This is a genomic window from Empedobacter sp. UBA7248 (genome assembly GCF_002472945.1).
GTDB lineage: Bacteria > Bacteroidota > Bacteroidia > Flavobacteriales > Weeksellaceae > Empedobacter > Empedobacter falsenii_C.
This window is the reverse complement of the sequence record NZ_DKSU01000008.1, coordinates 361,019-418,689: the sequence shown is the minus strand read 5'-3', so window position 1 is coordinate 418,689 and position 57,671 is coordinate 361,019. Positions and strand designations below refer to the sequence as shown.

Below are 57,671 nucleotides of genomic sequence, written 5' to 3'. Positions count from 1 at the left end.
GAGAAAGGAACTTGGTTTATTTGCAAATATCCGTCCAATCAAGGCTTACGAATCTTTGTTGGGGAAAAGTCCATTGAAACGTTCGCACATCGAAGGAACGGATATGGTAATTTTTCGTGAGTTGATTAATGGAATTTATTTCGGAGAAAAATTTACGGCGCAAGATGGTTCGCATGCGTATGATACATGTTCGTACAATAGAAAAGATATTGAACAAATTACACATTTAGCTTTTCAGGAAGCAATGAAACGTCGCAAAAAAGTAACGTTGGTAGACAAGGCAAATGTATTGGACACGTCTCGTTTGTGGAGAAAAGTTGCGATGGATATTAGCCAAGAATATCCAGAAGTTGAGTTAGATTTCTTGTTTGTTGATAACGCAGCGATGCAATTAATTATCAATCCAAAACAATTTGACGTGATTTTGACAGAGAATATGTTTGGTGATATTATTTCGGACGAAGGAAGTGTAATTGGAGGAAGTATAGGTTTGTTGCCTTCGGCTTCTATTGGTACAGAAAATGCATTGTTCGAGCCTATTCATGGTTCGTATCCACAGGCAAAAGGAAAAGGAATTGCAAACCCGATGGCTTCTATTTTGAGTGCCGCAATGATGTTGCGTTATTTGGAATTAGAAGAAGGGGCAAAAGCAATAGAAAATGCGGTGGAAAATGCGATTAATAATTTGATTGTGACTTCAGATTTAGATGAAACGAGTGATTATTCGACGTCTGTTGTAGCAAATTATATTGCGAAGATATTATTGAGCGATCATGATCATCATTCATATTTCAATTTTGAAAATGTATTGATGGGGAAATCGACGATTATATAGTTTTTATTATTTATGACTTAATGAAAAAGCCATTCAGAATTCTGAATGGCTTTTTCTATTGTATATTTTTATGAGTTGATGATTACATCATTCCTGGCATTCCACCTCCCATTGGTGGCATAGCTGGCTCATCTTTTTTAATTTCTGTAACAACCGCTTCAGTAGTAATTAACATACCTGCAACAGAAGCAGCGTTTTCTAATGCAACACGAGCAACTTTAGTTGGATCAATAACTCCAGCCTCGATCATGTTTACATATTCGTCAGTTTTTGCATTGTATCCGAAATCTCCATTTCCTTCTTTTACTTTTGCAACAACTACAGAACCTTCACCACCAGCGTTGTGAACGATTTGGCGTAATGGCTCTTCAACTGCACGCGTTACAATTTTAACACCTGTCGCTTCGTCAGCATTTGTAGTATCAATTGTTAAGTTAGATAAAGCTCTAACAAAAGCAACACCACCACCAGCAACGATACCTTCTTCTACAGCTGCGCGAGTTGCGTGTAAAGCATCATCAACACGGTCTTTGATTTCTTTCATCTCAACTTCAGAAGCAGCACCAACGTATAATACAGCAACACCTCCAGCTAATTTAGCTAAACGCTCTTGTAATTTTTCGCGGTCATAGTCAGAAGTAGTTGTTTCTACTTGCGCTTTAATTTGGTTAACACGAGATTTGATTTGTTCTGCATCACCAGCTCCGTTAACAATAGTTGTATTGTCTTTGTCGATAACTATTCTTTCTGCAGTACCTAACATTTCTAAAGTAGCCGTTTCTAATGTAATTCCTTGCTCTTCAGAAATAACAGTTCCTCCTGTTAAGATAGCGATATCTTGTAACATTGCTTTTCTGCGATCTCCGAATCCTGGAGCTTTAACAGCAGCAATTTTTAAAGAACCTCTTAAACGGTTAACCACTAAAGTAGCTAAAGCTTGACCTTCAACTTCTTCAGAAATGATTAAGAATGGACGACCTGATTGAGCAACTGGCTCTAATAAAGGTAAGATTTCTTGTAAGTTAGATATTTTTTTCTCACATAATAAGATGTAAGGATTCTCTAATTCAGCAATCATTTTATCTGCATTTGTAACGAAGTAAGGAGATTGATATCCACGATCGAATTGCATCCCTTCTACAACGTCAACATAAGTTTCTGTTCCTTTCGCTTCTTCAACAGTGATAACCCCTTCTTTTCCAACTTTAGAAAAAGCTTCTGCGATTAATGATCCAATTGTATCATCATTATTTGCAGAGATAGAAGCAACTTGTTTGATTTTTTCTGATGAATCACCAACTTCTTGAGATTGCTCTCTTAAGTTAGCAACGATTCCAGCAACAGCTTTATCAATACCACGTTTTAAGTCCATAGGGTTTGCACCTGCAGCAACGTTTTTCAAACCTTCGCGAACGATAGCTTGAGCTAAAACTGTAGCAGTTGTAGTACCATCACCAGCAACGTCATTTGTTTTAGAAGCAACTTCTTTCACCATTTGCGCACCTAAGTTTTCGATTGGATCTTCCAATTCGATTTCTTTTGCTACAGAAACTCCGTCTTTAGTTACATGTGGAGCACCGAAAGATTTTTCTAAAACTACGTTACGACCTTTTGGTCCTAATGTTACTTTAACTGCATTTGCTAATGCATCAACACCTCTTTTTAAAGCGTCTCTTGATTCAATATCGAATTTAATATCTTTTGCCATTTTGTTTATGTTTTGTTGTCTTAAGCCTTAAGCCTTAAGTCGAATATGATTAAAAATTAAAAAATAAGTTACTTTGTACCTAATACATTTTACTTATTACAACTAAATTTAGATGATTGCCAAAATATCAGCTTCACGCATGATTAAGTAATCTTTACCTTCTAATTTTAACTCAGTTCCTGAATATTTACCGTAAAGAACTTTATCACCAACTGTAACAGTCATTGGTTCATCTTTTTTACCATTACCAACTGCAACAACAATTCCTTCTTGTGGTTTCTCTTTTGCTGAATCTGGGATAATAATTCCTGAAGCTGTTTTAGTTTCTGCTGGAGCAGGCTCAATAACCACTCTATCTGCTAATGGTTTAATGTTTAATTGTGACATATTTGTATTTTTTATTTTTTCTAAATTGATGATTTTTAATCAACGAAAAACGTGCCAATAGCCAATTTCTGCCATTATGGATTAGTTAATTGTAATGAGAAAAAATAAAAATGCCAAGCTGTCAGACAACTTGGCATTTAAAGTAATTTTTATGAATAATTATTTTTTGATAATCACTTTTTTCGTGAATTGTTCGTTGCCAGCTTCAATCGAAACAATGTAAACTCCATTTGATAAACTAGATAAATTAACTTGTTGAGATTTCGAAGAATTCAATTTGTTTGAGTAAACTGTTCTTCCTGCTAAATCTGTCACCGTAATTTTACCTGTTGTAAATGATTTTGTAAAATCTAGATTGATTATTCCATTTGAAGGATTTGGAGAAATTGTCGCTAAATCTTTTCCTTTTATATCATTTGTAGTTAAAGAACTTTCTATAGAAAAATCAGTAGAGTTAACAGCTAAGAAAACGTTATCAATTGCTTTAATCATAATTCTCGCTTTATTGGTAATTCCTAAGCCTGCAGGAACTGTGAATGTATAAGAACCGTTGTTCGGAACTGATTCAGCTAAAACATAATCAAATGTTTTTCCACCATCAACTGATAACAAAATTTTTACATTTTGTGTGTCAATACCGTTTGCATCAGTTCCTGCAACATCCCAAGTAATTGTAGCAGTGTTATTTTGTTTCCAATTTTCTGCGATTGATTGCGAAGTAACTTTGAATGGACCGAAATTTAGAAAGTTTAATTGAACATTTTGTCGAGCGGTTAATCCAACTTCAGAATTATTATCACGAACTGTAACAGAGAAATTCATTGTACGAGGAACAGAAGGGATGACTTCCCAGTTGTTTTTATCGTAATTTGAAACGTTTGACAGATATGGATTTGTTTGAAATACTAATTCATTTGAAATAATTTTTTCTAAACGAGGAAAATAACGAATTCCAACTTTTTGTGGAGAGAATGATCTGAAATTTGGACCTTGAGAATTAGACGAAATAGGAGGAAGTGATTTAATAGAAGTTTCAGAAACTTCAGGATTCATTTGTTCCCAAGAATATGTTAATTGATCATTATTTGAGTCAGAAGCTAGGGTTTCCAAAGCAAATGCAGTTGAAATTGGAATTTTATATTCGGTTTTCAAAGTAGAAGTTATTGTGGGAGCTGTATTTGCTGTAGTAACGAATTGTCCACAATTCACAGAATTTATCACTCTTGCCATTTCTTCTAAACTTTTTGTATGGAAATATGCATTACTTTGATTTTGTACATTTGGAGAACAGATACCAGTGTAAGCCATAATTGTAGAACCACTACCAGGCTCAACAGAACTGCTAAGTGTACGATTACAATTGTTGTTTTGTGTATGATAGGCACCCAATTGATGACCAATCTCGTGTGCTGTGTAATCAATATCAAAAGCATCTCCAATAGGGACTATTGTACCAGTTACTCCTCCTGCTTTTACTCTATTGTTACAAACTGCTGGTGTATTGGCCAATCCATTTGAATCATTATCATTATTCACTTGAAAAAATAAATGACCAATATCGTAGTTAGCAACTCCAATAACATTATTTGTAACAGTAATATTTTCGTCAAGATTGTATCTTGCTGCAGAATCAGAATTAATATTAGGGTCTTGGAAAGAATCAGAATCAATAAAAAATAATTGATCAGTATTTGGAATTAATTCTAAAAAAACACCAACATCATTTTTTAAAACGCCATTAATTCGTGTGAGTGATAAATTGACTGCAGCTAATATTGCAGCTTTCTTTTGAGTTTCTGTACCAGATGATAAATTAGCTTGTTTGATTACAAAATCTGAATATTCAGTCGTTGTTGTAATGGCTAATCTAAATTTTCTTAAACTTCCATTTTGAGTTGCTGTTCGAGAGGATTGTTTAATAGTTTCAAAATTTAAATTATCTATCCCAAGAGCACTTTCGGAAGGTTCTGTAGTACATTTGAAAGAATTTGTATTAACTAAATCTTTTTTATCATATACAATATATGACGCTTTATTTTTAGTATAAGCGTCTATTAATACTGTTTTATTACCGTTTGAAACTAAACCATACAAACCGAATTGAGGAGATAAACTAAAATTTATTTTCTCCGACAAATCATTTGTATTGTACCCAGAAAAAGATTTTATATCTGGGTATTTAGTTTGTAATTCAGGGGATAAATTTGAAGTTTCTACAATACGATATGTATTAAACTTTCCATTTTCAGTTGGAAAGTTTAATAAAAAACTTTGTTGATTCGTATTGTTTAAATAGTTGACCAAATTATCATAAGCTAAATCTAATTTAACAGATTTAGTTGGTATATGTGCTCTTGTATTTAATTGCTCTTTAGAAATACTTCCTTTCGCATTGTTAGTTTTCCAAAAGTTTTGTTGAGCAAATAAGTTTGTGCTAAATGCAAGACAAATAAGTAAATATTTAGATATAGATTTTTCCATTTTTATTTAGTTTTTACTAAAATTTTCTTCACTGATTTAGGTACAATCATCATCAATAAATTTGAAGAGTCTTGTGTTTGATTAATTCCTTTTATAGGTGTTAAATGTAAATTATAAATCTTTTCATTACCAGTAATAGAATCAATATTATATGAATTAATATGTTTGTGAGGAATCAAAATTATTTGATTTTTTTCATAATCGATAACGAAACGAGGTAATGATTTCTTGTAATCTTTTGGTAATGTAGCATACATATTGTTTAATTCAGTTTCATTTTTGAAGAAATGTGTTCCTGATAATTCATATTGCGCAGAAAAAGTTGTGAGTAATTGATAATTTTCTTTTGGAATTTTCTGATACAATTTTTGACCAACACAGCTTATAAAAGTAAGTAGGATGATTATTAATGAAACGAATGTTTTCATAATTTAGGTTTTGATAAATTTAAAGATTATATTAATCAATCAACAAAAAAAGCCTCACAAATTGTGAGGCTTGTATATTTTTTTATCAAAATTACTTCGCTGGTTGAGCTGGTAATTGATTTTGACTTGCTCCGTTTGCAGCAGGTTGCGTTGGTAAATTATTAGCCGGTGCCGTAACATTTGGCTTAATTGGTTTTATCGCATTTGGATTTTCATGCGAAGCACTTGCTCCAATAATCAATACGATTACAGCGATAAATAATCCCCAAGTTGTGTTGTCTAAGAATTTATTTGTTCTTTGAACTCCAAACATTTGGCTTCCTCCGCCACCTCCGAAAGTAGAAGATAATCCTCCTCCTTTAGGGTTTTGAGATAATACGATTAGTACTAATAATACACATAAAATCATGATAATAATCATGAAAAACTGAAATAGTCCCATTTTATTATTTAGAGTTTTTTAAATTTTCAATTTCTTTAATTCGATTTGCAAATAAACTATTTTTTTCTGGATATTTCAAAATTAATATCTTATAAGCTTTAATTGCCTTATCATATTTTTTTTGCTCAATATAAATTTGAGCTAAAGTTTCGGTCATCAAATCCGAATATTCTTCCGTATTCTGAACGAAATTTGATGGTGTGCTGACTGGTGTAATATCCGTTTTTTTCATCGGAACGATTTTCGGATTTTTTTCCAAAAAGTCATCAATCAACTTATATTTTATTTCTCTTTCTGCAATTTCTTGCTCTTCTTCAATCTCTTGTTGTGTTTTTGATTGAGAAGGAACTTTTTTCAACCAATCTGAAAAAGAAAACGTCGATTCATCCGAATTATTTTCAATGATCTCTACTTTTTCTTCAACCATTTCAGGTTCAGATTTTTCAATTACTTCCGCATTTTCAGACAATCCTTCTACAATTTCTTCTTGCTGATTATCTTCTATTGTTTCAATTACTTGCTGAGGTTCAGATTCAATAATTTCAATTCCAGAAGTTTGTTGAACAGCATTTTCGATATCATTCTCAGAAGTTAAATTTTCTTCTTTCGAATGATTTTCTACCACAACTTTATTTGTGATTTCAGCAACTTCGTTCAATTCTTCATCCGAAATAATGTCAACCACATGATCTGTTCTCAATTCCGATTCTTCTGTATTATTTTCGATCATTTCGTCCACAATATCTTCATTAATTTCATCAGAATTTATGTCAGAAACAACCTCAATTTCTTGATTAGATTCTTTTTCCTTTTCTTCAATGATTTCATCAACAACTTCAACTGTTTCGTTATTGTTTTCGATGATTTCAGAAGTAGAATTTTCTAAAATTGGTTCAGAAATAATTTCGTTTTCAACTAATTCTTCTACTTTTTCTTCTTCCATTTCAGGAGAAATAGTTTCATTTTCTACTTTAACTTCTTTCTGAATTGGTTCCGAATTGATGTAATGATACAAATCGACACGATTGCTGCTGTGAATTGACGTTTTGTTCAAATAATCCTCAAAAGAAGGATGATTTTCCTTTTTCAAACCATAAAGTAACAAAGCACGCAATGTGTAGAAATACGGATATTTTTCTACTTCTTTTTTAAGAAGTGGAATGTCCGATTTCTCGACTTCGTACGGATGTGCTACTAAATATTCAATTCTGGTCATTGCTCAAATATAAGGTTATTTTTTTACCAATCCATCGCAATAGACGCAAAAACTTGGTCGCGAATATCATCAATAATTAATGGAACAATTGACGATTCTACAGCGCTTAACATCGCATTTCCGTCATATAATTGGAAAGCAGAAAATGTTCTGTCATAACTTTTTGATTCGTCTTTATTGTTGATATATCGAACTTTTACATAAATTGTCAAACGGTTTTTTGCTGCAATATCATTCGATTGAATTGCTTCAGGAACAACATCGTATCCCGTAATTTCACCTTCGATAATTAAGTCAGAATTTTCGTTCGAATTTAATTTCAATTTCGTTCTACTTCTAAAAATATCTTGAATTGCAATGGTTAAATCTTGACTTAAAGTAGGATTTTGTTGAGGTGCATAATTCGGGAAAGTTGCCACATAAATTGTGTTCCAATCTGGTTGAATTGCAGCTCCCGAAAGTGAATATTTTATACATCCTGTTAAACTAAAAATAGCAAAAATACTAAGGACGAATAGTTTTATTTTGTTCATATTACAAATGATATTGTTTGATTTTTCGGTACAATGTTCGCTCAGAAATTCCCAATTCGTCAGCCGCCATTTTACGTTTTCCTTTATGTTTTTCTAATGCCAATTTTATCATTTCCTTTTCGTTATCTTGCAACGAAAGTGACTCTGGTTCTTCGATTGGACTTACGTCGTATACATCGTTCGAATAATCGTATTGCGGTTGTTGATAACTTGGTGTGATTGGAGCAGATTTCGTTGGAACCAAATTATATTGACTTGGTACAAAATCTTCTTCTGGTTCGTTTTGATCTTGATAAACGCGTTGAATCAATTCTTGCGTATTGCCATTAAAATCTTCAACATCTTTGTGTTTGATCAAATCTAATGTTAAAGCACGCAAATCGTTCAAATCTTTTTTCATGTCCAATAAAACTTTGAACAATAATTCACGTTCCATAAAATCAGAAGAACTTCCATCTTTCGATTTATTTGTAACCGTTAACATTGTTGAATTATTAGGTAATAATTCCATGATTTTTTCTAAGGAAATCACACGGTCTTTTTCAACAACAGAAACTTGTTCAGCAAAATTTCTCAATTGACGCACATTTCCTGGCCAAGGATAATTTGCAATATAGTTTTGCGCTTCTGGAGAAAGCTCAATATGAGGCATTCTGTATTTATTCGCAAAATCTGAAGCAAATTTTCGGAACAATAAATTGATATCTTCTTTACGCTCGCGCAAAGCTGGAATATCAATTTGAACTGTATTTAATCGATAATATAAATCTTCACGAAATTTACCTTTTTCAACAGCTTCTAATAATTTTACATTCGTTGCTGCAACAACACGAACATTTGTTTTTTGAAGCTCCGAAGAACCAACTTTCATAAATTCACCCGACTCCAAAATGCGTAATAAACGCACTTGTGTTGCTAAAGGTAATTCACCAACTTCATCTAAGAAAATTGTTCCGCCATCCGCTACTTCAAAATAACCTTTACGTGTTTGTGTTGCACCTGTAAAAGCACCCTTTTCGTGTCCAAATAATTCAGAATCTATTGTTCCTTCTGGAATCGCACCACAGTTCACCGCAATATAATTATTGTGTTTGCGTGCTGATTGATTGTGAATAATTTTCGGAATAAATTCTTTACCAACACCACTTTCTCCGATAACAAGAACAGAAATGTCGGTAGGTGCAACCTGAATCGCCTTTTCTAAAGCGCGATTCAAGGCTACATTATTTCCAATGATTCCAAAACGTTGTTTGATAGTTTGTAAAGAATCCATTTTTTAATTTTTTAGGTTTTCGAAATTGAAATTTTCAATCTCATCAGTTTTTTGATTTGAAAAATGATACTGAAATAAGTTCAGTATAACAAGTTGAAAAAATTAATCTTCAATCATTTCACCAATCAAAGTAGCCGTTGTACAGCTATTTGCTTTTACGTTTACAAAATCACCAACTTTAGTTCCTTCCACTTTAGGGAAAACTAAAACCGCATTTTGTGTGTTACGTCCATACCAGAAATTTTCGTCACGTTTAGAGTTACCTTCAATCAAAACTTCATGAGTTTTTCCAACATAACTATTCATACGCTCAGCAGAATGTTTTTGTTGCATTTCGATGATTTCTTGTAAACGACGTTTTTTATCTTCTGGTAAAACATCATCAGGCATTTTTTTGTGCGCTGGTGTTCCAGGACGCTCAGAATAAGCAAACATATAACCGAAATCATATTTCACATATTCCATTAACGATAATGTATCTTGATGTTCTTCTTCTGTTTCTCCACAAAAACCTGCAATCATATCGTGCGATAAAGCACAATCTGGAACGATACGACGAATTTTATCAATTAATTCGAAATATTCTTCACGAGTATGTTGACGATTCATACGCTCTAAAACAGTCGTAGAACCCGATTGAACAGGTAAGTGAATGTATTTACAAATGTTTTTGTGTTTCGCCATCATTTGCAATACACCTTCTTCCATATCTTGTGGATTTGAAGTTGAAAAACGTAAACGAATATTAGGAAACTGCGTAGCAACCATGTCTAATAATTGCGCAAAATCTACAGCAGTTGCTTTCTGAATATCAGTTGCATTTTTGAAATCCTTTTTTGGTCCTCCACCATACCATAAATATGAATCGACATTTTGACCTAAAAGTGTAATTTCTTTGTAACCAGACTCTGCTAATTCTTTACATTCATTCAAAATTGAGTGTGGATCACGAGAACGCTCACGACCACGTGTAAAAGGTACAACACAGAATGTACACATGTTATCGCAACCACGAGTAATCGTAACGAAAGCTGTAACGCCATTTCCACCTAAACGAACAGGAGAAATTTCGGCATACGTTTCTTCTTTTGATAATTGTACATTTACCGCATCACGACCATCTTCTACATCGTTGATTAAGTTTGGTAAATCGCGGTAAGCATCTGGTCCAACAACGATATCAACTAAATGTTCTTCTTCTAAGAATTTATGTTTTAAACGTTCCGCCATACAACCCAAAACACCAATTTTAAGACTTGGATTTTGTTTTTTGATTGCGTTTAATGTTCCTAAACGTTTACGAACTGTTTGTTCCGCTTTTTCACGAATTGAACAAGTATTTAAAAGAATTAAATCTGCTTCATCAACTTTTTGAGTGGTTTGGTAACCTTCGTTATTTAGAATAGATGCAACAATTTCACTATCCGAGAAATTCATTTGACATCCGTAACTTTCTAAGAATAATTTCTTTGTTGCATTACGAGTAGGAGCAGTCATCAAAGCTTCTCCTTGTCTTGCTTCATCTATATGTTTTTCTTCTGTATGCATTCTAAAATGGATATTTTATCGTGCAAAAATAATAAATCTATGTGACATATTGGCAGTAAAATTTTCTTTTGCATTTTATTAACATTTTGTAGATTTGAGGAAATCTAAATGAAAAAACACTTAAAATGGATAATAGAGTACAAGGTAGAATAGAAGAAAAGCTTTCAAATGGCTTTCAATTAAAGGCTGGTCAAATTTTTGAAAAAGCTTGGAGTATTTTTTCTGGAATTGCGGGTTATGCAATTTTAGCATTGATAATTTATGCAATTACATCATGGATTATTAATATGTTAGTTGGACTTGTTTTTCCTGTTGCGCTTGATGAAGAAGAAATTCAAGCTATAGCTAATAGTGGAGATCCTGATGCGGTTATGGAAATGTATAAAGAATTACTTTTAAATTCTTCTACAATTATTTCAATGATTTTAACTAATATTTTATCTGCTGCTTTATATCCTATTTTATATAGTATTTATACAATGGCTTATAAATATGATTTTAATAAGAATCCTGAATTAAGTGATATTTTTATTCACTATAAAGATGGTAAATTCTTAAATCTTTTTCTTGTAACATTAATCGTTCAGGTCGTTAGTTATATTGCATTAGCATTATGTGTTTTACCAGTTTTTATTATTTCTACAATGTGGATGTTAGCAGTTCCATTAATTATTTTTGCTTCTGCAGATATTAAAGATGCGCTAAATTATAGTATGAAACTAGCTTTCAAAAACTTCGGAAGCTTCTTTGTTGTTTTTTGGATGTTGGTAGGTATAATTATATTAGGACTTATTTTATGTTGTATAGGTATTATTCCAGCTGTACCATTGGTATATGTTGTGATATATGTATTATACAAAGAAGTAGTTGGTTTTGATGATGAACAATCAGAAATAGACCAAATCGGAACAGATATTTACAAGGATAATCCTTACATGAAATAGATAAAAATACGGAGCAGTTGAAAATCATTTTTGGCTGCTTCATTTTTTTGTTATTAATTTTGCAGAAATTTTTTAAGAAAACAATATGTCTAAAAATCTCGTTATTGTTGAGTCCCCAGCAAAAGCTAAAACCATTCAAGGTTTTTTAGGTGATGATTTTATCGTGGAATCAAGTTTTGGTCACGTAGTCGATCTACCAAAGAAAGGAATGGGAATCGAAATCGAGAATCATTATAAGCCAATATACGAAGTAACACCTGATAAAAAGGACGTTGTAAGTAAACTAAAAAAATTGTCTTCGAAAGCCCAAACAATTTGGTTAGCATCCGATGAGGACCGCGAAGGAGAAGCAATTTCTTGGCATTTGTATAACGTTCTAGGATTAGAAAAGAAAGATACAAAACGTATTGTTTTTAATGAAATTACGAAAAAAGCGATTCAGCGCGCAGTAGAAAATCCACGTCAAATTGACGAAAATTTGGTTGATGCGCAACAAGCTCGTCGTGTTTTGGACAGATTAGTTGGTTTCGAAATGTCACCAATTTTATGGAAGAAAATCAAACCAGGTTTATCTGCAGGTCGTGTTCAATCAGTTTCTGTTCGATTAATTGTTGAACGTGAAAAAGAAATTCAAAATTTTGTTCCAGTTTCGTCATATAAATTCATTGCAATTTTCGAAACGAATGAAGGAAGAACATTAAAAGCAGTTTTAACAAAAGAATTTTCAACGTTAAAAGAAGCCGAAGATTTCTTAGAAACGTGTGTTGGAGCAGATTTTAAAGTAAATGATTTACAAAAGAAACCTGCAAAACGTACACCTTCTGCGCCGTTTACAACATCAACTTTGCAACAAGAAGCATCTCGTAAATTAGGTTTTTCAGTTTCGAGAACGATGCGTGTTGCACAACAATTATACGAATCTGGACATATCACATATATGAGAACGGATAGTGTAAATTTATCTGATGATGCATTAACAGCAGTAAAAGCTGAGATAGAATCTGCTTATGGAAACAAATATGTTGAGATAAGAAAATATAAAAATAAAAATTCATCTGCACAAGAAGCTCACGAAGCGATTCGTCCAACGCATTTCGAAAATCACTCGATTAATGCAGACGATTCAATGCGAAAATTGTACGAATTAATTTGGAAACGTACAGTTGCTTCTCAAATGGCAAATGCAGAACTGGAGCGAACTATCATTGATATTGATAACAATAAAAACAACTTTATTTTCCAAGCGAAAGGAGAAGTAATTGTGTTTGATGGTTTCTTAAAAGTATATCAAGAATCGTTTGACGACGAAGATGCAGATGATGATAAAGTGTTATTGCCAAGTGTGAAAGTTAATGAGCAATTGAAAGCAGATGAAATAAACGGTACTGAACGTTTTTCTCGTCCTGCGGCTCGTTATACAGAGGCATCTTTGGTGAAAAAATTAGAAGAATTAGGAATTGGTCGTCCGTCAACTTATGCACCAACGATTTCTACAATCCAAAATAGAGGTTATGTGGAAGTTGGTGAATTGGATGGTCAAGAACGAAAATATAATACCTTAACGTTAATCGATAATCAAATCAAAAAAGTTCAACAAAAAGAAATTTTTGGCGCTGATCGTCGCAAATTAATGCCAACTGATATCGGAATCGTGGTAAATGATTTCTTGGTTGATTATTTTACGAATGTGATGGATTACGATTTTACGGCGCGTGTCGAAAATAGTTTTGATGAAATTGCGGAAGGTAAATTGAATTGGACAAAAATGATTGATGAATTTTACACGAAATTTCATCATGTTGTAGAAGATGTACAAGAAAATGCAGATCGTGCAACTGGAGAACGCGAATTGGGAATTGATCCTGTTTCGGGAAAAAAAGTGCATGCACGTATTGGACGTTTCGGTCCGATGATTCAGATTGGTGAAGCAGAAGATGAAGAAAAACCTCGTTTTGCAAGCCTTCAAAAACATCAATCGATTCATAATATTACCTTAGAAGAGGCAATGAAATTGTTCGAATTACCAAAAACTTTAGGTGAGTATAAAGCACACGAAGTGGAGGTGAATATTGGACGTTTTGGACCTTATGTGAAATTTGATGATAAATATATTTCGATTCCGAAAGAGGAAGATCCAATGGATTTATCATTTGATCGTGCAGTAGAATTAATTGAAGAGAAATTAAAAGCTGATGCGCCGATTGCACAATACGAAGGGTATGATGTAACAAAAGGAAAAGGACGTTTTGGACCATTTATCAAATGGAATGAATGGTTTATTAATGTTCCGAAAAAATACGATTTCGATCATTTATCTCAAGCTGATATTATCGAATTGATTGAAGATAAAAAACGTAAAGAATCTGAACGTGTGGTACGCGAATGGCCAGAACAGGAAATTCGTTTGGAGAAAGCGCGTTGGGGACGTTATAATTTGATTCAAGGAAAAGTAAAAGTTGAGTTATCGAAAGAGACGAATCCAGAAGCGTTGACTTTGGCTGAGGTTGAAAAATTAATAGAAGCAGCAAAACCTAAAAAGAAAGCTGCGGCTAAAAAAGCGCCAGCAAAAAAGACAACTGCGAAGAAAACGACAACTAAAAAAACAACGACTAAAAAGTAATGTACAAAGACTTTTTAAAACCCGTTTCTGAAGAATTACAAGATTTTGCTAAATCTTGTAATTCTTTTGCGTTAGGACAAGCAATAAAATTTCGTGAAGATGTGATCGAAATCGATGAAAAATCGAACGATAAAATTGCGATTATTGGTGTGACAGAATCTCGTTCGAAACAAAAAGATTTGATCGAAGATGTAGATTTTAGCTTAGTTCGTACACAATTGTATGAGTTGCAAATGGGAAATTGGTCGATAGATTTGTACGATTTTGGTGATGTTGTTTATTATGATGATAAAGCGGAAACCGAAAAAGTTTTTAGAGAAGTTACAAACGGATTAATTCGTGATGGATATGTCGTTGTTATTTTGGGTGGAAATCCAAGTTTAGGTTATCAACAATATCGTGCGTATGACGAAATTGTTGATAAAGTTTATTACCTAACAATCGATCATAAATTACGATTAGGTAAAGATGAAGCGCAAACAACAGAAAATAATTATTTAACAAAAATTATTTCGAATGAGCCTTTCAATTTATTGGATTATACGAATATTGGTTTTCAAACATATTTTGTTGCTCAAGAAAAATTAGATTTGTTGGATCAGTTAAATTTTGATGCTGTTCGTTTGGGGGTAATTTCCGAAAATGTAAAAGAAATAGAACCTTATTCTCGAGATGCTAATGCAGCTTTGCTTAATTTATCGAGTTTGCAAGGTTCGGATTTCTCTTCTTCAAAAAATATGACGCCAAATGGATTTTCTTCGCGCGAAATTTGTGCGTTGACAAGATATTTAGGTTTCAGCAATAAATTGACTTCACTTTACGTTTGTGATTATATCGAAAATTATAAAAAATTAGATCATCTATTAATTTCGCAGATGATTTGGTATTTTATTGATGGGAAAAATCATCGTCCAGAGCTAAAAAGTTTTGATGATACACAATATTTTGAGAAAATTTTTGTTCCTACAGAAGGATACAATTATATTTTTTATCGAAATATATTAACCAATCAATTGTGGATAGAAGTTGATAACACTGTTGATGGAGAGCGAAAATTTGAAATTATTCCATGTTCAGAAAAAGATTATGAACAAGCCCTGAATGGAGAAATACCGAATAGGTGGTGGAAATATTTCAAAAAATTTTATTAAAAAATAAAGAACAATTTTAAAAATCAATCAATAAATTGCCTTAATTTGTAGCCTTATTAATTGAGAACTAAAAGTATAAAACCTGTATAAAAATAAATCTATAACAGAATGAATAGAATTTTGGTAAGTGCATTGTTGCTATCTCTTTCTTTATCATCATGTAAAATGCTGAAGAACAGAGGGAGTAGTGATAGAAATGATGGACAAATAGTTTCGAAAACATCTTCGGCTTGGACGCCAGTTCGTCCAAAGGGAATGGTTCCGATTCCGAGTGGATCGTTTGTTTTAGGACAAACCGATTACGATTTTACAAAAACAAATGATGCTCCAGTAAAAACGGTTACTGTTACAGGTTTCTTTATGGATGATACAGAGATTACAAACTCTGAGTATCAGTATTTTGTAAATTATGTAAAAGATTCTATCGCTCGTACTGCTTTGGCAAACAAGGCAGAATCATTAGGTTTTGATCCAATGAATCCAAATAATGGAGCTGGAGGTATTGGGGATTATGCATACATTTCTGGTTCACAAGATGGACAAGGAACGCCATATGACGAATATATTAAAAACAGTAATACAGGTCGTGATGGTCAATCTTTAGATGCAAAGAAATTAAATTGGAAACAGCGCTTGGAGTGGGATAAATACAAATATCCAGATGTAGATTATGCAGAGGTTATGGAAGGGTTATATTATCCACCAGAAGAGCGTATGAATGGAGAAAGACGTATTGATACACGTAAATTAAACTATTCTTATGTAACAGTTGACCAAACTGCAGCTGCAAAAAAACGTGGTACTTTCCGTGTAGATTTTCGTAAAGAATTTAGTTTAAATATCTATCCAGATACAACAGTTTGGGTAAGAGATTTCAACTATTCTTACAATGATCCAATGCACCAAGATTATTTTTGGCACAAAGCTTACGCAAATTATCCTGTTGTAGGTATTAACTGGAATCAAGCAACTGCTTTTTGTGATTTCCGTACAAGATATCATAACACAGCATTAAATAATAAAAAGAAAAGAGGAAGTCAAGTAAAAGTAATTAGCTACCGTTTACCAACAGAAATTGAGTGGGAATACGCTGCAAAAGGTGGTTTAGAAAATGCACCTTATCCTTGGGGAGGACCTTACTTGACAGATGATAGAGGTTGTTATTTAGCGAACTTCAAACCAAAACGTGGAGATTATTTAGAAATCAACGATGGTAAGAAAACAGGTTATATGTATACAGCTCCTGTAAAAACATTCCGTGCAAATGGATATGGACTTTACGATATGGCTGGTAACGTAGCTGAGTGGACAAGTTCTCCTTACAACAGATCTTCTTATACAATGTCTTCAACACTTAATCCGTCAATTACAATGTCTGGAGAAGTGAATAGAAGTGTAAGAGGAGGATCTTGGAAAGATGTTGGATACTTATTAATGACTTCAGCAAGAGATTGGGAACACAAAGATTCAGCAAGAAGTTTCATCGGATTCCGTACAGTTCAATCATTCCCAGAAGGATCAAAAGTAAATTTTAGAAAAACCAAATAACCTAATTAATAAAACAATTTAATAAAAAGCACTCTTATGGCAGTACAAGCTTCAAAACAAGAACGTCTTACAAATTTTTTGTATAATTTCTTTGCCGCAGTAGTAATTATCGGGGCATTATGTAAAATTACTCATACGAATTTAGGACCAATATCAGCCAATTTAATCTTAACAATTGGATTAGTAGCTGAAGCATTCGTTTTCTTTTATTCAGCATTCTTCGATAAACCTCAAGGAAGCTATGAATGGGAAAAAGCTTATCCAGAATTATTAAATGGAGAGCCAGTTCAAAGAAAAACTGCGGCTGTTGCAACAGCAGGAAACAATTTAACTGCTGAGTTAGACAAAGTATTAGCAGATGCAAAATTAGACAAAGAAGTTTTCGAAAGATTACGTGGTTCTTTAGATAAATTTGGTTCAGCTGTTAACGAATTAAACACAACAACATCAGCTGTTGCCTCAACAGAACAATATAGCAACGAAATTGCAAAAGCATCAACTAATATCAGCCAATTAAATGCTGTATATGCTGAACAAATCGTAAATAGCCAAAAACAAGTAGAATTAAATAAACAATTTATCGAAGAAATGCAAAAATCTTCAGGTAGTTCAGAGCAATTCTTGAAAGAAATGCAAGAACTTTCTGCTAATATTAATGCATTAAACAAAGTATACGGAGGTATGCTTTCTGCAATGAAAAACAACTAATCATTGTACGATAAATTAAACTAATTATTCATTAATTCTATAAATTATTATGGCAGGAGGTGGTAGACTAACCGGACGTCAGAAGATGATCAACCTGATGTATCTCGTGTTCATTGCAATGATGGCTTTGAACGTGGATCGTGAGGTGTTGAGATCTTTCGAAACGATAAATACTTCTTTAGAGTCAACAACGACTTTAACGAAAACAAATAACGATACCTTCTATGGTCAAATTGATCTAAAAGCGAAGGATGATCCAACTTATTCAAAAACTCAAGCTGAGGCTGCAGAAGTTAAAAAGCAAACAAATGATTTTGTTGCTTATATCGATGGATTGAAAAAAGAATTAGCTGGCGCAGATTTTATTTCTGGATCAGAAGATACAGATTACAATGCATTGTCTAATACAGAGCCTGTTGTTTCTCTATTCTTTAAAGGAAAAGGAGGTGACAAAGGAAATGAGAAAGCTCAAGAGTTTACAAACAAAATTGATGGTTTCAGAAATTTCTTAATGACTTTCGCTAAGCAAAGTCCTGATGCTAAAAATGCTGAAGCTCGTATCAACGAATTTTTTGGAACAACTCCAAAATCTAAAAAACAAAGTTGGATGCAAGAGAGATTCTATGATCAACCAATGGTTGCATCATTAACGAATTTATCTAAAATGCAAATGGATGCGCGTACAGAAGAAGGTAACTTAGTAAGAGCACTATTATCTGGTAAATTAGAAGAAAAAATCGAGTTGGATGCATTCCAAGGTTTATTCTTATCGCCAGGTGTTGTAAAAGTAGGTGACGAAGCTGTTCTTAATGTAGTTTTAGGAGCTTACGATAATTCGATCAAAGGTTCTGTTTCTACAAGTGTTGGTTCTGCTGCTGTTGTTGATGGTAAAGCATCTATTAAGTTGAATACATCTGCAGTTGGTATGCATCAATTAACAGGTAACATTACTTATGTATCGAATGGAAAAACTAAAACGGTTAATATTGCACCTTCAACTTATCAAGTTGTAGCTCAAACATTAGATAAAAAAGCTGCAGAAATTATTGAAAAAGATCCTACAGGAGGTTCTATCGTTGCAGATAATTTGCGTGTAGTTTACCGTGGAGTAACTAACCCTATTTCAGCTACAATCAACGGAGCAAACGGACCTGTTAGTTTAAGCGCTTCTTCTGGAAGTCCTTCTGGAGCAGGTGCTAACAAATGGAATTACACACCTGGAGGAGGAAACGAAGTGGTGTTTACGGCATCTGCAAGAGCAAGTTCTGGTAAAACATTATCAGTTCGCGAAACATTCCGTATCAAACCAGTTCCACCAGCACGTGGTGTAATTCTAGGAAATACAAGTCCAGCTATTCCAGATAATGGAATTGCAGCACAAACAATTCGTGTAGATTGGCCAGATTTCTTATTCCCAATTTCGGGAGAAGTAACATCTTTCAATGTAAGAGTACCAGGTCAAGCAACAGTACGTGTTTCTGGAAATAAAATGTCAGGAGCGGCTGGAGCAATTTCGAAAGCGAAAAAAGGCGATGTAATTGGTGTTTTCGATATTAAATATCGTACAAATTCAGGAGCAACTGGAGAAGCATCATCTATCGCAATTCAAGTACAATAATTTAAAAAGTAAAAATTTAAAATATGAAGTATCTTTTGTTTGGTTTAATGAGTTTTTTCTCAACTCTTACAATGGCGCAAAATGTTCTTAACGCTGTTTCGCCTGAACAGTTAAGAAAAGACCGCGAAAATAAAACAAGAGTTGATGAAGCTGGAGATACAGTAAGTACGGCTCAAGATCCTATGAAATATGGCTTTATCGAAGATAAAGATGTTTTATGGTCGAAAGTTGTATGGGAAGTAATTGATTTGAATGAGCGTCTAAATCAACCTTATTATAGATCTGGTGATGAGTTAGTGCAAAATTCTAAATCTTTATACGATGTATTGGTTGACGGAGTTCGTAGCAAAAAGATTAGAGAAGTTTACGACGATGAGTATTTTCAAACTAAAATGAGTTATGAGCAAATTATGGCTCGTAATGAGAAGAAAGATACACAACAGTATTACTACGATATGAAAGCTGCTGGAGAAACTCCTGACGAAGCTGCTATTTTTAATTATAAAATTAAATCTGACGATATCAAAATGGTAAAAACGAAAGGTCTTTGGTACATTGATCGTCGTTTAGGAGAATTAAAATATCGTTTGTTAGGTTTAGCAATTATGGGACCTGATGCGCAATCTTTAGGGACTGAGTTTGCTGACGGAGCTTTTGTAGATTTATTCTGGATTTGGTATCCAGATGCTCGGAATGTTTTGGTGAATGCAACGGTATTCAATCCAAGCAATTCAAATTCAGCAATTACATATGATGAGATGTTAAATGCACGTAGATTTAGTTCTATTATTTACAAAGCTCAAACAATGTATGGAACGAAAATGATTGATGATTACATTCCAAATGATGCGAAAGGTCAATTAGAAGAACATCACAAAATTAGAAATTCTATCATTCAGTCAGAAGCTGATATGTGGAATTACTAATCAGAATACAAAACAAAAAATCCAGTCATTTGACTGGATTTTTTGTTATAACTTTAGTTCAAATTAAATAAAAGCCATGAAAAATATTTTATTATTATCATTATTTATAATATCGATTAATAGTTTTGGACAACAAAACGGAATTAAAGAATCGTTTCAGAAATCAACAACAAAATTGGATGAAAGCTCAGATAGAAAGACTTTAAAAGAGTTTGTAGAGAGCATTTATATTAATTCATTAAATACTTTTGAAGGAGAGAAGCCATCGATAAATATTGATGAGCTTAGTGTGCAGATAAAAAGAAACTCTGGTAAATTTGAATCGATGAAATTGAAAGATTTGAATGATATTTCTGTAGGTCAATTAAAATCTTTTGAGTATAAAAAAGATAAAACAATCGAAGCTCTTTACGGAAGAAGAGGCGAATTATTTGGAATGGTTATGATAGAATTAAAATAAATAAAATCCAGTCAATCGACTGGATTTTTTTGTTTATATATTTATAAGAATTTAACTTTCTAAAACCTAAAACCTAAAACCTAAAACCTAAAACCTAAAACCTAAAACCTAAAATCTAATTTGCATCTCCTTTTTCAATTCCTTCCTCTATTTTTTCTTCAACTTCAACCTTTTCTTTTTGATCCAATATCATTTCTCCCGAATCATCATCACTACGTAAAACAACTTTAATACTAATAGGAAAATGATCCGAACCAATATTTGGTTCTCGTATCATATCAATTAATCGAAATTGAGAACTCAAAAAATAATGATCCAAAGGCCAACGTAAGAACCAATGATGCGCATGAAAAGTATTGAACATTCCACGACCACGACGAGGATCTAAAAGTTGCGAAGTTTTCAAAAATAAACGTGTTGTTCTGCTCCACGCAACATCATTCAAATCTCCAAAAACAATACACGCTTTCCCATATTCTTTCGCTTGTTTTCCAATAATCAAAATCTCAGCATCGCGTTCAGCACTTTCTTCATTTTCTTGCGGAACTGGTGGAGTTGGATGTAAACCATACAAACGCACAATTTGATTATTATATTCGATATCAGCAATGATTGAAGGGATTTCTGTGCTGATTAAATAATTAATTTTTTGGTATTTTATAGGTAATTTAGAGTAAAACAATAATCCATAAGTATTTTCTAACGGAACTTCTATTTTGTACTCAAAATCGTTTGTAGCTTCTTTTATTTGTTCCATCCATTCGTTGTTCGTTTCTAATAAAAAAATGATATCAGGATTTCTTTTCTTAATTAATTCAACCAAATTTTGATATTTCGTATTGTCTTGCAAAACATTATAAACAAGTAAATCAAGCGGTTTTTCATTTGGTTTTAAGGATACTTGTTCAATCATTTTTTTACCAAATAGAGAATAAGGAATAATGACCCAAAGTAAATAAATTGAAGTAAAAATTAAGCAAATAAATAGACTTATTGTAATTGAAGTTTTTGGTACAAAAATGAATAAAATACAAGTTGCAATTACCAAAGCAAATTTTTGAAATCGCGGATAATCAAAAACTCTAACCGTCCAATGTGTATGTTTGATGAATGGAATAATGACGGAAAGGATAATTAGGCAAGAAATTATGGTATAGAATATTTGCATAAAATGGTTGATTTTAAGAATAAAGATAAGTAAAACCGAAACATTATTTACCTTTGTAATCAAATTTTAGAAATTGAAAAAAGTAGAATATATCATCGTTGGTCAAGGTGTTGCAGGGAGTTGTATGGCGATGAAATTGTTGAAAGAAAATAAATCTTTTGTGGTAATTGATAATCATTTTCACAAAGCATCGGCTATTGCTGCTGGAATTTTTAATCCTGTTGTGCTAAAACGATTTTCAATTGTTTGGAATGCGACAAAACAAATCGAAAGATTACGCGAGGTTTTTGGTAATTTTGAACAATTATTAAACAAAAAATATATCTACAATTTTCCAGTTTATAGAATTTTTAATGACGAACAAGAGAAAAAAACGTGGCTGAAAAAAGCGATGACTCATCCAGATTTGATTGATTATTTAGCAACAGATACAGAACAATTGAATGATTTTTCTTCGATTAATTCTCCTATTGGTTCTGGTGAAGTTTTGCACACAGGTCGTGTCGATTTGACAAATCTTTTGGCTGATTTTAAAGATTATTTAGTCGAAAATGATTTGTTCCTTGATGAGACTTTTGATTTCGCAGAATTAAAATTAAATGATAATCAAACGAACTACAAAAATATCGAAGCAACTAAAATAATTTTTGCTGAAGGTTATAATATTTTGAACAATCCTTATTTCAAAAAATTACCTGTAATTGGTGTAAAAGGCGAAGTGTTGAAAATTAAAACAGATGCAATTTTACCCGAAGCTGTTGTGAAAGGAAAAGAATTTTTGATGCCTTTAGAAAATAATCAATATTTTGTTGGTGCAACTTACGATCGCGATCATGTGAATTATGAAAACACTGAAGAAGCTAAGAAATATTTGGTTGAAGGTGTCCAGAATTTTTTCAAAGATGATTTTGAAGTTGTGGAACAACATGCGTCAATTCGTCCAACGGTTGTCGATCGTCGTCCGATTATTGGAGCGCATCCAACGCATCAACAATTGATTTGTCTAAATGGAATGGGAACGCGTGGAACAATGTTGGCGCCTGTGATGGTGGATGATTTGTACGATTTTTTAGAAAATAATCAACCGATTGATAAAGAAGCGGACATTGCACGTTTCTATGATCGATTTTAAACCATTTTTGAATGAAAAATTTTAACATAAAAATATTCGCAATTCAACTCGTAGCAAGCGTTTTGTTATTCTTAGGAATTCAACAATTTTACGTTTTGGCAGAATTAGATTTGATTGAATTAGTTCATTCAATGGGAAAAGAGAATTTTGCTTTTTTGGTCAGAAAAAGTGACGAATTCGGAATCAGCGAAAAATTGAAACATTTAGCTACAATGAAAACTATTTTGAGTTTTGTAGGAATTGTTTTGGCATATGTTTTATGTTCAGTGATTAATCACAAACGCAATTACGATTGGAAAATAGCTGTAACGATAGTAATATTGTGTTTTTTAGTTTTTCAATTCAGATTAATCAATCTTCCAATTAATTTTATTGCAACCAAAAATCTTGCTCTAGCTTATTTTGTGCCAGCAATTTTTTCGATTCTGATCAGTTTTGTATTATTTTTTTTCAGTTACAAAATAAAGGTTAAGAATTAATTTATTTCAGTAAACTCGCAATTAAGTTAGAAACGCCATGAATGAAAAAACTTGGTAAATCAGTCGATTTATTTGGGTTAGAAATATCATAATTCACTTTTCCAAAATTTGGATTGTTTAGATCGATTTTTCTGTTAGAAGGAATTAGTTTTAAATCTTTTTCAAGATTTGTTTTATAAACAAAACGATTAAATTGATTAAAATTAGTTGTTTGTTTACTATTCAAAGAATCAATTTTTAAAGTGTAATTTTGAGAAAATGATGATGTCGCCATCATAACTAAAGAGAATAATGCAATATATATTTTCATAATAACTTCTTTATTTTTAGATAAATATACATGATTACTAGAATTTATTTTTATTTTTTTTAGTTATCTTACAAAACCTTAAAGTGTTAAGTTTTCATCTAACAAAAAACATTGTATTTTTGCAAAATGTTATTAGTACAAAATTTAGGAGTTTATTTTGCGGGTAGATATTTATTCGAAAACGTTTCGTTCCGCATCAACAAAGGAAACCGTGTTGGTTTGGTAGGAAAAAATGGAGCAGGAAAATCTACTTTGCTTAAAATTTTAGCCAAAAGTCAGCAATCTTCAGAAGGTGAAGTTGTTTACGAAGGCGACGTTACAATCGGATATTTATCGCAAGATATTGATTTTGTACAAGGAAGAACGGTTTGGCAAGAAGCGGATTCTGCTTTTGAGCAATTGGTTGAAATTCAGGAGCGTATCGATTTTGTAAACAAAGAATTAGCCGAAAGAACAGATTACGAATCAGATGAATACGGAAAATTAATCGAAGATATTTCACATTTTACTGAACGTTTCGGTCTTTTAGGCGGTTACACAAAAGATGCTGAAATCGAGCAAATTTTAATTGGTTTAGGATTTAAAAATTCAGATTTTCATCGTCCAACAGAAGAGTTTTCTGGAGGTTGGAGAATGCGAATTGAATTGGCAAAACTCTTGTTGCAAAAACATGATGTAATGCTTTTAGATGAGCCTACCAACCATTTGGATATCGATTCGATTGTTTGGTTAGAAGATTTCTTGAAAGATTATCCTGGGGCTGTTGTGTTGGTTTCTCACGACCGTCAATTTTTGGATAATGTAACCAATCGTACCATCGAAATTGCGAATCGTCATATCTCAGATTTCAAGGCGAATTATACGCGTTATTTGGAATTACGTGAAGATCGTCGCGAGAAATTAGAACAAGCGCAGAAAAATCAGGAGCAAATGATTAAGCACACGGAAGATTTGATTTCTAAATTCCGTGCAAAAGCAAACAAAGCTTCGATGGCGCAATCATTAATCAAAAAATTAGATAAAATAGATCGCATCGAAATCGAAAATGATGATGTTACAAAGATGAATATCCGTTTTGTGGACGCTGTTCAGCCAGGTAAAATTATTTTCGAGTTAGATGATGTTGGGGTTGCTTTTGGTGACCACCAAGTTTTTGATCATGTTTCGTTTTATGTAAATCGTGGAGAAAAAGTAGCGTTTGTTGGTCAAAATGGTCAAGGAAAAACGACTTTATCGCGTGCGATTATCAACGAACAAGAGCATTCAGGTAAAATAAAACATGGACATAATGTAGAAATCGGATATTTTGCTCAAAATCAAGCACATGTTTTGAATGATAAATTAACGGTTTTGGAAGAAGCAGAAAATTCTGCAACAGAAGAAACACGTAAACATGTTCGCGATTATTTAGGAGCATTTATGTTTGGTGGCGAAGCGGTAGAGAAAAAAGTTTCGGTTCTTTCGGGAGGTGAGCGAAATCGTTTGGCGTTGTGTAAATTATTGTTGCGTCCATTCAATGTATTAATCATGGATGAGCCGACAAATCACTTGGATATTGTATCAAAAGAATTGTTGAAAAAAGCTTTACAAAAATATTCAGGAACATTAATTTTAGTTTCTCACGACCGTGAATTTTTAGAAGGTTTAGTGGATAAAGTTTTCGATTTCCGTAATGGTCAAGTGAAAGAATATCTTTCTGGAATTGATGATTATTTAGCACAAATTAAAGCGGGAAGTTTCCGTGAAGTGGAGAAAGGGAATAGTTTGGCTGCACCAAAAGAAGAGAAGCCGATTGAGGTTAAAATAGAACAAGCGAAACGAGTTTTATCTTTTGAGGAAGAAAAAGAACAAAAACGCCTTAAAAATAGATTGTCAAGAATAGAAACGGAGATTTCTGATTTAGAGACGAAGATTGCCGATTTAGAAAATAGATTGCATTCAGGTTCTCAAACGCAACAAGAATTGGATAAATATTCGAATCTGAAAAATGATTTAGATAAGAAAATGTTAGAGTGGGAGGAGGTTTCTGAACAAATTATCTAACGAAAGAAATAGAATAAAAAGTGCTACAATTTGTAGCACTTTTTTTGTACATTCTATTTTTTAGAATAAGACAAAATGCATAAACAATCTTTTGCTGCAATTATATCAGAACAACCAAAAACATTAATTCTTGGCTCTTTGCCTGGAGATTTATCGTTAGAAGTTAATCAATATTATGGGCATCCACGTAATCGATTTTGGAAAATGATGTTTGAGATTTTCGAGACAGAATTTTCAGAAGATTATGAAATAAGAAAACAACTTATCTTACAAAATAAGTTAGCGCTTTGGGATGTTGCACATTCTGCTGAACGAAAAGGAAGCATGGATGTGGACATGAAAAATGTTTCGCCAAATCAAATTGATGAATTGTTGAATGAACATCCTACAATCGAGAAAATAATTTTCAATGGAAAGAAAGCAGAGCAATTATTTTGGAAATATTTTGATGAAAAAACATCCATAGAGTATATTTCTTTGCCAAGTACAAGTCCAGCAAATGCTCAATTTTCTTACGAACGATTGCTTGAAATTTGGAAAAAAGCAATTATTTAAGATGAATTTTTCATGTTCAAAATAATTTAATCGAAGAAAAGTAAAATTATTTTAGTGCTTAAAAATATTATGATGAGAAACTTAGCTTTTGATGTAAAATAATTATGAAAAAAATGTTTCCTAAAAGTTTTGTAATTCAAAAAGCTGTTCTATATTTGCACTCACAATCGCGGGAATAGCTCAATTGGTAGAGCGTCAGCCTTCCAAGCTGAATGTTGCGAGTTCGAGTCTCGTTTCCCGCTCAACTTCTTTCTTAGAAGTGGATGCCTTGGTGGTGGAATTGGTAGACACGCAGGACTTAAAATCCTGTGTCCATTAGGACGTGCGGGTTCAAGTCCCGCCTGAGGTACAACAAAGCTCAAGAATTTATTTTCTTGGGCTTTTTTATTTTATATTTATAGTTAAATTTAAAATTTTTAATATGAATAAAAGTATTTTAATCTTATTAGTACTTATTTTTAATTTTGGATGTACATCAAATAATCATAAGAATTATTTTGAATTTGATAATATAGAATATTATAGATTAGATTCTAACTATATCGAACTATCTAAAAATATAAAAGTAATTGAAGATAAGGATTCTTTAAAAATAGAAAATTTTGAATTCAATATTATTCATGGATATAAACCTAATGGTATATCTGATAAAAATTTTCAAGAAAAGTTGTTACAAATAGGATATTTAAAAAAAACTATAGAACCAAAATATTACAATGAAATCAATTCTATTTTTAGTGAAAAGAAAGTTGTTGATTCATATTCTATGGGATGTATACCTTGGTTTAGAGATATTTTAATTTTTAAAAATAAAGGAAATATATCAGGTATTGCTAAGATATGTTTTGAATGTAGGCAAAGTATTATTCGTGGTACTATTAAAAATGTAGAAGATTTTGGGCAAGATGGAGATTTTGAAAAACTTAGTAAAATATTAATCGAAAAAAATGAATAAAAAACCACCTAAATAACTTTAGATGGTTTTTGAAATTATAAGTTGTAATAAATTACTTATTCATAGAGATTAAAAACTCTTCGTTAGAGCGCGTATGTTTGATACGATCGTGTAAGAATTCCATCGCTTCTACAGGATTCATATCCGATAAGTGGTTGCGAAGAACCCACATCAATTGTTGCGTTTTGTCGTCTAATAACAAATCATCTTTACGCGTAGAAGAACTTACTAAATCAATCGCAGGGAAAATACGTTTATTCGAAATCTTACGATCCAATTGTAATTCCATGTTTCCTGTTCCTTTAAATTCCTCGAAAATAACTTCATCCATCTTAGAGCCTGTATCAATCAAAGCAGTTGCAATAATTGTTAAGGAACCTCCATTTTCGATATTACGAGCCGCTCCAAAGAAACGTTTTGGTTTGTGCAATGCATTTGCATCAACACCACCCGACAATACTTTACCAGAAGCTGGTGAAACAGTGTTGTAAGCACGTGCCAAACGTGTAATAGAATCTAAAAGAATCACAACATCGTGTCCACATTCTACCATACGTTTCGCTTTCTCTAAAACGATATTCGCAACTTTTACATGGCGATTTGCTTCCTCATCAAACGTAGACGCAATAACCTCTCCGTTTACCGAACGTTTCATATCTGTTACCTCTTCCGGACGCTCATCGATTAATAAAACAATCAAATAAACTTCAGGGTGATTTTGTGCAATTCCATTCGCAATATCCTTCAATAACGTTGTTTTACCCGTTTTTGGTGGCGCCACAATCATTCCACGTTGACCTTTACCTATTGGTGTAAATAAGTCAATCACGCGATTTGATAAAGATTTAGAATTACTTAAATTGAATTTCTCGTTAGGGAAAAGAGGAGTTAAATGCTCAAAAGCAATACGATCACGTACATAATCTGGCGTACGACCGTTGATTTCTTTGATTTTGATTAAAGGAAAATATTTTTCACCTTCTTTTGGAGGACGAACTTCTCCTGTAATTGTATCTCCCGTTTTTAATCCAAATAATCTAATTTGAGATTGAGAAACATACACATCATCAGGCGAAGACAAATAATTAAAATCAGATGAACGTAAAAAACCATAATTATTATCTGGTAAAATCTCTAAAACACCTTCAGTTTCAATAATTCCATCAAATTCATAATTCGCAGCGCGATATTTATTTTTTTGATTTTGATTGTTGTGGTGATTATTTTGTTGAGATTGATCGTTTTGATTACGATTATCAGATTGATTATTTTTCTTCTGATTCTGATTATTTTGGTTATTCTTTTTCAGATCTTGGCTTTTGTTCGCACGTTCCTGAAATTTATTAACGCGAGGATTATTTTCTTCTTTTTTTTCTGTAGAAGTATTTTCAACTTTTTCAGTTTTTACTTCTTCTACAACAGCCTCTTTTTGTTGAACTTCTCCTTCTGAATTCTGAACTCGTTTGCGTTTCGGTTTCTTTTCTTCTGTAGGTAGATTTTCAGCTTTATCTTTTTTAGCAGGTTTTGCATCAGCTTTAGTTTCAGCTTTTTCCTCAACCTTTGGTTGGTTGTTGATAAAACCTAAAACAGCGTCTAACAATTCGCCTTTTTTTAATTTCTTATACCCATCGATTTTCAGTTGCTCTGCAACTTGTTGTAAATCTGGTAATTTGAATGATTTTAATTCTTCGATATCAAACATAATCCTATAATGAAGGTATTAATGTGTTTATATTTTTTTATTCAATAAAGTAATTGGGAATCATAACAATAGAATTGTTATAAAGCGTATAAATTTGAGATTTATTAATGCAATAGTACGAATAATTATAAAAACTCAAAAAGTTTTTTTACATTTGTATTCGAAATTTAAGAAATGATTCAAAGAAAGCAAAGTATATATTTATTCTTAAGTGGAATAATTTCGAGTATATTCGCCATGAATTTTGATAAGCTGTTTGATATTCCATTAAATTGGTTACAAAATCCGGAGAAAGGAGATTACATTTTTTCGTTAGCCTTTTTCTCATCAGCTTTAATTTCATTTTTAACCATTATGTTTTTCAAAAAACGTAAGTTACAAATTAGCTTAGGATGGTTAAACATTATTTTGAATGTTTTATTAATTGGTTCTTTTGTATATTGTCTATTAACATTACCTGGAGAAGGAAATTCTGAGAAAGGTATTTGGGCATTAGTTCCTTTAGCTTCGATTGTGCTTCTGTCAATTGCCAATCGTTTGATTAAGAAGGATGATGATCTTGTAAAATCAGTAGACCGTTTCAGATAGACCAAAAACTTTTTATATTATGAGTGTCTAAAAGCAGTTTCAAGCAATTGAAACTGCTTTTTTCGTTTTATTAAATTTATACTTAAAATCACCACATAGATATATAGCTTTTTTAGTTCATAAATAATATTAGATGTACAAATCGTTTTTATAGAAGATAAAGAACGATTAATTTCTAAACTAACTTATCTATTTCTATGTATCTATGTGTTTAAAAAAAGTTTAGACAACATCAATAAAAATCTTCTTTTGATAAAATCTTTATAATTACGCTGAGTTTATCTAATTATCATTCCAAAAATTATTCGAATGTTAAATGAAAATTAATTTTATACTGATGTTTTAAAAATTTTGACTAAAACAAAGGGGTGTTGAGTTTATTTGTGATTAAATTTTAATTTAACCCCTAAAAAATTAGGGGGTGTTTTTGTTTTGTGTTTAATTTTTATTTATTTTTGCATCATAAAACAACACAAAGTAATTTTCTTATGACATCATTTCGTTTTGAAGCATTAAAAGCCGCAAGCAATCGCAAGCCGGTAGCTGTTCCTGAATTAGGGAAAAAATCAGAAATTTTTGGAATTAATGTTTTCAATGACAAAGCAATGCGTCAACATTTAACTTCAGAAGCGTATAAAGCCGTTCGTTCTGCAATGGATTATGGTACAAAAATCGACCGTAAAATGGCAGATTTTGTTGCTTTAGGTATGAAAGAATGGGCGATGAGCAAAGGTGTAACACACTATACGCACTGGTTTCAGCCATTAACAGGAACAACAGCAGAAAAACATGATGCATTTTTCGAAACTTCATTTGATGGAGCAGATCCTGTAGAAAAATTCAGTGGCTCATTATTAGTTCAACAAGAGCCAGATGCGTCTTCTTTTCCAAATGGAGGAATTCGTAATACATTTGAAGCACGCGGGTATACCGCTTGGGATCCAACTTCACCAGCTTTTATTTTCGGAACAACATTATGTATTCCGACAGTATTTGTTTCTTACACAGGAGAAGCTTTAGATAACAAAGCACCTTTGTTAAGAGCACTTTTATCAATTGATGAAGCAGCTACAGAAGTGGCTAAGTTTTTCGATAAAAATGTGAAAAAAGTAACGCCGACTTTAGGTTGGGAACAAGAATATTTTCTGATTGATGATGCTTTAGCGGCTTCTCGTCCAGATATTTTACAAACTGGTAGAACGTTGTTAGGACATGTTTCGGCAAAAGGTCAACAATTAGAAGATCATTATTTTGGTTCGATTCCTACGCGTGTTTTAAATTATATGCGCGATTTGGAGAATGAATGTATGTTGTTGGGAATTCCTGTAAAAACTCGTCACAACGAAGTAGCACCTAATCAATTTGAGTTAGCGCCAATTTTCGAGGAAACGAATTTAGCAGTTGACCACAACTCATTGTTAATGGATGTGATGCAAAAAGTTGGTGAGCGTCATCATTTTAAAGTATTATTCCACGAAAAACCATTCAAAGGAGTTAACGGATCTGGAAAACACAATAACTGGTCGTTGGCAACAGATACTGGAGTAAATTTATTAGCACCAGGAAAAACGCCAAACAGCAATTTACAGTTTTTAACGTTCTTTATTAATACCATCAAAGCAGTTTCAATTTATGAGGAATTGTTACGTGCTTCTATCGCTTCTGCTTCTAATGATCACCGTTTAGGTGCGAATGAAGCGCCACCAGCAATTATTTCGATCTTTATTGGTCAACAATTGACAAAAGTATTGGAAGAGTTAGAAGGTGTTTCGACGGGGAAATTATCTCCTGAAGAAAAAACTGATTTAAAATTAAACGTTGTAGGTAAAATTCCAGATGTTTTATTAGATAATACAGATAGAAACAGAACTTCTCCATTTGCTTTTACAGGAAATAAATTCGAGTTCCGCGCTGTTGGATCGACTGCAAACTGTGCAAATGCTATGACAACGTTGAATGCAATTGTAGCAAAACAATTGATCGATTTCAAAAAAGAAGTTGATGCGTTGATTGAAACAGGTTTGAAAAAAGATGAAGCAATTTTCAATGTTTTACGTGAATATATTAAAGAAACAAAGAATATATTATTCGAAGGTGACGGATACAGCAAAGAATGGGAAGAAGAAGCGGCTCGTAGAGGATTGTCAAATCACAAAACAACTCCATCTGCTTTAAAAGCAAAAGTTTCTCAAAAATCATTGGATTTATTCTCGGAACTTAATGTAATGAACAACACAGAAGTTGAAGCACGTTACGAAATCGAATTAGAGGATTATATCAAGAAAATTCAGATTGAAGGTCGTGTTTTAGGTGATATTGTGAGAAATCATATTATTCCGACAGCTTTCAAATATCAAAATATATTGATCAAAAACATTAAAGGATTCAAAGATATTTTTGGGGATGATTATGAAGAATATGCAGGCGAGCAGTTAATCATTTTGAAGAAAATTTCGATGCATGTAAACGAATTAAATGCAAAATTGCACTTAATGATGGATGCACGTAAAGAAGCAAATGTGGTTGAATCTTTAGAAGAAAGAGCACATGCTTATTGTGATAAAGTAAAACCATATTATGATGAAATTCGTTACCATGCTGATAAGTTAGAATTAATGGTCGACAACGAATTCTGGGTTTTAACAAAATACAGAGAATTATTATTTACGAGATAATATTTTTAACAATAAAACACAAAACCGATGAGAAATCATCGGTTTTTTTTATTCAAATTTTCTGAATCCCTTGAGTTATTGTATCTTTGCAATCCAATAAAAGTATATGGCAGATTTAGGTCTATTAGATAAATTAAGAGCAATCAAACAACGTTTCGATGAGGTGGCAGATTTAATCATCCAACCAGATATCGTAACAGATCAAACTCGTTATGCGAAATTAAACAAAGAATATTCTGATTTGAAAGACTTTGTTGAAATGCAAAAACAATACGAAAACTTAATCAATGTAATTGAGGAAGCAGACGAAATTATTCAAGATGGTTCTGATGCAGAAATGGTTGAGTTAGCTAAAATAGAAAAAGACGAAGCAATCAATGCGATTCCGCCTTTAGAGGAAGAAATCAAAATGATGTTGATTCCAAAAGATCCAGAAGATGAGAAAAACATCATTGTCGAGTTACGTTCTGGTACAGGAGGAGATGAGGCAGCGATTTTCGTAGAAGATATTTACCGCATGTATTCAATGTATTTCAAAGAAAAAGGATGGAAACACGAAGTCTTAAATACTTCTGAAGCATCTGGAAAAGGATACAAAGAGTTGGTGATGCAAGTAGAAGGAAATGCAGTGTACGGAACAATGAAATACGAATCGGGTGTTCACCGTGTACAACGTGTTCCTGAAACAGAATCACAAGGTCGTGTGCATACATCGGCGATTACGGTTGCGGTTTTACCAGAAGCAGAGGAGGTTGATGTAGTGATTAATCCAGCAGATTTGGAGTATCAAACAGCACGTTCGTCTGGTGCGGGAGGGCAAAATGTAAATAAAGTTGAAACGAAAGTTCAATTAACGCACAAACCTTCTGGAATTGTAATTGTTTGTCAAGAAGCGCGTTCTCAGCATAAGAACCGTGAAAAAGCGTTACAATTATTACGTACGAAATTGTATGAAATAGAGTTCGAGAAAAAACATTCAGAACGTTCTGCTCAACGTAAATCATTAGTTTCGACTGGTGACCGTTCGGCTAAAATTCGTACATACAACTATCCGCAAGGACGTGTAACAGATCATCGTATCAATAAATCAATTTATAATTTGGATAACTTTATGAATGGGGATATTCAAGAAATGATTGATGCATTGAAAATGGCAGAAAATGCAGAAAAATTAAAAGGTTCGGAAGAAGATTTCTAAAATCAATTCTAAATCTTAGATCATACAAAACACTTCAAGAAATTGAGGTGTTTTTTTATATATTTAGAGTATTAAGAATAAAACAAATGATGAAAACAAGAGTTAAAATTTGTTGTATTAGTAGCAAAGAAGAAGCACAACAAGCAATAAAATATGGAGCGAATGGATTAGGTTTAGTAGGTAATATGCCAAGTGGACCTGGAGTAATTGGTGATGATTTAATCAAAGATATTACTAAAACTATTCCGCCAACATTAGCGTCGTTTTTACTAACAAGTGAAACAACTGCCGAAGCGATTATTCAACATTATAAAAAAGTTTATACGAATACAATTCAGTTGGTAGATGAGCTGAAAAACGAAGAATATCAAATTTTGAGAAACGAATTACCTTGGGTAAAGTTAGTACAAGTGATTCATGTGATTGATGAAAATTCGGTAAAGGAAGCGGTAGAGAAATCACAGTTTGTAGATGCTATTTTGTTGGATAGTGGCAATCCGAATTTGCAAGTAAAAGAATTGGGCGGAACAGGACGCACACACAATTGGGCGATTAGCAAAAAAATTAGAGAAGAAATTAACATTCCTCTATTTTTGGCTGGAGGTCTTAATCCTGATAATGTACGAGAAGCGATTAACGCTGTTCAACCTTTTGGTGTTGATATTTGCAGTGGTGTACGAACTGACGGAAAATTAGACGAAAAGAAATTAGAAGCTTTTTTTAGAGCAGTTAATAGTTAGAAAAACCTCCTTGTCAAAGTTTTGAATCTTGACAAGGATTGTTTAGTTTATTGAATCTCGTTGTTTTAGTTGATGTTATAAGAAGTCATTTTATAATTCAGGAGAATATTTTTGCAACATTTGTTTTACAAAATTTTCTAACTCGTTTATATGTTCGATACCCTCGGTCGAGTCTTTGAATACATCCCAACATAAATTAAAAGCCTCATCTTTAGAACTTCCAATTCCTAATTCATTCATTTTATCAAATAGGCAATGATTATCAGAATTATTAATGTGGTATTCTAATGTTCCATTAGGATTTACCTCTTGGTATTTTTCTGCTAAAAAAAGTTCAGGACTTTTGTCTGAGTAGAGATAAAATAAACTTTCTTCTGATGAAAATCTAGTTTTCATATCTCCATCCAGAATACAAGCGAAACCAGTTTTTATTTTTTTATACTGATATGTTTCTTTATGTACAGTGAAGTAGTTATATGTTTTATCTGCAGATCCTGATATTATAATATTTATTAGATCTGAAAGATTGGTTAGGTTACTATTAGTTTGCAAACTTGAAAGAATTTTTTTAATTATTTTTTCAGCAATATCATCCTCACAATATAAGTCAATTAGTGGATAAGAAACAGAGTCCATCTTAGATAATGCGGCATTAACACTAATATTTTGAATGCTTTTAAAGTTATTTGAGTAGTCTTTTTCTATGAAAATTCTTGAAATATCTGGAAGGCTTGAAAGAATTGTTTGCGAATGCGAGGATAAAATGAATTGCTTATTATCATTCCAAGAAATATTATATAAAACTTCAATCAATCTTCTTTGAACTTTTGGATGTAAGCCAATTTCTATCTCATCTATCAAAATTAAAGAGTTTTTATTAGCTTCAACAACATCAATAATAATTTTAGTTAATACTTCTTCACCTGTTGCTGCATTGTAACTCGAATATTGATTGGAATTTTTGTATTTAAATATATCTTTATCTTGATAAGTAGCAAGTTTATTTAATTCAAAAGATTCTTCTAAAATATAAGACAAATATTCTTCTATTATTTCAGAATTATTTAAAGAAATAGTATGCTCATTAACAGACTTAGTTTTGTTAAAGATTACTTTGCTAAAATTTCTAGCAGGTAATATACGATCTAAGTCTATGAATACAACATCTCGAAATTTAAATTGACTTTCTTTTTTTCCAATTCCATTCCATTTTTTTGTTGTATGTTTTCTTTGTCCTCTCTTAGTTTCAATTTTATTTCCTGTTTTATATGTTATGTAATAAGTCCAATCTTCTGACTGTATATCCTTATTCGTTATCTGCATCAAAGAACTCCAAGTATGTCTGTCAAGATTTCCATTTTGAGGATTTCTTTTAATGAAATTAAAATGACTACAAGCAATCGCCATTAATATAGTTGATTTACCAGACCTATTTGTACCAGAGATAACAGAAATTGGATGATTAAAATTAACTGTTAAAGAGGGTATATGTCTAAAAGGTTCTAATTTAATGGATTTAAGAAATTTCGGAAAATTATTTTCAACTGTCAAGTCTAAATTGTCAATACTATTTTTATCTCTATTTGGGTTAATCTTTTTTCTAGGCATTATATTATTTCTATAAATGGTTTATAATTGCCGCTAACATTATTTATTGCGAAACAAAACATCGCTTAGTTTTGTAAAAAAAATGTCAGCATTTTTTTTAAATTTTTCACAAATATAAACATTAACAATAATAGTTAAAGTTTCATTTTTTGTAATGTTTGCAAGAAGATTTTATTATAAACAAGTCTGTTTATAATGTTCGCCAAGAAGATTTAATTACAAACATATCTGTTTGTAATGTTCGTCAAGAAGATTTTATAACAAACAAGTCTGTTTGTAATGTTTGCTAAGAAGATTTGATTACAAACAAGTCTGTTTGTAATGTTTACCAAGAAGATTTGATTACAAACAAGTCTGTTTGTAATGTTTACCAAGAAGATTTAATTTCAAACAAGTCTGTTTGTAATGTTTTCTCATTATTAATTTTAAGATTTATTGATTATATTTATAAAACATTAACAATAAATGAATTATAAATACTTAATCTACCTATTATGAAAGTAAATTTATCAAAATTATCTACAAAAAATCTGGCAACATTAGCGCAACGCATTATTAATTCTTCTCAAAGTGGAAATTATACCATTGTAGAGAATCACCCTTTGTTGTCATCGCTTATTGCGAGTTATGAGAACTACGATACGGTATACACAAAGTTGACCTACAGTGGAAAAGGGAAAGAGGTGGCGACAGCTGATAAAGAGCGAGATGTTGCATTTAGTAACATGAAGGCTTTCCTGAATGGTTACCGTAAATTAACTTCTGTTGCAAACTATCAAGATGCGGAAGCTTTGTACAAAGTTTTCCAAACGTTTGGATTGGATTTGGACCGATTGAGCTATTCTGCCGAAACAGCACAATTGAAGAAGCTTATCGAAGAATTAGAAAAGCCTGAAAACACACAACGTCTCACAAATTTAGCGCTTGCAACGGCTTTTACTGAACTGAAAACAAAGCATACAGATTTCGAGGTATTATTTGCGCAACAAGCAGAGGCAAACGGAGATTTGCGCCAAATTGCTAGTGCTTCATCTACTCGAAAAGAATTGGAACAAGTGCTGCGATCTTACCTCAATCTAATTACAGCAATGAAAGATGTATCTGATTGGACAAAATTGTACCACGATTTGAACGAAATTGTGAAAGCAGCAAAGAATAGTTCGTTGCTTACTAATAAAGGGGAGAATCCAAATTAAGATATTTTAAACACCCCTATAATCCCCTCAAGAGGATAATATTCCCCTCTTAAGAGGGGTTAGGGGAGTGTAGAATTAAGGTTTTGATACAATTTTAATGCATTTCTAATAATCACTCGAACTGACGAAATTTTATTCAAAATTTAGATTATGTGAAACAAAAAAAATCCATCTCAAGAACTGAGATGGATTTTACATTTATAAAAAACCTGAAATACTAAAAATAATTATTCTGATTAATGTCCTGCACTGATTACTTTACCTGCTCCTTTTTTGATAAAGAACAAAATAAACGGAATACAGATTAGGAAAACTACACCCAAATACAAGAAAACATCCATGTACGTTAATACAGTTGCTTGTTTAGTAACTTGTAAATCGAGTAGGTTGTAGGCTTTGTTTAATGCTTCATTTGGGGCAAAACCTTTGCTCACGAAGCTCATTTGTAAATTCTGAATATGTTTTTGTACATCAAAATCGGATGTATCAAGATGCGAAACTAAATTTGTTCGGTGTCCAACTGTCCAACGAGAAATAAATGTTGTAATAATCGCAATACCAAAAGATCCTCCTAACTGACGCATCATTCCTGTAAAGGCAGCTCCTTCACCAATTTGTTGCCCTTTCAAGCTCGAAAGTGAAAGTGTGGTAACAGGTACAAATAATAATCCCAATCCAACTCCACGTACAATTAATGGCCAGAAGAAATGCTCAGAACCTGTGTCTGGTGTTAAGATTTTGTATGACCAAAAACTGTAACAGAAAAAGATAAAGAATCCTCCTGCAACCATATATTTTGGTGGTACACCTTTTTGTAACATTGTTGCGATGATTGGCATCATGAAAGCAGTCATCAACGATGAAGGAATTAATAATAAACCTGCATCAGTCGCTGTCCATCCTAAGATTGATTGTGTATAAATTGGAATAACGAATGTCGATCCATATAATCCAAATCCTAAGATGAAGGATAAAATAGTACCAACTGCCAAGTTACTATCTTTCAGTACACGTAAATTTACAATCGGATGTTTGAAAACTAATTCTCGCCAAACAAATAAAATGAATCCGAAGAAACTTGCAATACTCAAGGTTACAATTGTCGAATCTGAGAACCAGTCGTCTTGTTGTCCGTGCTCTAACACATATTGTAACGATCCCACTGCAATGGCTAACAAAATAATTCCCAAGAAATCGACTTGGCTTAGTTTTGATTTTTCTGCATATTTTGGACTGCGAACAAATGATATCGTTAACAATACTGCAATAATCCCGATCGGAATATTGATGTAAAATATATATGGCCAAGACCAATTATCAATAATATAACCTCCCAAAGGCGGACCAAGCGTAGGACCAACGATAACTCCCATTCCGTAGATAGCTTGCGCTAAACCACGTTTTTCGGGCGGATAACTTTCGGTAATGATGGTTTGCGAAGTTACCAATAGCGCTCCACCACCAAGTCCTTGTATAAATCGGAACAAGATAATTTCCCACAATGTTGTTGCATTTCCACAAAGAAATGAGGCAACTGTGAAAATGATAATCGAAGCCGCAAAATAATTGCGTCGTCCAAATTGTTGCGACAACCAGCTGGTCATCGGCACTACAATTACGTTGGCAATTGCGTAAGCGGTAACCACCCACGCAATATCAGTTAAAGAGACACCCAAACTACCTTTCATGTCGTTCATTGCAACGTTAACAATTGTTGTATCAACAATCTCTAGCAATGCACACATGATGGCGGTAATGGTGATGATTACACGTCTTGCACCATATTCAACTAAATTATTTTCTTCCATAATTTTTCTGAATAGGTGTTATTACTTTGCAGAAGTATTCGATTTTAAAAGAATATCAGCTTCCACGTTCATACCAGGACGAATCATTTTCAACATTTCGTCTTTTTGATCGATAAATTCGATTTTAATAGGAAGACGTTGAACTGTTTTTACGAAGTTACCAGACGCATTATCTGGAGGTAATAACGCAAATTTAGCACCTGTAGCAGGAGATAAAGACGTTACTTTCGCTTTGAATTCGTGGTTTGGATATGCATCTACTTTGATGATGGCTTCTTGTCCAACTCTAATTTTTTCTAATTGAGTTTCTTTGTAATTCGCCACAACCCAAATATTATTTGTAGTTACAATATTAAACAAAGATTGACCAGCTTGAACCAATTGTCCTGGTTGTAAATTAATTTTAGAAACTTGTCCATCTTCAGCCGCAATTACATACGTATAAGACAAATATAATTTTGCATTATCGATGTTTGTTTTGCTTTGACCAATTGCTGCTTCTGCAACTTTAATTTGTGCTTTAGAAGCATCAGCTTGCGCTTTCGAAGTGTTTACTTGTTTTGCTGTAGCTTGTGCTTGTTTTGCTGTAGAAGCTAATTGAGCACGAGAAACACCTAATTGTTCTTGTACAATTCGTAATTGTTTTTCGGCTGTTTCTTTTGCTGCTAAAGCTTGTTCGTATTGTTGTTTTGTGATCGATTGATTTTGGTATAATTTATTGTAACGATCAAAATCATTTTTCGTTCTCCAAACTTGTACTTTTGCTGCTTCTACATTTGCCTGAGCTGTATTAACACTTGCTTGAGCTGTTTCGATTGTAGTATTTGCTGCAACTGCACCAGCTTCTGTTACTCCGATTGCTGCACCAGCTTGAGAAACGCCTGCGTGAGCAACACCTAATTGACCTTCTGCTTGTAATAAAGCATCTTGAGATTGTTGTAATTTCAAGGCAAATTCAGATCCGTCCAAAACAACTAATGTATCACCTTTGTGAACCATTTGGTTATCTTCTACTAAGATCTTCTGAATGTATCCTGAAACTTTAGGGATAACAGGTGTTATTTTTGATTCAATTTGCGCATCATCAGTAATTTCGTGCGCTTGTCCGTGTAAATATTTGTAAACTCCATATCCACCTCCAAGGATGATTAATGCTCCTAAAACGATGATAAATTTTGAATTTATTTTTTTCTTTTCTTGATTATTTTCTTCCATATCGAGAGGTGTTATTGTACGTTTTCTAATAAAATTCCTGTAGTATAGTAATATTCGTAGATCGCTAATTGTTCGTCAGCATCTCCCACAACTTGATTGATTTTTGCTTGTAATTGTTGTACATCCGCTTCTAATAAATCGTCTGTATCAGCCAATCCGTTGTCATTTTTATCTTTTACAATTCTGTAGTTTTCGTTCGCTTGTTCTACAGCTTCTTTGTAAACATTATTTTTCTTTTTTGCTAAATCATACTTTTGAAAAGCTTCGTTCATTTCAACTTTTGCTTTATCAATTGTCGTTTCTTTTTGCATCTCATTTTCTAATTTCTGAGCTTTTGCAATTTCAACTTCCGCTTTATTTTTATACAAAGAAGACAAATCATATTTCAATCCAACACCAATATTTGTCGCATTTGTAACCGAAGCAACTTTGTCAATGTCCATTGCAATATATCCAGCAGAAACCGCTAATTGAGGGTAATAAGCTGCTTTTGCAATTTTGATTTGACTATCAGCGATTTGATTTTTTACATCATATGATTTAACATCTGTACGATTGACGTAATCTTGAGAATTTTGATTGATAGTTTTCAAAGTTTCCACATTATCAACATGAACGATTTTAGTTTCGTCTTGTCCAGTCAATAAATTCAATCTGTAATTAATGTTTTTGTATTGTGTTTCGGCTTCATCAATTGCAACTTGCACATTCGATGCTTGCAATTTAGCTCTCAACAAATCATTTCTTGCGATGATTCCGTTATCCAAAAAGTTCTGAAAATCTTTTACACGTTGATTTGCTCTCACCAAGTTTTCATTCAAAACATCGATAGAACGTTGCGTTTTGTACAATCCAAAATATAAATTAATGGCTTGCCAAACTACATTTTCTTTTGTTGCTTCGATTTGTAAGTTTGATAAATCAACCATCAATTCACTGCTTTTGATTGCATTTTTAATTTTAAATCCAGCAAAAACAGGAACAGAAGCACTTGCTTGTCCTAATAATAATTGATTTGGTTCAACTCCCATTCCTCCACCAGAAGATTGCATCGGAAGTTTGATGTCTACATTTGTTGTCGTAAACAAATGCATGTATTGTCCACTCAACGAAATGTCTGGTAAACGATTGTTTTTAGCGCTTTGTACTTTATACTCACTTGTATTTTTGGCAGCTTCGGCAACTTTCACAGATTTGTTGTTCTGCAAACTTTGTTGAATAACTTCCTGCAAAGAAACATTGGTTTCCTGCGCATGAGCGAAAGTAGCAACAACTAAACAAATCGGTAAGAAAATTTTATTTTTCATCGTATAGTAAAATTGCTTTTAAAGAATCTATTAAATAAGGGTAATATTCTTCATGAATATGTTCTGTAAACTCTTCATGAGAAGATAATCCCCATTGTTTCATATATGTTTTTTCGTTCAAAATCAAATAAGATGTTCCGCCAATAACTACCATTACAACAGCTTCGGCAGGAGCTTTTCGTTTAAAAACGCCTTCAGAATATCCTTCACTAATAATATTTGTGATATATTCTAAATTCATTGTTTTCAGCTCATTGACTTTGTTGTCAATCTCAAGAATAGAATCTCTTTTCGAATATTCTCTTGCCATAATTCGATGAAATTCAGGTTTATCCAAAATTCTATTCAAATAAGCTTTTAGGATTGACTGTAACTTTTCAAATGGAGAAAGTGTTGAATTTTGAGAAATCGAAGCCAGTGATTCATTGAAAGTTGAGATACGCCAACTAAATAAATTCTCGACCAATTTATCTTTCGATCCAAAATAATAGCTAATCATCGCAATGTTAATGTTTGCTTCTTTTGCAATTTCACGAACACTTGCAGCGTCAATTCCACGTCTTCCAAAAACTCGTTCAGCCGCGCCCAAAATTTCTATTTGCTTTTCACTTAATTCCATCTTATAAAAATTGAACGCGCAAAGTTAAACAAACGTTTAATTAATTTTAAAAAAATAAGTATTTATTTTAATAATTTTTTATAATTCATTGATTAACTTTTGTCTATGAAAGAAATTTTTCTACATCATATTTGGAAATTGAATCAATTTTCACATCAAAGCTTACAAACTTTTCATGGAGATTTCATTGAAATAGTGAAAGTTGGAAAGTTAAATCATCATGCTGGACCAGATTTTTTGGAAGCTGAAATCATTATTGGTGACAAATTGTGGATTGGAAGTGTGGAAATGCATGTCAATTCTTCGGATTGGAATTTGCATCAACATTCGAATGATTTATCGTATCAAAATGTGATTTTACATGTCGTTTGGAATCACGATTGCGAAGTTGATATTTTGCGTCAACGTAATGTACAAACTTTGATTTTACAAGATTTTGTAAAACCGGAAATTGTTTTTAATTATCAAAATATCATCAATTCTAAATTGGATAAAATTTATTGCGAAGAGTTTTTAAATTCAATTGATTTGAAACAATTTTCTTTTTGGTTTGAACGAATTTTAATTGAACGTTTCGAAGAGAAAACTAATGATATTGTACAAATTTTAGAACACAATAGTTCGAATTGGGAAGAAACATTGTTCAGAAGTTTGGCTAAGAATTTTGGTTTGAAAGTGAATGTAGAAAGTTTTGAGATTTGGTCAAATTCTTTTCCGTTCAAAGTTTTGCAAAAAATACAATTTGATGCTCAAAAAGTTGAAGCCTTATTTTTTGGACAAGCTGGATTTTTAGAAGAAAATTATGAAAATGATTATTTTAAACAATTAAAAAACGAATATCAATTCCTGAAAAATAAATATCAATTACAATCAATTGAAAATAGTTTATTTCGATTTTCGAAAATGCGACCAATTGGTTTTCCAACGATTCGTTTGGCGCAATTAGCATCGATTTATGTGAATTATCAAAGTTTGTTTTCGGAAATTATTCAGCCCCAAAATTTGAAAGGATTTTATAAAATCTTCGAGAAGTTGGAATTAAATTCTTTTTGGGAAACGCATTATACATTCAAAAATGAATCGAAATTTCAGCTTAAAAATCTTTCAAAAGATAAAATAAATAATTTGCTCATCAACTCTATTATTCCTATTCGTTATGCATTCGAGCGACAAAAAGATGAGGTAGAAATTGATTTTTATTTGGATTTATTAAATGAAATGGAAGCGGAAAATAACTCGATTTTAGATGAATTTGAACGAATTGGTTTTGAAAATAAATCGGCAAAAGATTCGCAACAATTAATTCAGCTCAAAAAAAGATATTGCTCCGAAAAAAAATGTTTAAATTGCGCTATCGGACAACAAATTTTACGTTAAATGAAAGATCAAATAAGGAATTTTACAGAAACAGAATGGTTTAATGTTATCTCTCGTTTTGCAGATAAATTAGGAATTCGTGTTGCAAAATTACGCTTGATTTTCATTTATTTAACCTTCGCAACTTTCGGTTTAACATTTGTTGGTTATTTTATTATGTTATTCTTTTTTTGGGTAAAAGATTGTTTTGTCATCAAGCGAAAATCTGTTTTTGATTTGTAAAAAAATATTTACAAATACTTAAAACCTATTATTTATTTTAGACTTCTTAACTTGTTAAATATTTGATGGTTATATTGTTTTTCGATATGGTGAGTGTATGATAAGGATTTTATTTTCATTTCTTTTTCAACCAAGATGAAATATTTAAAAAAATCTACTTTTTACCTGAATAAATCACAACGATTTGGCTTGTATTTATTATTTGTTTTGATTCTGTTATTTGAGATTTTTCAACATATTTCAGTTGAAAAAGAAACGTATCAATTATCAGAAGCAGATAAAATTTTGCTAGCAAATTATCAAACAACTCCGAAGAATTATACATATAATTCTACTTCAAAAAAGCAATTAAAAGATTCAATTAAACCTTTTAATCCAAATGATTTGTCTTTAGAAGATTGGATGAATTTAGGATTTTCTGAACGTCAAGCCGAAGTTATTTTGAAATATAAAGGAATTGTTGGTGGAGAATTTACATCGAAAGAACAGCTTAAGAAATGTTATGTCATCGATGAAGGAAAGTATAATGAATTGGCTCCTTTTGTTCTTTTACCAGAAAACCCTAAATCTAGTTTTATAGATTATTCATCGCCAAAAACTAAAATCGTTTATAAAAATTTCAATCCAAATGATTTGCCACAACAAGGTTGGGAAAAACTTGGTTTTTCTCCAAAACAGGCAGAAGTTATCATGAAATATAAGCAGATTGTTGGAGGAAAGTTTACGTCGAAAGAGCAATTGAGGAAATGTTTTGTGATTGATGATGCGAAATATGCAGAGATGAAAACGTATATTTTGTTACCAGAAAAATCGAAGGAAGATGAAAGAAATGAGAAAAAACAAAGTGGTAAAAAGATTCAATATGTAAAATTTAATCCAAATAGTTATTCTGAAAATGATTGGCAAAAAATAGGTTTTTCGTCTAAACAAGCTGCTTCAATTTTGAAATATAAAAATATTTTGGGAGGTCAGTTTAAATCAAAAGAGCAATTGAAAAAATGTTACATGATTTCGGATGAAAAATATGCAGAAATGGAATCTTATATTGATTTGCCTGAAAATGTAGTTTATAAAGCTGAACAGCCAAAAGTTGAGCAACCAAAAACAGAGGAAAAAGTAGTTGAAAAAATAGAAATAAAAGGCAAGTTTAATCCAAATAATTTGAGTCATGAGGATTGGATGAAACTTGGTTTTACAGAGAAACAAGCAAATACGATTCTTAATTTTAAACGTTCGTTAGGTGGAAGTTTTAAAGATGCAAAAACATTGAAAAGATGTTATGCGATAAGTGAAGAAAAGTTTAGGGAAATTGAGCCTTATTTGGTTTTTGAGTGATTATTCATTCATAGGTTAGTTTTAAAAAATAAACGCGTTATAGGATTTCCTAAACGCGTTTATTGGTTTTTATAATTTCTGATTATTAGTAGTTAAATAATTCTTCTAAAGTCAATTCTTTTACTTGTCCAAGTTTTTCAACAGATGGCCAGTCTAAGTTTTCTTTCTTACCAATTAAACCAACATTGAAGTTTTGACCTTTGATATGTTTTTGGAAAAATTGATCCAATTGATCTAATGTTAATTTAGATGTTTGATCGTAAATATCTTTATTGATATCATAATTTAGACCTTTATCTTGTAACGATAACCAATAAAAGAACACATTTGCTTTTGTATAGCGACTTGTAGCGATTTGCTTAAGTGCAGCTTGCTTAGAATTATTAAATTGATTTTCTGCTTTTGGCATATTATTCATTAATTCTTTCATTGCGTCAACAGCTTGTGGTAATTTGTTTGCTTGTGTTCCAATTACAGCTCTTACATAATTGTAATTATCTTTTTTATTTGCGTTAATGTAATAAGAACCAGCAGAATAAGCTAAGGATTTAGACTCACGAATTTCTTGGAAAACGATAGATGATAAACCTCCACCAAAATACTCATTGAAAATTCCTGAAGATGTCAACAAAGTAGGATCATATTTAGTATCACGAGCAAAGAAATTAATTTCCGCTTGTACCATATCGTAAGGAGCAAAATATACTTTACCATCTGTTGCTGGTTGCGGATATTCTTTTTTCTTAGGATAATCTAAATTTTTTCCGAAATTATGATTTTGTTCAATTGCTTTTTTCGTTTCTGCTTCATTATTTCCGTAATAGAAAATTTGGTGCTTGTAATTAAAGAAATCTTTGATGATTTGCGTTAATTCTTTTGGATCTATAGCTTTCAAGTCTGCTTCAGAAATAATATCTCTCGAACGGTTATTTGGTCCGTATTGCGCATAAGTGTTCAACAAAGAAGAAATCACGTTTTTGTTCTTTTTAGAATTTTCTCTCGATTTCAAGATTGTTTTCACATATTCTTGGTAAGATTCATTATTTGCAACAGCATCACTTAAAAGATGTTCAAATAATTTGATTCCGCTTGTTAAGTTCTTTTGTAAGCCTGTGATATAAACAGAAGTTCTTTCTATACCAGGATTAACGCCATAATCAACACCAATTTTATAAAACTCTTTTTTCAAGTTCTCTGGCGAATATTTAGAGGTTCCTAAATAATTTAAATAATTAATTGCTAAACCAAGCTTTTTATTATTGTCCGATCCCATATCCGCGATATAGTAAACAGAGCTAATGTCGTTTGTCTTGTTTTGAATCGAAGTGAATTTTGCATTCTTGATTTTTCCTTCCTTCAATTCTTTTTTGAAGTCAACAAAAACAGGTTTAATCTCACTTGATTTGATTTTCATGAAATCCTTGTACCAAGTAGATTCAGCATCACGATTCAATTGAATTGGCGTAATTCCAGGATTTGAAACCCGTACCAAATCTTTGTTTTCACCTTGACGTTTGTAAACAATTACATAATTATTTGTATAATTTTTCTTTGCGAAGTCCATTAATTCTTGCTTCGTTACACGACCCATATCATCGTATTGATCGACAACTTCTGCCCAAGGAACATCATTGATATATGATTTGTACAAACTTGCTGCTAAAGAACGAGTGTTTTCCCAGCTTTTCATACGAGATTTTCTCAAATCATTTACAACTGCTTCTATCATCCAATCATCAAATTCTCCTTTTTTGATTTTCTCAATTTGAGCAATCAATAAATCACGTACTTCGTCTAAATTTTGCCCCTGTTTTGGAGATCCAGAAAAAGAATGCATACCATAATCTCTAAAGAAAGAAGAAGAACTTCCTGCTCCTAATGTTTTTTGCTGTTGATTGATATTTAAGTCGATTAATCCAGCTGTAGAATTACTTAAGATATAATCAATTAATGTTACATATTTTGCATCAGAACTTTTTGCTCCATCGAAACGATAAGCAAACTGTACTCGCTCTGATGAAGGACTAAATACTTCGCTTGTACTGATTGTTTTAATCGGATCTTCTTTTGCTACATATTGTGCTGGAGCTGGTTTTGTAGCATAATTTCCAAAATATTTATCAATCATTGGAACAGCCGTATCAAAATCGAAATCACCGATTAACATCACAGCCATATTGCTTGCTACATAATATTTATCGAAATAATTATGGATTGCAACCATTGATGGATTTTTCAAATGTTCTGAAGTTCCAATTGTAGTTTGTGTTCCGTAATGAGATTTCGGAAATAACGTTTGCATTAGTTTATAGTAAACCAAACGTCCATCATTGTCTTGAGAACGATTAAATTCTTCGTAAACGGCTTCTAATTCAGTATGAAAAAGGCGTAAAGTTAATTCTCCAAAACGCTCAGATTCTACTTTCAACCATTTTTCTAATTCGTTATTCGGAATATTGTTATGATAAATTGTTTCTTCTAAAGATGTATGTGCATTAGTTCCTGATGCTCCCAAAGATGAAATTAATTTATCATACTCATTTGCCACAGCATATTTGGATGCTTCTTGCGAAACTTGATCAATTTTTTTATAAATCTCAACTTTTTTTGCAGGATCTTTTTCTGCTTTATGTTGTTCGTATAAATCTGAAATTTGTTGAATCAAAGGTTTTTCAACAGCCCAATTTTGTGTTCCGATTTTTGAAGTTCCTTTAAAAACCATATGCTCTAAGTAGTGAGCCAAACCAGTATTGTCTTCTGGGTCGTTGTTAGAACCTGTTTTTACAGCTATATGAGTTTGGATTCTTGGTTCGTCTTTTATTTGGGCCAAATAGATTTTTAAACCATTTTTTAACGTATAAATTCTTGTATTCGAAGGATCATTTTCTACCATTTCGTAGGTATATCCTTTATTGTCAGTTTTTTTCACTGTTTTTAATTGTGCGTGAGTAAATACAGAACCAAAAATGATTCCGCAGATTAAAATAGATTTCCTCATGTATTTTTTTTAAGTTGCTTAAAAGTAGGATATTAAAATGAATAAGAGAAAACTATTTTCGATATAGAGTTATTTTGTTAATCTAAAACCAATCATTGTAAATATTAATCCAATGAGTACACTTGAAAAAATATAAATAATTGGTGTGATGTAATTTTGTTGTTGAATTAAGTTGAAATTTTCATACGAAAAACTAGAAAATGTGGTGAAACCTCCACAAAAACCTGTTATTAGTAAAAAATTGAAATAGGTATTTCCTAAACCATTTTTGATTGAATATCCATATAAAGCGCCAATCAAAAAACAACCAATAACATTTGTCAAAAACGTAGCAAATGGAAAAGGTTGTGAATAATATTTTCCGATTCCGTACGAAATAAAAAATCTTGCAACACTACCAAAAGCGCCACCTAAACCAACGAATAGTATAGATTTTAAGAGATTCATTATGCCATCCAACTATATAAAATTCCTATTTTTTTCCATTTATTATTTTCAAGTTTTAATAAAATTAAATCTCCACCACCGCTTAATCCATTTGGATTGTCAAGTTCGTAAATGATAGCATAATTTTTATTTTTTGAAATAAGTGGATTTGAATATCTGTATTTATTATTTTTTTTAGATTTAAAAGAAAATTTATGATTGATATTTTTTTTTATATTAATATTATTGAAATCAAATTCATTTTTTACAATTTGATAATTTATCAATTCATTATCGATTAAATCTTCTTCAAATGTTAGTTTATAGTATTCATCAATTAAAACTCTTAAAAAATCTTCATTTGAAATAATCTTATTTGAAACTTCAGATGAATTATTTTCAATAGAAATATAATCTTCTAAAACTTTTACTTGAGCAAAACTTATAGAAGAAATAAAAATTAATAGTATAGATTTTAAGAGATTCATCATTTCTAAAGATGCGAAGCTGAAACAAGTTCAGCTTGACATCTGTATTTTATTTTGAGTATTAAATATAAAACTATTTTTCGATAAAATTCTTCACAGCAATTGCAACTTTTGCTCCGTCCATTGCGGCAGAAATAATTCCACCAGCGTAACCAGCTCCTTCAGCGCAAGGAAATAAACCAGAAATTTGCGTGTGTTCTAACGTTTCTTCATTTCTCGGAATACGAACAGGTGAAGAAGTTCTAGATTCTGTTGCCACAATATTTGCATTTTCGGTATAGTAACCATTCATTTTTTTACCAAATGTTTGAAAACCTAATTTCAAAGATTGATGAACTTCTTTTGGTAAAACTTCGCTTAATAAACCTGAAGTTAAACCTGGTAAATAAGAGCAATCATTCAATGAATTAGATAATTTTCCTGAAACAAAATCGGTCATTCGTTGTGCAGGTGCTTTTAATTTACCTCCACCAACTTGCCATGCTTTTTGCTCGACCATTTGTTGAAATTTCATTCCAGCCAAAGGTCCAGTAAAACCATATTTAGCAAAATCTTTTTCATCAACTGTTACAACCATTCCCGAGTTTGCAAAAAATCCGTCACGTTTGGAAGGTGACCAACCATTTACCACCAATTCTCCTTCGTCTGTAGATGCGGGCGCAATAATTCCTCCAGGACACATACAAAAAGAGAAAACGCCGCGACCAGCTTCTTGCGAAACTAATGAATACGAGGCAGGAGGAAGAAATTCGTTTCGTTCCGTTCCAACTGGACAATGGTATTGAGCAGAATCAATCAAACTTTGGTGATGTTCTACACGAACACCCAATGCAAAAGGTTTTGCTTCAATTAAAACATTTTTTTCATCTAACATTCTAAAAATATCACGAGCCGAATGTCCCGTTGCTAAGATCAAAGAAGAAGTTTTAATTTTTTTATCATGATTGATTTCAATTCCTTTGATTTGATTATTCTCGATAATAATGTCCGTTAGTTTTGTGTCAAACCAAACTTCACCACCACATTCGATAATTGCTTCGCGCATGTTGGCGATAATTCCAGGTAATTTATTTGTTCCGATATGTGGATGCGCTTCTTGCAAAATACGTTCTGTCGCACCGAAATGTACAAACCATTGCAATGATTTCAGGATGTTTCCACGTTTTGTAGAACGCGTATATAATTTTCCGTCCGAATAAGTCCCAGCGCCACCTTCGCCATAACAATAGTTAGATTCAGGATTTACTTTTCCTTCTTTGTTCATCGCAGCTAAATCACGACGACGGTCACGAACATTTTTACCACGCTCGATGATAATTGGTTTCAAACCTTGTTCTATTAATTCTAACGCAGCAAATAGTCCAGCAGGACCAGCACCAGCAATATAAACTTCGTGTTTATTTTCTACATTTTGAAGATTTGGATGAAACTCGAAAGCATCAGAAAATTCTTCATTTACAAAAACATTGACTTGTAATTGGGAAATAATATTTCGGCTTCGCGCATCTAATGAGCGACGAATAATTTGGTAAGCATTGATATTCTCCGGTTTTGTTTTAACAGCAGATGCTAAACGTTGTTTCAAAATTTTCTCGTTTGCAGCTTCTGTAGGAGAAATTCGTATCGTTACATTTTGAGGCATAATTATTGACTAAAAAATAAAGTACAAAATTAGTTGAAAAAGCGCTTAGTTGAATAGCTTTATAACTGTTTTTATCAAAAAAATAAATAAAATCATCCGTCATAAATGAAAAAAACTTTATTACTAATAGGAAGTGCAACTTTGTTGACAGCGTGTGCGACAAATGCAAGTAAAGAACAAAAGATCAATTTAGATACAATCGAAAATGTAAAAACGATTAAACTAAATGAAGGTGATCAGGTAAAATTAGAAGTTACTGCTAATCCTTCTACTGGTTATGATTGGTTTACTTCTGAGCCAGAAGATTGTAGTGTGAAAATTGTTGATAAGTCAAATGTGAAAAATCAACAAGAAGGAGTGGTAGGCGCGCCGAGTAAAAATGTATATACTGTGAAAGCGGGAAGCAAAGGCGAATGTACAATTCAGTTTGATTACAAAAGAGGCTGGGAGGAAGCTGCGCCAGCTAATACAAAACAAATTACATTTATTGTGAAATAAAAAAAATCCACTCATTGAGTGGATTTTTTTAGTTTATTATCTTACAAATTAGATTCCTAATTTTTTCAACGTTTGTTTTTGAACACCGTTTTTATGAACTAAAATATTTGTTGTTTTGTACTGAACAAATGCTTTTGTTACATAAAGATATCCTTCGTAATCGTTAGTTAAACCCCAAGAGTTTTTCACGATGTAGTAATCTTTACCGTTTTGATCTTTCGCAATACCAACAATGTGCATTCCGTGATCATCAGTCGTTTGGTAATCATCAAAAGCAGCTTGACGCATATCTTCTGTAATCACTTTTTCTGGTTTTGGACCTTTGAACATATCTGCTTTTTGTTGCGCATTCATATCTGCAAAATCAACTTCTGGTACATACGCTACACCATTTTTCCAGCTAAATCCTTTTTCAGAAACGTCTGTTGCCCAAGCAACTGTAAATCCGTTTTTCAAAGCATAATCAATGTTATCAGTCATCTCTGTCATCGGAACATTGTAGAAAGATTCGTACGCCCAGTTATCAGGAATCGCTAATACAAACGGTTTGTAATAGTCGTGATCTTTGAAAGATGTAATCGCAACATAATCGTTTGGATTAATTCCTACCACTTGATCAGCAAATGTACGTGGTGTGTATTTTTTTCCGTTGTATGTGAATTCCTTTGGATATTCTCCTAAATAGCTATCCAAAACAGCTGTATAGGCTTTCTCCCAGTTTGGTGTTAATTTCCCATTTGGATTTGCAACAACCGCTTTCAAAACTCCTTCTTGAATTGCAGCCATTTCACCAAATTGATTTGTTTTTGTTCCGTAATTCAAACCTGTGTAAGTTTCAGTTGGAACTGCTCCGTATTTTTTGATTGTATTCAAAACATCATAGAAAGAACCTCCATCACCTAAAGTTGTTGCACCGTGCATGCGAACATATTGTTTTCCTTTCTCAACATATGTGTTTCTTGCATTGAAAATTGGAGACAATTGAATAGGTTGTTTTCCCATTCTTAACATTTCTGATTCGAAGAAAGAATTTCCTGAATATGACCAACAAGTTCCTGATGAACCTTGGTTTTCTACTGGAGTTTTAGCTAAATTGATAACATCAGTAAATTTGAAAGCTTCTTTACTATTTTCACTAACATTTTTGTTCAAAGAATTAACTAAATTGTCTTGTGCAGACGCCAATTGAGCTGAAGCTAAAAATAAAGCTGAAGCTAAAACTGGATAAAAAATTTTACGCATTTTTAAATTTATTTTGTGTGAGTATTTTATAAGTAGCTAATTTCACGAAAATGTTAACAATAAACCTATAAAAATTTAAAGTTTTTTTAATAAAACTTCTTAGTAATCATTTACTCAATACATTTGGTAAGCTAAAACAGACTTGTTTGTGATCAAACAAGTCCTCGGAAAAGGTAAAACATGTCTGTTTATAATAAACTTAGTCCTCGGGAAAGGTAAAACAACCTTGTTTATAATAAACTGAGTGCTCGGGAAAGATAAAACAGACGTATTTATAATCAAATTTTCTTGACTGACATTACAAACAGATATGATTGAGATAAACGTAGATTTACATTTATTACAAACGGATATGTTTTAGATTAATGTAGATTTACATTTATTATAAAAAATCTTGTTTGTAATCAAATCTTCTTGACGGATATTAGAAACAGATATGTTTTAGATAAATGTAGCCTTACGATAAATAATTATATTAGTGGGTAATTTAATGAAATAACGAAACAAAGTTATATTTTGCTTTGTGAAATTATAATGTTATACAACATTTTATAAAAACTGGATAAAATGAAACATCAAGAAAAATTAAATCTACTTAAAGACTTTTTAATCCCAGAAATCTTTTTTGAAACAAGAAATGTATTTTCAAGATTGATTGAGAAAAGTATATATCACCCAGAAAGTTTAATTGAAGAATCAGTTTTAATAGAAGGGTATTTTGGTGTTAAAGATTATCAAAGTGAAAATTTTGCAACAATTTCACTTCTTGATTCATTAACAGAAGGATTTATTCGGCCATTTAGAGAGCTTGATGTTGAAGATTTATGGGGTGTTCTTAGTTCAATATTAAATAGTCAAAATATTGAATTTTTACGTCCGTTACTTACTAAAGAAATTTACGAAAACAGCTCCATTAATTATAACTTTTATAATTGTAGTAAAATTTTTAAATCAACTGATTTCATTGTAATTAAAATAAATTTCATGGAATTTGAAGCCTTAACATTAGTTAATAAACATGAAATGAATGATATATGTAGTCTTTGTGAAGATTTAAGAATAGAAGTTAATGAAATGAATAAAAACCACCATTGACATGGTTAATTTTTTAAAACTGACTTAATATCCCAAAATGGATTTTAGATTCTTTGAAGTCGAAAGAAGTTTCGTCTGTTTTACCAACTGCATAACTCAAATTAAAAATTCCCATTTTCGTTAAAAAAGAAATTCCAGTTCCTAAACTTAATAAAGAAGTGTTCAGATTTGCGCGTTTGTTATCAATAAAACCATAATCGGCGAAAAGTCCAATATAAAAAGCTTCGCTTGGAACAAAACGATAATCTGCACTCAAAAATCCGTACATATTTGCCGTAATACTTTCTTCGTTAAAACCTCTAAAACTCCCGAAACCACCAATTCTGTACAATTCGTTTTCGGAAAAATCATCGTCTTTTGTGAGTAAACCTCTAAACTCTGCACCAGCTTTTAAGAAATGTTTTTTGGATAATTCGAATAAACGAAACGTTTTTAGACCAACTTCAACTTGATTGACGGTTTTATTTTCCAAATCTTCTGTCCACGAGAAGTTTTTTTCCTTTTTACGAATCGAGTTTACCGCAACATTCAACATCGATTTTCCTTCCATCAAACGAAAAGGATGTTTCAGGAAATAGTGATAACTCAAACCAAAACCAATTTTCGAATAATCGTCGTAGCTCGATTTTAGATAAGAATCATCTTCCAACAAAAAGTTAGACGATTGTATAATTCCGCTCACACCAATATTCGAGTTGAGGTTGAGTTGATAAAATAATCTTTCCGAAAAATCTAAATTCACAAAAACAGAATCTTGCTTGAAAAGCTTGAAATTCGTTTCCGAACCAATCGCAGATTTGAATAAATAAGGTACTTTAACACCAATATTCAACGACGTATTTTTATTCGCTGTTCCAATCCAATTTAACCTGATTTCTTCCAAACTATTGAACACATTATTCAACGAAAGTTGAACATTTCCGTTTAATCTAAAATCGCCGTTATCATCAGTTCCAAAACCTAAAACACCATCAAAATAATTTGAATTCACTTTGCGAGGATACAAATATAAAATCGTCGAATCGGGCTTAAATAAAGTTTGTGGTAATTGCGCTTCTGCAATATAATTGGTTTGTTGCATTAATGTCGAAATCGTTGCCAACTTCTGTTCATTATAGACTTCGCCAGTTTTTATATTAAGTCCATGACGCATGTAACCCTTGGATAATTTTTCGTAACCAACCAATTTTACGCCATCAATTTTGCGCTGATTCCCTTTGTTTAAAACTAATTCAATTTTCTGTTCATTTTGTTCAAAACCATTTGGAATAAGTTTTATTTGCGTAAACGGATAACCTTGATTAGTGTTGATTGTGGCGATTTTATTTAGAATGGAATCTAAATTATTTGTAGGGAAATAATTATTTTTATTTTCGAACAATTCATTGTTTTTTACCCAAATTGTTTGGTACAATTTTCCTTTATTTAGATAAACTTTTTCATTTTTTATCGAATCAATCGTCAACGTATAATAACCTGTTTTTTGAAGCGAATCTAAAGATGAATCAAGATTTTTGCTTTCGAAGTCTTTTGTATACGATTTTGTATCATCATTATACCGTAAAAAATGATATTTTTTTTCTTGTCCAAAAAGCAAAATAGTTTGGATAAAAAAGAAGAATATGTAGCCTGAAAATCGCATTATTGTTTATAATAACGTGTAAAATAGATGTTAAGTATTTGTTTTACTGATATCTATTAGTGTTCGTTTGAAAATTAAAAATTATTTTTGACTTCAAATTTAAGATGAATGTTGAAATTATTTAAAATTACTGGATATTTAGAAGCTATTTCTGCGATAGTTTTGTTTTTTATCGCAATGCCAATGAAATATATTTGGGAAGATCCGACTTGGGTAACGCACGCAGGACGTGTACACGGAGGATTGTTTGTAGCTTATATTATATTGGTTTATTTATTGAAGGAAAAATACAATTGGTCTTGGAAAATTTTTATGATCTTTTTTGTTGCTGCAGTTATTCCTGGAGGAACAATTTGGGCAGAAAAAAGATTAATTGAAGGCAAAAAATACAAACAAATGTTGTCTGAAGAAGCGAAATAAGACATCGATTAGATAAAAAAGTAAAAACCTTAAACGTTATTGTTTAAGGTTTTTTTATGTGTTGGAATCAATATTTTTCTAAATAAAAAAAGCCGAAGATTAATCTTCGGCTTTTACAGAGCGGGAAACGAGACTCGAACTCGCAACATTCAGCTTGGAAGGCTGACGCTCTACCAATTGAGCTATTCCCGCGTAAATTTTCAAATCAAATTAAAAAGTACCTCAGGCGGGACTTGAACCCGCACGTCCTAATGGACACAGGATTTTAAGTCCTGCGTGTCTACCAATTCCACCACCAAGGCAAAATTTGATTTTTGAATTTAATATTTCAAAGAGCGGGAAACGAGACTCGAACTCGCAACATTCAGCTTGGAAGGCTGACGCTCTACCAATTGAGCTATTCCCGCGTTGTGAGTGCAAATATAAGGTCATTAATATTACTTTTGCAAGTGTTTTTCGAATAAATTTCACAACTTTTTTCTAATAAATTAATTTTGAAATATTTGACTTGTTGATTTTTTTTGAGAAATTAGGGAAAAATATAAAATAATGTATAGAATCAATGGATCGTAAAAATATTTTCTTATCTAAGGCTAAATTAATTCATCAAGATTTTTACGATTATTCTTTAGTTGAATATACAAATATGAATACTAAAGTGATCATTAAATGTCCTTTACATGGGGTGTTTAAACAATCTCCATATAAGCATATAAATAGAAAGCAAGGTTGTCCTATTTGTGGAATAGAAAAATCAAGAATTAAAAGAATAAAACCTTTTTATATTTTTTTAAACCAAGCAATCAAAATACATGGTGATAATTATGATTATAGTTTAAGTAAAATTGATTATGAAGGTGCTTTTAAAAAAGTTAGAATAATTTGCAAAAAGCATGGAGAATGGAGGCAAACTCCCGATAATCATATTAATGACAAAAAAGGATGTTATTATTGTGGATTAGAAAAATTATCTAAACATTTTTCTAGGACTCAAGATGAATTTATAACTCTTGCTAATAATGTACATAATAATAAATATGACTATTCTGAAGTAATTTATAAGGGAGCTGATGAGAAAATTAAAATAATATGTAAAAAACATGGAATTTGGGAACAAACTGCTCATTCTCATTTGAAAGGGCACAACTGTCCTAAATGTACTGGTAATATTCCTTTAACTAAAAAAGAATTTGTAGATAGAGCAAGAAATATTCATGGAGATATTTATGATTATTCTTTATCAAATTATATTAATGCTCATACCAAAGTTCTTATAAAATGTAAAGAACATGGAGTTTTTAAACAAACACCAACTGATCATATTCACTCTAATGGTAAAGGATGTAGTAAATGTGTTGAATCAGTTGGAGAAAGGTTTATTCGTCTTTTTTTAGAAAAAAATAACATTGAATATATTTATCAAAAAAAATTTGATGATTGTAAGGTTGTTAAACAATTGATTTTTGACTTTTATCTTCCTAAACAAAATATATTAATTGAATATGATGGTATTCAACATTTTGAACCATTATCAATTTTTGGTGGTGAAAAAGCATTTCAAAAACAATTAATTAAAGATGATATAAAAAATGTTTATTGTAAAGATATGTCAATTAAATTGTTAAGAATAAACTTTGATAAGTTAAATCATATTGAAGAGATTTTAATAGATGAAATTTTATAGAATTAATTATTCTTTCTTCAAAATAAAATCTTCTTCATTCGTTTTTCCTAAATTAAACTGAAATATTTCGCCATAATTTACAGGAATTTTGAATGCATTTTTGATTGGAATTTGCAACAAATAACACCACATCAAACGAATGATTCCTCCATGTGCAACAATCAACACTTTTTCGTATTGAGCATTTCGTAATTCGTTCATAAAATCAAAAAGTCGTTCTGACATTTCTTGCATCGATTCTCCATTTGGCGTTTTAGTTCCGACAAAATCGGCGTACCAAGGTTCAATTTCTTCCGAAGGAATTTCGTTCCACGATTTCATTTCCCAATCTCCAAAATTGAATTCTTTTAATCGATCATCAAAAATAATTTCATTCGAGAAAGTTTCTGCCAAGCGTTGACAACGACTTAACGGACTTGAAAAAATTATATCAAATTTGCTTTCAATTTTAGTATGAACTTGTACCACTTCTTGATGA

At 32.0% G+C, this 57,671-nt stretch carries 50 protein-coding genes and 5 tRNA genes (2 of these 55 running past the window's edge); 28 read left to right on the top strand and 27 right to left on the bottom strand.

Features of this window, described 5'->3' with window-relative positions; genetic code table 11:
* Positions 1-835: the 3' portion of a 3-isopropylmalate dehydrogenase gene (leuB, locus tag B4A23_RS09000; protein ID WP_291119165.1), read on the top strand. 290 nt of this gene lie to the left of the window's left edge; the window shows 835 of its 1,125 coding nt (coding positions 291-1,125); its start codon lies off the left edge, out of view; it ends in the stop codon at positions 833-835.
* 82 nt (positions 836-917) lie between these two features.
* Here leuB and groL read toward each other — a convergent pair whose 3' ends face one another.
* The 9 genes from groL to miaB form a co-directional block, all read right to left on the bottom strand.
* The gene (groL, locus tag B4A23_RS08995; protein WP_291119162.1) at positions 918-2,543 is read right to left on the bottom strand and encodes a chaperonin GroEL; all 1,626 of its coding nucleotides are present in this window, start codon (positions 2,541-2,543) and stop codon (positions 918-920) included.
* A 108-nt stretch (positions 2,544-2,651) separates the two neighbouring features.
* Complete coding sequence (locus B4A23_RS08990; protein ID WP_180906864.1) at positions 2,652-2,930, bottom strand: co-chaperone GroES; 279 nt, start codon at positions 2,928-2,930, stop codon at positions 2,652-2,654.
* Positions 2,931-3,089: 159 nt separating this feature from the next.
* The gene (locus tag B4A23_RS08985) at positions 3,090-5,411 is read right to left on the bottom strand and encodes a zinc-dependent metalloprotease (protein WP_291119160.1); all 2,322 of its coding nucleotides are present in this window, start codon (positions 5,409-5,411) and stop codon (positions 3,090-3,092) included.
* A gap of 2 nt (positions 5,412-5,413) precedes the next feature.
* Positions 5,414-5,839 (bottom strand): hypothetical protein, encoded by a 426-nt coding sequence (locus B4A23_RS08980; protein ID WP_291119158.1) that lies wholly within the window; start codon positions 5,837-5,839, stop codon positions 5,414-5,416.
* 91 nt (positions 5,840-5,930) lie between these two features.
* The gene (secG, locus tag B4A23_RS08975) at positions 5,931-6,281 is read right to left on the bottom strand and encodes a preprotein translocase subunit SecG (RefSeq protein WP_038332909.1); all 351 of its coding nucleotides are present in this window, start codon (positions 6,279-6,281) and stop codon (positions 5,931-5,933) included.
* Positions 6,282-6,285: 4 nt separating this feature from the next.
* The gene (locus B4A23_RS08970) at positions 6,286-7,497 is read right to left on the bottom strand and encodes a tetratricopeptide repeat protein (protein ID WP_291119155.1); all 1,212 of its coding nucleotides are present in this window, start codon (positions 7,495-7,497) and stop codon (positions 6,286-6,288) included.
* 23 nt (positions 7,498-7,520) lie between these two features.
* On the bottom strand, positions 7,521-8,030 hold the full coding sequence (locus B4A23_RS08965) for an LptE family protein (RefSeq protein ID WP_125349625.1): 510 nt from the start codon (positions 8,028-8,030) through the stop codon (positions 7,521-7,523).
* Position 8,031: 1 nt separating this feature from the next.
* The gene (locus B4A23_RS08960; protein WP_286484927.1) at positions 8,032-9,303 is read right to left on the bottom strand and encodes a sigma-54 interaction domain-containing protein; all 1,272 of its coding nucleotides are present in this window, start codon (positions 9,301-9,303) and stop codon (positions 8,032-8,034) included.
* Between the two features lie 102 nt (positions 9,304-9,405).
* A complete protein-coding gene (gene miaB, locus B4A23_RS08955) occupies positions 9,406-10,851 on the bottom strand; it encodes a tRNA (N6-isopentenyl adenosine(37)-C2)-methylthiotransferase MiaB (RefSeq protein WP_038332917.1) in 1,446 nt (481 codons plus the stop codon).
* Between the two features lie 125 nt (positions 10,852-10,976).
* Here miaB and B4A23_RS08950 point away from each other — a divergent pair, with 125 nt between their 5' ends.
* The 8 genes from B4A23_RS08950 to B4A23_RS08915 all read left to right on the top strand — a co-directional run bounded on the left by B4A23_RS08950 (position 10,977) and on the right by B4A23_RS08915 (position 20,826).
* Positions 10,977-11,795 carry a hypothetical protein gene (locus tag B4A23_RS08950; protein ID WP_291119150.1) on the top strand — a complete coding sequence of 273 codons (819 nt, stop codon included), beginning with the start codon at positions 10,977-10,979 and terminating at the stop codon, positions 11,793-11,795.
* 85 nt (positions 11,796-11,880) lie between these two features.
* Positions 11,881-14,415, top strand: a complete 2,535-nt coding sequence (topA, locus tag B4A23_RS08945) for a type I DNA topoisomerase (protein ID WP_291119147.1) — start codon at positions 11,881-11,883, stop codon at positions 14,413-14,415.
* On the top strand, positions 14,415-15,566 hold the full coding sequence (locus tag B4A23_RS08940; protein ID WP_291119144.1) for a hypothetical protein: 1,152 nt from the start codon (positions 14,415-14,417) through the stop codon (positions 15,564-15,566). Before topA ends, B4A23_RS08940 begins: the two co-directional genes overlap by 1 nt.
* A gap of 108 nt (positions 15,567-15,674) precedes the next feature.
* Positions 15,675-17,114, top strand: coding sequence for a gliding motility lipoprotein GldK (gldK, locus tag B4A23_RS08935; protein WP_280045239.1), 1,440 nt, complete (start codon positions 15,675-15,677; stop codon positions 17,112-17,114).
* A gap of 36 nt (positions 17,115-17,150) precedes the next feature.
* On the top strand, positions 17,151-17,822 hold the full coding sequence (gene gldL / locus B4A23_RS08930) for a gliding motility protein GldL (protein WP_125349619.1): 672 nt from the start codon (positions 17,151-17,153) through the stop codon (positions 17,820-17,822).
* Between the two features lie 49 nt (positions 17,823-17,871).
* Positions 17,872-19,440: a GldM family protein gene (locus B4A23_RS08925; protein WP_291119136.1), complete on the top strand. Its 1,569-nt coding sequence runs from the start codon at positions 17,872-17,874 to the stop codon at positions 19,438-19,440.
* A 23-nt stretch (positions 19,441-19,463) separates the two neighbouring features.
* Positions 19,464-20,366 carry a gliding motility protein GldN gene (gene gldN, locus B4A23_RS08920; RefSeq protein WP_038332933.1) on the top strand — a complete coding sequence of 301 codons (903 nt, stop codon included), beginning with the start codon at positions 19,464-19,466 and terminating at the stop codon, positions 20,364-20,366.
* 76 nt (positions 20,367-20,442) lie between these two features.
* The gene (locus B4A23_RS08915) at positions 20,443-20,826 is read left to right on the top strand and encodes a hypothetical protein (protein WP_286484919.1); all 384 of its coding nucleotides are present in this window, start codon (positions 20,443-20,445) and stop codon (positions 20,824-20,826) included.
* A gap of 115 nt (positions 20,827-20,941) precedes the next feature.
* Here B4A23_RS08915 and B4A23_RS08910 read toward each other — a convergent pair whose 3' ends face one another.
* Positions 20,942-21,739: an endonuclease/exonuclease/phosphatase family protein gene (locus tag B4A23_RS08910; RefSeq protein WP_291119132.1), complete on the bottom strand. Its 798-nt coding sequence runs from the start codon at positions 21,737-21,739 to the stop codon at positions 20,942-20,944.
* Positions 21,740-22,067: 328 nt separating this feature from the next.
* Here B4A23_RS08910 and B4A23_RS08905 point away from each other — a divergent pair, with 328 nt between their 5' ends.
* On the top strand, positions 22,068-23,126 hold the full coding sequence (locus B4A23_RS08905; protein ID WP_291119130.1) for an NAD(P)/FAD-dependent oxidoreductase: 1,059 nt from the start codon (positions 22,068-22,070) through the stop codon (positions 23,124-23,126).
* Positions 23,127-23,137: 11 nt separating this feature from the next.
* On the top strand, positions 23,138-23,605 hold the full coding sequence (locus B4A23_RS08900; RefSeq protein ID WP_291119127.1) for a hypothetical protein: 468 nt from the start codon (positions 23,138-23,140) through the stop codon (positions 23,603-23,605).
* Position 23,606: 1 nt separating this feature from the next.
* Here B4A23_RS08900 and B4A23_RS08895 read toward each other — a convergent pair whose 3' ends face one another.
* Positions 23,607-23,915 carry a hypothetical protein gene (locus B4A23_RS08895; RefSeq protein ID WP_291119124.1) on the bottom strand — a complete coding sequence of 103 codons (309 nt, stop codon included), beginning with the start codon at positions 23,913-23,915 and terminating at the stop codon, positions 23,607-23,609.
* A 126-nt stretch (positions 23,916-24,041) separates the two neighbouring features.
* Between B4A23_RS08895 and B4A23_RS08890 the strand changes: the two genes are divergently transcribed.
* The 5 genes from B4A23_RS08890 to B4A23_RS08870 all read left to right on the top strand — a co-directional run bounded on the left by B4A23_RS08890 (position 24,042) and on the right by B4A23_RS08870 (position 27,468).
* Entirely contained in the window at positions 24,042-25,958 is a 1,917-nt protein-coding gene (locus B4A23_RS08890) for an ABC-F family ATP-binding cassette domain-containing protein (RefSeq protein WP_291119121.1), read from the top strand.
* Positions 25,959-26,033: 75 nt separating this feature from the next.
* Positions 26,034-26,513 (top strand): DNA-deoxyinosine glycosylase, encoded by a 480-nt coding sequence (locus B4A23_RS08885; protein WP_291119118.1) that lies wholly within the window; start codon positions 26,034-26,036, stop codon positions 26,511-26,513.
* Positions 26,514-26,682: 169 nt separating this feature from the next.
* Positions 26,683-26,755 (top strand) — tRNA-Gly (locus B4A23_RS08880).
* 23 nt (positions 26,756-26,778) lie between these two features.
* Positions 26,779-26,862: transfer RNA gene (locus B4A23_RS08875), tRNA-Leu, on the top strand.
* Positions 26,863-26,934: 72 nt separating this feature from the next.
* Positions 26,935-27,468 carry a hypothetical protein gene (locus B4A23_RS08870; protein ID WP_280062442.1) on the top strand — a complete coding sequence of 178 codons (534 nt, stop codon included), beginning with the start codon at positions 26,935-26,937 and terminating at the stop codon, positions 27,466-27,468.
* Between the two features lie 52 nt (positions 27,469-27,520).
* Here the strand turns inward: B4A23_RS08870 and rho are convergent, their stop codons facing one another.
* Complete coding sequence (rho, locus tag B4A23_RS08865) at positions 27,521-29,170, bottom strand: transcription termination factor Rho (RefSeq protein ID WP_180905125.1); 1,650 nt, start codon at positions 29,168-29,170, stop codon at positions 27,521-27,523.
* A gap of 174 nt (positions 29,171-29,344) precedes the next feature.
* Between rho and B4A23_RS08860 the strand changes: the two genes are divergently transcribed.
* The 4 genes from B4A23_RS08860 to B4A23_RS08845 all read left to right on the top strand — a co-directional run bounded on the left by B4A23_RS08860 (position 29,345) and on the right by B4A23_RS08845 (position 34,371).
* A complete protein-coding gene (locus B4A23_RS08860) occupies positions 29,345-29,758 on the top strand; it encodes a DUF4293 domain-containing protein (RefSeq protein ID WP_038332961.1) in 414 nt (137 codons plus the stop codon).
* A gap of 488 nt (positions 29,759-30,246) precedes the next feature.
* A complete protein-coding gene (locus B4A23_RS08855; RefSeq protein ID WP_286500165.1) occupies positions 30,247-32,433 on the top strand; it encodes a glutamine synthetase III in 2,187 nt (728 codons plus the stop codon).
* Between the two features lie 106 nt (positions 32,434-32,539).
* Positions 32,540-33,631, top strand: a complete 1,092-nt coding sequence (prfA, locus tag B4A23_RS08850) for a peptide chain release factor 1 (protein WP_115001678.1) — start codon at positions 32,540-32,542, stop codon at positions 33,629-33,631.
* Between the two features lie 89 nt (positions 33,632-33,720).
* Positions 33,721-34,371, top strand: a complete 651-nt coding sequence (locus B4A23_RS08845; protein WP_291119112.1) for a phosphoribosylanthranilate isomerase — start codon at positions 33,721-33,723, stop codon at positions 34,369-34,371.
* Between the two features lie 90 nt (positions 34,372-34,461).
* On the opposite strand, the gene B4A23_RS08840 is transcribed toward B4A23_RS08845, so the two are convergent.
* Positions 34,462-35,979 (bottom strand): AAA family ATPase, encoded by a 1,518-nt coding sequence (locus B4A23_RS08840; RefSeq protein ID WP_291119109.1) that lies wholly within the window; start codon positions 35,977-35,979, stop codon positions 34,462-34,464.
* A 494-nt stretch (positions 35,980-36,473) separates the two neighbouring features.
* Between B4A23_RS08840 and B4A23_RS08835 the strand changes: the two genes are divergently transcribed.
* The gene (locus B4A23_RS08835; protein WP_291119105.1) at positions 36,474-37,175 is read left to right on the top strand and encodes a DUF6261 family protein; all 702 of its coding nucleotides are present in this window, start codon (positions 36,474-36,476) and stop codon (positions 37,173-37,175) included.
* A gap of 236 nt (positions 37,176-37,411) precedes the next feature.
* Here B4A23_RS08835 and B4A23_RS08830 read toward each other — a convergent pair whose 3' ends face one another.
* Genes B4A23_RS08830 through B4A23_RS08815 form a run of 4 tightly spaced genes read right to left on the bottom strand, consistent with a single transcriptional unit; the run spans position 37,412 to position 42,124 of the window.
* Entirely contained in the window at positions 37,412-38,983 is a 1,572-nt protein-coding gene (locus B4A23_RS08830) for a DHA2 family efflux MFS transporter permease subunit (RefSeq protein WP_125349612.1), read from the bottom strand.
* A 21-nt stretch (positions 38,984-39,004) separates the two neighbouring features.
* Positions 39,005-40,198 (bottom strand): HlyD family secretion protein, encoded by a 1,194-nt coding sequence (locus B4A23_RS08825; protein ID WP_038332984.1) that lies wholly within the window; start codon positions 40,196-40,198, stop codon positions 39,005-39,007.
* Positions 40,199-40,209: 11 nt separating this feature from the next.
* Positions 40,210-41,505, bottom strand: coding sequence for a TolC family protein (locus B4A23_RS08820; RefSeq protein ID WP_291119102.1), 1,296 nt, complete (start codon positions 41,503-41,505; stop codon positions 40,210-40,212).
* Positions 41,495-42,124, bottom strand: a complete 630-nt coding sequence (locus B4A23_RS08815) for a TetR/AcrR family transcriptional regulator (protein ID WP_180905117.1) — start codon at positions 42,122-42,124, stop codon at positions 41,495-41,497. The genes B4A23_RS08820 and B4A23_RS08815 overlap by 11 nt, the downstream gene beginning before the upstream one ends.
* 105 nt (positions 42,125-42,229) lie before the next feature.
* Here B4A23_RS08815 and B4A23_RS08810 point away from each other — a divergent pair, with 105 nt between their 5' ends.
* The 3 genes from B4A23_RS08810 (at position 42,230) to B4A23_RS08800 (ending at position 45,058) form a co-directional block, all read left to right on the top strand.
* Positions 42,230-43,501 carry a DUF2851 family protein gene (locus tag B4A23_RS08810; protein ID WP_291119062.1) on the top strand — a complete coding sequence of 424 codons (1,272 nt, stop codon included), beginning with the start codon at positions 42,230-42,232 and terminating at the stop codon, positions 43,499-43,501.
* Positions 43,502-43,723: a PspC family transcriptional regulator gene (locus tag B4A23_RS08805; protein WP_038332996.1), complete on the top strand. Its 222-nt coding sequence runs from the start codon at positions 43,502-43,504 to the stop codon at positions 43,721-43,723.
* 135 nt (positions 43,724-43,858) lie between these two features.
* A complete protein-coding gene (locus tag B4A23_RS08800; RefSeq protein WP_291119059.1) occupies positions 43,859-45,058 on the top strand; it encodes a ComEA family DNA-binding protein in 1,200 nt (399 codons plus the stop codon).
* 85 nt (positions 45,059-45,143) lie between these two features.
* Here the strand turns inward: B4A23_RS08800 and B4A23_RS08795 are convergent, their stop codons facing one another.
* The 4 genes from B4A23_RS08795 to B4A23_RS08780 form a co-directional block, all read right to left on the bottom strand.
* A complete protein-coding gene (locus tag B4A23_RS08795) occupies positions 45,144-48,056 on the bottom strand; it encodes a M16 family metallopeptidase (RefSeq protein ID WP_291119058.1) in 2,913 nt (970 codons plus the stop codon).
* Positions 48,057-48,125: 69 nt separating this feature from the next.
* Entirely contained in the window at positions 48,126-48,503 is a 378-nt protein-coding gene (crcB, locus tag B4A23_RS08790; protein ID WP_291119056.1) for a fluoride efflux transporter CrcB, read from the bottom strand.
* The gene (locus B4A23_RS08785; RefSeq protein WP_291119053.1) at positions 48,503-48,973 is read right to left on the bottom strand and encodes a hypothetical protein; all 471 of its coding nucleotides are present in this window, start codon (positions 48,971-48,973) and stop codon (positions 48,503-48,505) included. Before B4A23_RS08785 ends, crcB begins: the two co-directional genes overlap by 1 nt.
* A 70-nt stretch (positions 48,974-49,043) precedes the next feature.
* Complete coding sequence (locus B4A23_RS08780; protein ID WP_180905111.1) at positions 49,044-50,612, bottom strand: NAD(P)/FAD-dependent oxidoreductase; 1,569 nt, start codon at positions 50,610-50,612, stop codon at positions 49,044-49,046.
* Between the two features lie 105 nt (positions 50,613-50,717).
* Here B4A23_RS08780 and B4A23_RS08775 point away from each other — a divergent pair, with 105 nt between their 5' ends.
* Positions 50,718-51,110, top strand: coding sequence for a protease inhibitor I42 family protein (locus B4A23_RS08775; RefSeq protein ID WP_291119050.1), 393 nt, complete (start codon positions 50,718-50,720; stop codon positions 51,108-51,110).
* 48 nt (positions 51,111-51,158) lie between these two features.
* On the opposite strand, the gene B4A23_RS08770 is transcribed toward B4A23_RS08775, so the two are convergent.
* The gene (locus B4A23_RS08770; RefSeq protein ID WP_286511370.1) at positions 51,159-52,352 is read right to left on the bottom strand and encodes an aminopeptidase C; all 1,194 of its coding nucleotides are present in this window, start codon (positions 52,350-52,352) and stop codon (positions 51,159-51,161) included.
* A 567-nt stretch (positions 52,353-52,919) separates the two neighbouring features.
* Between B4A23_RS08770 and B4A23_RS08765 the strand changes: the two genes are divergently transcribed.
* Positions 52,920-53,447, top strand: a complete 528-nt coding sequence (locus B4A23_RS08765; RefSeq protein WP_291119046.1) for a hypothetical protein — start codon at positions 52,920-52,922, stop codon at positions 53,445-53,447.
* Positions 53,448-53,460: 13 nt separating this feature from the next.
* On the opposite strand, the gene B4A23_RS08760 is transcribed toward B4A23_RS08765, so the two are convergent.
* Complete coding sequence (locus B4A23_RS08760) at positions 53,461-55,089, bottom strand: hypothetical protein (protein ID WP_291119044.1); 1,629 nt, start codon at positions 55,087-55,089, stop codon at positions 53,461-53,463.
* A 108-nt stretch (positions 55,090-55,197) separates the two neighbouring features.
* Here B4A23_RS08760 and B4A23_RS08755 point away from each other — a divergent pair, with 108 nt between their 5' ends.
* On the top strand, positions 55,198-55,509 hold the full coding sequence (locus tag B4A23_RS08755) for a DUF3817 domain-containing protein (RefSeq protein WP_038333023.1): 312 nt from the start codon (positions 55,198-55,200) through the stop codon (positions 55,507-55,509).
* A 119-nt stretch (positions 55,510-55,628) separates the two neighbouring features.
* Here B4A23_RS08755 and B4A23_RS08750 read toward each other — a convergent pair.
* The 3 genes from B4A23_RS08750 to B4A23_RS08740 form a co-directional block, all read right to left on the bottom strand.
* Positions 55,629-55,701 (bottom strand) — tRNA-Gly (locus B4A23_RS08750).
* Between the two features lie 26 nt (positions 55,702-55,727).
* A tRNA-Leu gene (locus tag B4A23_RS08745) sits at positions 55,728-55,811 on the bottom strand.
* A gap of 32 nt (positions 55,812-55,843) precedes the next feature.
* A tRNA-Gly gene (locus B4A23_RS08740) sits at positions 55,844-55,916 on the bottom strand.
* A 155-nt stretch (positions 55,917-56,071) separates the two neighbouring features.
* Between B4A23_RS08740 and B4A23_RS08735 the strand changes: the two genes are divergently transcribed.
* On the top strand, positions 56,072-57,193 hold the full coding sequence (locus tag B4A23_RS08735; protein ID WP_291119039.1) for a DUF723 domain-containing protein: 1,122 nt from the start codon (positions 56,072-56,074) through the stop codon (positions 57,191-57,193).
* A 6-nt stretch (positions 57,194-57,199) separates the two neighbouring features.
* Here B4A23_RS08735 and cobC read toward each other — a convergent pair whose 3' ends face one another.
* A protein-coding gene (gene cobC / locus B4A23_RS08730) for an alpha-ribazole phosphatase (RefSeq protein WP_291119035.1) crosses the window boundary here: on the bottom strand, positions 57,200-57,671 show its 3' portion. The gene runs 89 nt beyond the window's last position; the window shows 472 of its 561 coding nt (coding positions 90-561); its start codon lies off the right edge, out of view — the gene reads right to left on this strand; it ends in the stop codon at positions 57,200-57,202.

What these genes read in the sequence shown, in the direction of transcription:
- groL (WP_291119162.1), bottom strand. Translation starts at nt 2,543, where the DNA reads ATGGCAAAAGATATTAAATTCGATATTGAATCAAGAGACGCTTTAAAA.
- B4A23_RS08990 (WP_180906864.1), bottom strand. Translation starts at nt 2,930, where the DNA reads ATGTCACAATTAAACATTAAACCATTAGCAGATAGAGTGGTTATTGAG.
- B4A23_RS08985 (WP_291119160.1), bottom strand. Translation starts at nt 5,411, where the DNA reads ATGGAAAAATCTATATCTAAATATTTACTTATTTGTCTTGCATTTAGC.
- B4A23_RS08980 (WP_291119158.1), bottom strand. Translation starts at nt 5,839, where the DNA reads ATGAAAACATTCGTTTCATTAATAATCATCCTACTTACTTTTATAAGC.
- secG (WP_038332909.1), bottom strand. Translation starts at nt 6,281, where the DNA reads ATGGGACTATTTCAGTTTTTCATGATTATTATCATGATTTTATGTGTA.
- B4A23_RS08970 (WP_291119155.1), bottom strand. Translation starts at nt 7,497, where the DNA reads ATGACCAGAATTGAATATTTAGTAGCACATCCGTACGAAGTCGAGAAA.
- B4A23_RS08965 (WP_125349625.1), bottom strand. Translation starts at nt 8,030, where the DNA reads ATGAACAAAATAAAACTATTCGTCCTTAGTATTTTTGCTATTTTTAGT.
- B4A23_RS08960 (WP_286484927.1), bottom strand. Translation starts at nt 9,303, where the DNA reads ATGGATTCTTTACAAACTATCAAACAACGTTTTGGAATCATTGGAAAT.
- miaB (WP_038332917.1), bottom strand. Translation starts at nt 10,851, where the DNA reads ATGCATACAGAAGAAAAACATATAGATGAAGCAAGACAAGGAGAAGCT.
- B4A23_RS08950 (WP_291119150.1), top strand. Translation starts at nt 10,977, where the DNA reads ATGGATAATAGAGTACAAGGTAGAATAGAAGAAAAGCTTTCAAATGGC.
- topA (WP_291119147.1), top strand. Translation starts at nt 11,881, where the DNA reads ATGTCTAAAAATCTCGTTATTGTTGAGTCCCCAGCAAAAGCTAAAACC.
- B4A23_RS08940 (WP_291119144.1), top strand. Translation starts at nt 14,415, where the DNA reads ATGTACAAAGACTTTTTAAAACCCGTTTCTGAAGAATTACAAGATTTT.
- gldK (WP_280045239.1), top strand. Translation starts at nt 15,675, where the DNA reads ATGAATAGAATTTTGGTAAGTGCATTGTTGCTATCTCTTTCTTTATCA.
- gldL (WP_125349619.1), top strand. Translation starts at nt 17,151, where the DNA reads ATGGCAGTACAAGCTTCAAAACAAGAACGTCTTACAAATTTTTTGTAT.
- B4A23_RS08925 (WP_291119136.1), top strand. Translation starts at nt 17,872, where the DNA reads ATGGCAGGAGGTGGTAGACTAACCGGACGTCAGAAGATGATCAACCTG.
- gldN (WP_038332933.1), top strand. Translation starts at nt 19,464, where the DNA reads ATGAAGTATCTTTTGTTTGGTTTAATGAGTTTTTTCTCAACTCTTACA.
- B4A23_RS08915 (WP_286484919.1), top strand. Translation starts at nt 20,443, where the DNA reads ATGAAAAATATTTTATTATTATCATTATTTATAATATCGATTAATAGT.
- B4A23_RS08910 (WP_291119132.1), bottom strand. Translation starts at nt 21,739, where the DNA reads ATGATTGAACAAGTATCCTTAAAACCAAATGAAAAACCGCTTGATTTA.
- B4A23_RS08900 (WP_291119127.1), top strand. Translation starts at nt 23,138, where the DNA reads ATGAAAAATTTTAACATAAAAATATTCGCAATTCAACTCGTAGCAAGC.
- B4A23_RS08895 (WP_291119124.1), bottom strand. Translation starts at nt 23,915, where the DNA reads ATGAAAATATATATTGCATTATTCTCTTTAGTTATGATGGCGACATCA.
- B4A23_RS08890 (WP_291119121.1), top strand. Translation starts at nt 24,042, where the DNA reads ATGTTATTAGTACAAAATTTAGGAGTTTATTTTGCGGGTAGATATTTA.
- B4A23_RS08885 (WP_291119118.1), top strand. Translation starts at nt 26,034, where the DNA reads ATGCATAAACAATCTTTTGCTGCAATTATATCAGAACAACCAAAAACA.
- B4A23_RS08870 (WP_280062442.1), top strand. Translation starts at nt 26,935, where the DNA reads ATGAATAAAAGTATTTTAATCTTATTAGTACTTATTTTTAATTTTGGA.
- rho (WP_180905125.1), bottom strand. Translation starts at nt 29,170, where the DNA reads ATGTTTGATATCGAAGAATTAAAATCATTCAAATTACCAGATTTACAA.
- B4A23_RS08860 (WP_038332961.1), top strand. Translation starts at nt 29,345, where the DNA reads ATGATTCAAAGAAAGCAAAGTATATATTTATTCTTAAGTGGAATAATT.
- B4A23_RS08855 (WP_286500165.1), top strand. Translation starts at nt 30,247, where the DNA reads ATGACATCATTTCGTTTTGAAGCATTAAAAGCCGCAAGCAATCGCAAG.
- prfA (WP_115001678.1), top strand. Translation starts at nt 32,540, where the DNA reads ATGGCAGATTTAGGTCTATTAGATAAATTAAGAGCAATCAAACAACGT.
- B4A23_RS08845 (WP_291119112.1), top strand. Translation starts at nt 33,721, where the DNA reads ATGAAAACAAGAGTTAAAATTTGTTGTATTAGTAGCAAAGAAGAAGCA.
- B4A23_RS08840 (WP_291119109.1), bottom strand. Translation starts at nt 35,979, where the DNA reads ATGCCTAGAAAAAAGATTAACCCAAATAGAGATAAAAATAGTATTGAC.
- B4A23_RS08835 (WP_291119105.1), top strand. Translation starts at nt 36,474, where the DNA reads ATGAAAGTAAATTTATCAAAATTATCTACAAAAAATCTGGCAACATTA.
- B4A23_RS08830 (WP_125349612.1), bottom strand. Translation starts at nt 38,983, where the DNA reads ATGGAAGAAAATAATTTAGTTGAATATGGTGCAAGACGTGTAATCATC.
- B4A23_RS08825 (WP_038332984.1), bottom strand. Translation starts at nt 40,198, where the DNA reads ATGGAAGAAAATAATCAAGAAAAGAAAAAAATAAATTCAAAATTTATC.
- B4A23_RS08820 (WP_291119102.1), bottom strand. Translation starts at nt 41,505, where the DNA reads ATGAAAAATAAAATTTTCTTACCGATTTGTTTAGTTGTTGCTACTTTC.
- B4A23_RS08815 (WP_180905117.1), bottom strand. Translation starts at nt 42,124, where the DNA reads ATGGAATTAAGTGAAAAGCAAATAGAAATTTTGGGCGCGGCTGAACGA.
- B4A23_RS08810 (WP_291119062.1), top strand. Translation starts at nt 42,230, where the DNA reads ATGAAAGAAATTTTTCTACATCATATTTGGAAATTGAATCAATTTTCA.
- B4A23_RS08805 (WP_038332996.1), top strand. Translation starts at nt 43,502, where the DNA reads ATGAAAGATCAAATAAGGAATTTTACAGAAACAGAATGGTTTAATGTT.
- B4A23_RS08800 (WP_291119059.1), top strand. Translation starts at nt 43,859, where the DNA reads ATGAAATATTTAAAAAAATCTACTTTTTACCTGAATAAATCACAACGA.
- B4A23_RS08795 (WP_291119058.1), bottom strand. Translation starts at nt 48,056, where the DNA reads ATGAGGAAATCTATTTTAATCTGCGGAATCATTTTTGGTTCTGTATTT.
- crcB (WP_291119056.1), bottom strand. Translation starts at nt 48,503, where the DNA reads ATGAATCTCTTAAAATCTATACTATTCGTTGGTTTAGGTGGCGCTTTT.
- B4A23_RS08785 (WP_291119053.1), bottom strand. Translation starts at nt 48,973, where the DNA reads ATGATGAATCTCTTAAAATCTATACTATTAATTTTTATTTCTTCTATA.
- B4A23_RS08780 (WP_180905111.1), bottom strand. Translation starts at nt 50,612, where the DNA reads ATGCCTCAAAATGTAACGATACGAATTTCTCCTACAGAAGCTGCAAAC.
- B4A23_RS08775 (WP_291119050.1), top strand. Translation starts at nt 50,718, where the DNA reads ATGAAAAAAACTTTATTACTAATAGGAAGTGCAACTTTGTTGACAGCG.
- B4A23_RS08770 (WP_286511370.1), bottom strand. Translation starts at nt 52,352, where the DNA reads ATGCGTAAAATTTTTTATCCAGTTTTAGCTTCAGCTTTATTTTTAGCT.
- B4A23_RS08765 (WP_291119046.1), top strand. Translation starts at nt 52,920, where the DNA reads ATGAAACATCAAGAAAAATTAAATCTACTTAAAGACTTTTTAATCCCA.
- B4A23_RS08760 (WP_291119044.1), bottom strand. Translation starts at nt 55,089, where the DNA reads ATGCGATTTTCAGGCTACATATTCTTCTTTTTTATCCAAACTATTTTG.
- B4A23_RS08755 (WP_038333023.1), top strand. Translation starts at nt 55,198, where the DNA reads ATGTTGAAATTATTTAAAATTACTGGATATTTAGAAGCTATTTCTGCG.
- B4A23_RS08735 (WP_291119039.1), top strand. Translation starts at nt 56,072, where the DNA reads ATGGATCGTAAAAATATTTTCTTATCTAAGGCTAAATTAATTCATCAA.